Raw genomic sequence first — 55052 nt, 5'->3', positions numbered from 1 at the left:
TATCGAACGCCTGTTCCAGATCTTCGCGTATATCGTTGATATTTTCTATACCGATCGATAATCTCAACAAGCCGGGAACGGCGCCTGTAGCAATCTTCTCCTCTTCCGAAAGTTGTTCGTGCGTAGTAGCTGCCGGATGTATAACCAACGATTTGGCATCGCCGATATTCGCCAGATGGCTGAACAACGAAAGATTATTGATAAATTCGTCCGCTTTACGGCTATCTCCCTTTATTTTGAAAGTGAGGATACTTCCTGCTCCGTTTTTGAAGTAGCGGTTAGCCAACTGATGATACGGGCTGCTCTTCAGTCCGGGATAATTGACGTATTCTACTTTCGGGTGCTTTTCGAGCCATTCGGCAATAGTCTGAGCATTTTCGACATGACGTTCGACACGCAACGAAAGAGTCTCCAATCCCTGAATAAACAGCCACGAATTGAAAGGACTGACAGCATTTCCCCAGTCGCGCAACCCTTCTACACGGGCACGCATGATGAACGCAACATTTCCAAAAGGACTATTCGCCCCGAAAGCATCCCAGAATACAAGTCCGTGGTAACTATCGGAAGGTTCGGTAAACTCCGGAAAACGTCCGTTGCTCCAGTCAAATTTGCCGCTATCGACAATCACACCTCCGAGCGATGTACCATGCCCTCCTATCCATTTGGTGGCACTCTCTACAACAATAGTCGCACCATGCTCTATCGGGCGGAAAAGAAACCCTCCTGCCCCGAAGGTATTATCGACCACCAAAGGTAATCCGTGCTTATCGGCAACGGCAGCCACAGCTTCAAAATCGGGTATATTCAGGTCGGGGTTACCGATAGTCTCAAGATAGATCGCTTTTGTTTTAGCATCAATCAGTTTTTCGAATTCCTCAGGATTATCATTCGGCGTGAAACGTGCTTCGATACCTAAACGTTTAAACTGGTTTTTAAACTGATTGTATGTACCTCCGTATAAGTGCGATGTAGTAACAAAGTTGTCGCCTGCCGACAGTATATTATTGAGCGCAATAAACTGAGCCGACTGCCCCGACGATGTAGCCAGAGCGGCAATACCTCCTTCGAGGGCAGCTATACGCTTTTCGAAAACATCGCTGGTCGGATTCATCAAACGGGTATAGATATTACCCAGTTTGCGCAGCCCGAACAAGTCGGCACCGTATTGTGCATCGGGAAAAACATACGAACTGGTCTGATAAATCGGCACAGCCCTCGACAAAGTGGTTGGATCTGCTTCTTGTCCTGCATGCACTTGCAATGTTTCGAATCTTAATTTACTCATCACTGTATTTTATTTCTAGGTTTATATTTTATTCATCGGGGCATATACCTTTCCGAAAAGAATTATACACCCGATAGCAAATGTATGAAACCTGCAGGTATCGGCAATACCATGCTTGAGGTATTTTCTCTTTTTTACGGAACATTTCCGGATACCAAACTCTTTTTTCTGTTTTGTAAGTAAAAAGATGATAGCCGTTTATATCCCGAAAGTACATCATTAAATACTTGCTGCCGCCTATTTGTGGATACTTCCACTATCATTGACTATATTTGTATAAATAATTTTCCGTAAAGAACACATCGTACAACAAACCTTTCATGAGACAGAAAATAGACATAGACAAGTGGAACCGGAAAGGGCACTACCTCCTCTTCAAAAATTTCGACGAACCATATCACGGAATCTGTATCCGGATAGACTGCACCAAAGCGTACAAACGGAGCAAGGAGCTGGGAACGTCTTTCTTCCTCTATTATTTACATAAATGTACGATGGCTGTAAACGCCATAGATGCCTTCCATTACCGTATAGAAGGAAATGAGGTGTACCGCTACGATTCTATTCATCCTGAATCTACAGTAGACCGTCCGGACGGGTCTTTCGGATTTTGTCACATGGATTATTACGAAGATTTCGCTCTCTTTCAAGAAGAGGCACGTAAAAATATCGAAGAAGTAAGGCAGAACGACTCATTAACTCCCGGCATCAATATCAATGCCATTCATTACTCTGCTGTTCCGTGGATCGATTTCACATCGCTGTCACACGCATCCAATTTTAGGCACGATGCCGTAGGCTGCCCAAAAATCTCATTCGGAAAAATGAGCGAGGTAAACGGGTTGCGCTCCATGCCGGTTTCTATACATGTACATCACTCACTGATAGACGGACGGGAACTGGGAGCTTTTATCGACGAGTTCCAACGTCTGATGGATGAATAATAGTATGCGCTGGCAAGCAGATGTGCGCCTTCATTTAAATTTTCGATAAACAATATCGCACGTCAGGTTGTTCTTTTTTTGTGGCAAAAATAAATTTCACAGCGTAAGAGCAATCCGGGATATTGCACATCCTAAAAACGAATAAGGCAACAAAATCTATGGCACAATCGAAAGAACAGTATTGGAAATGGTCGCTGATCATTATTACGGGAACATTAGGCTTCATTATTTTATACTATTCACTACCCTTTCTGAGTGGAGTACTGGGAGCATTTACACTGTATCTGCTTACACGCAAATACATGTTCGGGATGACCGAAAAGCGTAAATTCAATAAAAGCTTGGCTGCGACTATTTTACTTATCGGTGTCATATTGTGTATACTTATCCCTACATTTCTGGTTATGTGGCTATTGGTCAACAGAATACAATCATTCGACCTGAATCCCGAATCACTGATAAATACACTCCGCGACCTGATACTCAAGATTGAAGAAAGAACAGGCTACAACCTACTCAGCAGCGATAACCTATCGGCAGCTACAACCTACTTAACCAAAGGGGCACAAATGATTTTGGGTGAGGTCAGTTCATTTATAATCAACTGCATAGTACTACTTTTCGTTCTCTATTTTATGCTCTTAGGTGGACGAAGTATGGAAAATTACATCTATGATATATTGCCATTTAAAGAAAGTAACAAGCAGAAAGTAATTAATGAAACACATGTAATAGTCCGTTCAAATGCAATCGGTATTCCGTTACTGGCCATTATACAAGGCGCCATAGCCGCCATCGGCTATCTGATATTCGGTACCCCCAGTCCTATTCTGTTTGGGCTGGTAACCTGCTTCGCCACCATTATACCTTTACTCGGTACAGCCCTTGTGTGGTTCCCTCTGGCTCTGTACCTGTACCTGTCGGGAGATGTAGGACATGCTGTTGGTCTGGTCATTTATTCACTGGTAGTAATATCCAATGTCGATAACCTTATCCGTTTCCTGCTTCAAAAGAAACTGGCCGACACACATCCCCTTATCACAATTTTCGGGGTAGTAATCGGATTAACCTTGTTCGGATTCTGGGGTGTTATTTTCGGGCCTCTCCTTATCTCATTATTTCTGCTTTGTTTCGATCTTATCAAACGTGATTACATCGACCAACCCGAGCCGGGAACAAATAAGATAAACAACGAAACGCTATAAAAAAGCTTTCCCGATAGCCGGTAAAAACCGATATCGGGAAAGCCAAGAGTAGAATTGATTATAGTAGAAGTCTTTTTTAATCCCTTCTAAGAGTGTTGCATAGATGTTTCTTAATAATAATAGAGAGACTAGCATAGTTATAAATATACATTCATTGATCCCTTCGTATTAAATATCGTCTCTCACCTGAAATTGAGTACTGTATAATTGTATTGGTTGATAACAAAATAAATCAACTCCTCTGTTCTAATATAACATAATAAGTTATTTATTGGTTCATCGGAAAAATATAATAGATTGTTGTTTCTAGAGTTGTTGTGAAAATACTATTAAGAGCATATGTTAAACGTCTGTAATCATCTACTTTTTATTGCTGTGTAAGCTTATTGTTTAATTCTGATTATATATTTTACTTTTTAATATAGTCTGTAATATTTTAATATCAATAACTGTATTTTTCTGAGCAGTTGAATAGTTATGCCTCACATTATGTTCTATATCCTCATGTTCTTGTATCGAAATATAATCCGTCCAATAACAATCCTCTATAATATATGGCAAAATATATCCGTCGGGTTCGAGTATCTGTTTAATTATTTTATCTTTGTCAAACATAGTCGTATCTTTTTCTTTTTCTGACTATTAGATAGTAGCACCTATCTGATTTACGATTACAAAGTAAGGTCACGGTAGCGAATTAAACAATAGACTGCATTTTTTTTAACATTTGCTTTTTTTTAGCAAACAACTGAATATCAACACACTAAATTTAAACTAAAATTATCGCATTAGTATTAATTATGAAGAAGTTGCTTATATAACCAAACAAAACAAAACATGCCAATTAATTAATATACAGATATTTATAAAAATAAAAATAGAAGTAAATATAGGATACTATATTTCTGGAAACCGCTAAATAAAAGGGTTAAACGCAGATGAAAAAACTACAATTCTAGCATATATACTTTTATTAACACTAAAATTAGGGTTTAAGACCTATAAAAATAGTAAAACCTGATAATATTTTCTTCTGCTGAACATATCATTATCTTTAGATGTTTTAGAATTGATATTTAAAACCTAAAAAGACAAGCTATGGCAAAATTTGAAATCACAACAAGAAAGAATGGAGAGTTTCAGTTTAATCTCAAAGCTGGCAACGGACAAGTTATACTTACTAGTGAAGGATACACGACTAAAGCAAACTGTATCAATGGGATAGAATCAGTAAAAAAGAATAGTCCGGAAGATTCGCGTTACGAAAAGAAAGACTCGTCTAACGGTAAATACTACTTCAACCTGAAAGCGACCAACGGTCAGGTGATAGGAACAAGCCAAATGTACGAAAGTACTTCGGGGCGTGAAAACGGTATTACATCCGTTAAAGCAAACGGTCCGATAGCAGAAATCAGCGATCTTACAGAATAAAATTACAACAAAAGACAAGTGCGAAAATGCACTATATTTTTCGCACTTGCCTCTTTATAAATTTTTTCGATTAAACATTTTTTCTATATCTATTTCCCCTTTGCAGGCAACGATCTGGACAAAATCAGATAGCCCAAAATTCCGGCAACCAAAGTTCCGGCAACAATTCCCATTTTCGCCTCGTTTAACAGATCTGGATGGGCCGATCCAAACGACAGGTTAGCTATAAACAACGACACTGTAAAGCCAATACCTCCGAGAAACGATACTCCCAGAATCTCTTTCCAGCGACAGCCATCAGGCAATGCTACAAACTTAAAACTCACAGCTATCCATGTGAAAGCAAAGATCCCTACAAACTTACCAAGGACCAGCCCAGCCAACACGGCATAAGTAACAGGCCCTAACGAATCGAGAAGGTTGCCTTCGAAAACAATACCTGCATTGACAAAGGCAAATACGGGCATAATAAAATAATTAACAACTCCATGCAGACGGTCTTCGATAAACTGAAGGGGAGAAATCACTTTATTAGATGCCGCTTCGATATTTTTAAGTTCACTGATCTGGTCTTTCGACAATATCTGATCCGAATCCATATCTCTGGGAAAAGCATCGATACTGGTTCGTATCCTATCGATATATTTACCTATGCGTAACTTGGGACGTGCCGGAATAGAAAACGCAACCAACACCCCGGCTATAGTACTATGTACACCTGATTGCAGAAATAAATACCAAATACCGATCCCTATCAACACATAGAGCGCAATAGAGCTTACATTCTTATAATTAGCTACACACAACACCAGAAACAGTCCCATAGCAGCAGCCAGATAAGTGACATCGAGATGCGACGAATAAAAAATAGCTATCACTAAGATACCACCTATATCATCGACTACGGCAAAAGCCATCAGAAATATCTTGAGGCTCATAGGAACACGCGAACCCAGAAGGCTTAATACGCCCAGTGAAAAGGCTATATCGGTAGCCATAGGAATAGCGGCCCCTCGCGATCCGGGATCATCTCCTGCAATGAACAGGTAAACCAACACGGGCACAACCATCCCCCCGATTGCTGCAACTACAGGCAAAGAAGCTTTAGAGAGAGACGATAACTCACCGACCAGAATCTCACGCTTCACCTCCAGCCCTACATGGAAGAAAAATATCGCCATCAAAGCGTCATTAATAAAAGCTGCAAGGGTAAGCGGCGCTCCGTGGTGACTGAATAGATTAAAACTGCCTATCTGTAACGATATCGGATAGCTCCAAAATTCGGTATACCACTCACTCCATGCCGAATTGGCTATGACCATTGCCAAAACAGCCGTGATCATAAGTAACATTCCTCCGTTTACATTATGCCGGAAGAAACTCAAAAATGAATAATTAAAAGGTTTACGGGTAGTCTTCATACTTATACCGGATTAAATAATGATACATGCCACACGATCAAACAGTATGGAAGTAACATATTCTGAAATAAAACACTTAATAAAAGGATATAGTTTGGTGAGGTATAGTAAGTCTAGTCTGCTGTATAAGCAGGTCCCTGCAGCATCCGCCAGGCTTTCCAGCCAAACGGCCTGTATTCTGTATGGTATTTAGTGCTAACAAAGTTCATCGTCTGGCAAAAGTACAAAAAAAGTACAGAACCACCTTCACCCTACCCCTTTATTCGAGATATGGCAGTATTTCGGCAATAGTATCTATACGGATAAGACGCGGATTAAAAACCTTTTGCTCAGTAGCCTCATGCGCCCATGTGCTATGGAATGGCACATAAGCGGCATGCGCCCCTATATCGAGTACGGGCACAATATCGGACTTCATCGAATTGCCTATCATCAGGAAATTATCGGGATGGCAATCCAACTGTTTCAATAATTTACTGTAATCGTCTTTTTGTTTATCGCTTACAATCTCCACGTGATGAAAAAAATGTTCGAGCGCCGAGCCCTTCAGCTTCCTCTCCTGATCGAGCAAATCTCCTTTGGTCACTACAACCAGCTTATAACGTCCGTTGAGCCGTGTAAGTACATGCTCTACCCCATCGAGCAACTCTACAGGTTTTTGCATAATCCCTTTCCCTATTTCCACTATTTGGGATAAAGCTTCATGTGAGATTTTATTTTCTGATATTTTCAGCGCAGCCTCGATCATCGAAATAGTAAAAGCCTTAACCCCGAATCCGAGCAAAGGCATATTTTGTATCTCTATTTTAAGCAGTTCTCCCGAAATCTGCTCAAAAGGCAAGTAATCCGACAGCAATTCCCTGAATTTATATTCAGCTTCATCAAAATAGGTCTGATTCACCCAGAGAGTATCATCTGCATCAAACCCTATAATTTGTATATCTTTCATTTTTTAACTTTATCGTTATATCATCAGATATATGTAAGCTCCTATTGCACCTGCCAACACAAGACCAATAATGATCAATCCGGCGGAAACAAGGAAATCGACAACTGAAGCTGCCGATTTTTTCGTTTTACTTTCTGGCTTATCTTTTTTATCTTTAAACTCATCGTCATCATCGCCGGACGAACCTCGTCCATTTCCGGGGATAATGTCTACGCCATCCGTAATATCTCCGGCCAGATCAAACACTTCGTCCAGAATATCCTCCATAAGCTATTTGTTCTCAGAGTTCTTTTATAACACTTTCACCGAGCCTGCACCTTTTATTTTTTGCTTGGCTATCTGAGGGTTACCGGTATAAGAGATATTCCCTTTTCCTTTTATTTCGACACTCATCTTTTCGACAGCATTCACAGCCATATTCCCACTACCACTGAGATTACATTCCAGTTCATCAACAGCCATATTCACAGCTTTAATATCACCCGTTCCACTCAGCTCGAACTTAGCTTTATGGCATTGTCCGGCAATAGTCATTTCGTTGGCTCCCTGAAGCTTGAACTCAGCCTTCTCGTAAATCAGGTTTTCAGCCGAAAAGTTTCCAACGCCTTTCATTTCCACTTTCAACTGAGTGCCTGCAATAGATCCGCGCAAATTAATATGCGAAGCTCCTTTACTCTCTATATACTTCAGGCTTGGTGAATTAGTATAGACAATAAAACGACTGGGATTGATGCTTTCCTTCGATTTTATTTCGAGAGTCCTTCCCTTTGTTTTAATATCTATCAACGGAATTATATTGTCATCAGCCTCCACTCTCAGGTAAGCAGCCTCATCGGGTTTTGCTTCATATACTACATCTATAGCACCTTCGACTTTTATTTCGTTATAGATATCGATAGCTATTTCGTGCGATACCACATTACCATCGCCCTGAACGGTTTTTCCTTTACATGAAACCAATAGCAATGCTGCCATACAGCAGCTATATGTAAATACGCGTATTATCTTATCCATATTGTATACTTTTAAAATCATTACCAAATGAGCTCTTTACCACGAACTACGTAACTCATATCTCCCATGGCATGAACTGTAAAATTACCTTCGGAATAGGTTACTTTACACACGGCTGCATTATCAAGCGCTCCGGTCAACAAGTCCTTTCCTCCCAAATTGTGCAACAAACAGATGATACTCATACCGTGAGCTATTATCAGGATATTCTTGTCTCGTCCTTCGACCGACTCGTGTATTGCAATTTCCTTGAGCGCCGCCTGTGCCCGTTCTTCAACCTGTACAAAACTTTCGGCAAGCCCCATTGTATCCAGTTTATTGATAGTATCGAGAGTATCACTGTGTGATGCCCTGCCCGAAAAAATATCATTATACATTTCCTCTATACCGGTATAATGCATATACAAAGCTGCATCTCTCCACATTTTTTGATTGTATCCTGCTTCGTAACTGCCAAAACAAGCTTCCCTGAATCCGTATTTCTCGGTAACAGACAGGTTTGGCTGACCTTTCGACTCCAATACTATCCGAGCAGTTTGGCGTGTACGCCTCAGGTCACTGCAATAAGCAGCATCGAAATGCAAATCTCCAAAACCTTTTCCGAGATATTCCGCAACCTTTATTCCCTCTTCTGTCAGAGGAGAATCGCACCATCCCTGAACTTTATCGAGTGTATTCATCAATGTTTTGCCATGACGGGCAATATAAAATGTAATTGTAGATGCCATATTAAATTTGTAATAGAAAACTTAGGTTTTAAAACCTCCTAATTAATTAGTCCGGTGCCAAAAGAATCAGACAGTTGTACTTCCGGACAAGAACTCTAGCTACTTACTTTTTACCGCAATGCAGTCAAAACAATTGAGCACAATGGATAACCAACACAAATATAGTGCTTTTTTGGCTACAGCAGGCAACTATAACCCATTTATCGGGGTAAAGTATTGAACAAAAGAACAACAGGTTGTAATCACTACAACCTGTTGTCATAAATACCTAGTCTTCTCCTTTACACAAATAGTCTGTGATCGCTATCTACGCAAAACATAAACATATCTAAAGACTTTATTCCACATTAGAGAAGAAATGCGCCCAGGTATTTTCCATAACTAGTGCTAACTATTCTATGTGTTTTTCATAGTTAAATGATAATTAGGAAAAAATTCTACAACAACTCTATTTTTAGATTACAAATATATGTGATATGACACCGAACTCTTGTGTTATTACGACATTTTAGAATTTAATAACTAGGGTACATTTGCGTTTATAACTTTTTTTCACATTTACACATAATGTAAAAAAAAGGTCTTAGCTGAATCGCTAAGACCTTTATTATAAGAGTGTAACAAATACACCTTATTGTAATCTTTTCACTCTATATAGTAATTGTTGAAGAGCTTCTTCGTAATCATCTATGATAGCTTGTGTAAATGCTTCTGTAAAATATTTACGGCCATCTTCTACTACATCATAAAATGCAGAAATATGCTTAACAAGATCACCCGGTGTTTTTGTTTCCGGAATAACAATAGTTAAATCACCAGCCAACGCATAAGTAGTTTCTACCAAACGGTCAGTAGCTTCAGACAGATCTTCAAGAGCCTGATCAATAGCAATGTGTTGAGCGTAGCTAGCTACACCGGTTACATGCCAGTGATACAATTTAAGACTGTTGTTAAATCCAAAGACTTGTCCTACAAATGCTCCTACTTCTTTAGTGGTAGCTGTGATTCCTTCTGTTTTCTTCAATGTTGTTGTACTCATAGCTTTTTGTTTTTAAATTTTTGTTTCTTGTACAAATATAAACATATTCGGTCAGAAAATGTTCAAAACATTCTATCTATTTAATCGAAGCCATAATAATCAAAATCTATAACGCTCCAATTATCATAAATACAGCCTTTTTATTTTTTTCGTATATTTATCGGATAATATTTAATGCATACCATACAACAATGCCGATACGCAATGCATGGGCTGCCGATTGCAGCATTATAAAAGATTTGTTAGACCAACTGGGGTACGAATATCCTGTGGAAATTATAAAAGAAAGGCTCGAAAAACTTTTAGAATCCGAGTCCGATGAAGTATTTGTGTACACCGAAAACGGAAAAGTTGAGGCTTTTATTACCTTACACTATTCGTTACAGCTGGCTTTTGACGGCGATTTTTGCGAAATAGGTTATTTTGTCGTTGACAGTAGTACCCGTGGCAAAGGAATCGGTAAACAGATGGAAGAGTTTGCATATCAGACAGCTAAAAACAAAGGCTGTTCTTCAATAAATGTATTCAGCAGGGAAACCCGTACCGATGCTCACCGGTTTTACGAAAGGCAAGGCTACAAAGAAGCACGTAAGTTTTTTGCCAAGGGTATAAACCATTAACATTTACCATCATCTTAAATTATCAGAACATGGAAACTCAAGCCTTAGATTACGCCTTTTACTTCTATTATGCAATTTGTGCTATTATCACATTAGGCGGAATAATAACTCTCGCAGTAGCTTTTGCTAAAGAACACAAAAATCTGAAAATAGCAGGTGCTATAATAGTAGGTACCGGGATTAAAATTGCAATTTTGGTCTTCCTTTGGAGTCTTTACGTAAAATTCCTCTCAGAATTTGCTTACTGAGGAATTTAGAACAGCGATATCCCTAAATGCTATAGCAGCACAATCATAACCGTGATTATAGAAGTGAGTCAATACCTCCGTATTGGTCTCTATCCTATTGATCGTCATTGTCTCGAGAGGTCTGATCACCACTGCAAGCCCTTCAGATTCGAGCCTCTCTACCATATCCAGCTGGTGGTTATATATCTCGTTACGTTGATTGATAGCCTCCCTCATCTTCGGGTATTTACGAAAAAACAAACTAGGCAGCTTTATTCCATCTGATTTCTTTCTATACCCTTTATTTCGGGTTACAACTACAACCATTTTCTGATACCCTTGTGATAAAGCCCGTTCTACGGGAATAGAATCACACACTCCTCCATCTAGCATCGGTACCCCATCAACATCTGTTACAGGCGAAAAAATGGGCATACTACTCGAAGCTTTCAGTATATCGAGCAACCGGTTATGGTCGTTGTATTCCTGCATATATTCGGCTTCACCCGTCAGGCAATTGCTGACAACCATCTCGAAACACGTCTTTGTATTTCCATACGTTTCGAAATCGAATGGAAGAATACGGTTCGGAAAATCGTCGAACAGCAGATCAAAATCCATTACATTCCGTTTCCGTATGTAATGCTTCAAACCTACATATTTGTATTTATCCAACAGCTCTATATTACTGTAACGGGCTCTGCCGCGCTGCCTCGAAATAAAAGAGGCTCCATTACATGCACCTGCCGAAACCCCTACGACATACGGAAACTGAATATCATTGTCCATCATCCAATCGAGCACCCCGCAAGTAAAAACTCCGCGTAAAGCTCCTCCTTCGAGTACCAAAGCTGTTTTTAAAAGATCTGTGTTATTTAAAGAATCCATAGTAATAAAAATCACAACAAATAGTAGTCAAATAAAACAGACAGGATCAAATACTTTTATCCCGTCTGTTCTTATAATATATATTCAAAACACTACCCCGCTATCAACGGAATAGAATCTCACAATCAAGCTTTTACTTCAGCTGCTTTTGCTTTCGCTTTTTCTTCCAGCTCCGCTAATTCTTCCGACAGCTTACCTGCAAAATCACCGGCCTGCTGGCTTAGTTTCTTCTTACCTGCACGGTATTCCTGTCTGGCACGCACTCCCATACGGAGGGCTTTTCCACGGCCGGTACTTACTCCGTGTCTGAATTTTTCTTTAGCTTTATCTGTTGCATCATCTAATTCTTTACATAATTCGGCACGAGTTTCGTCATCAACGAGTTTAGTTGCAACATAAGCTGCAGCTACACCTACTGCTAATCCTAATAAAAAATTTCTCATAAATCTTACTTTTTATTATGTTATCAATCTATATTATATTCTTTGCATATATAGGAGCTATCTTATTGTTTTTCATCTAAATATTACGTTCAAGTATATAGACAACAATCTCCTAATGATGTATTTCCCTGCTTGCCAACTTGCATTAAGTATGGTCAAATATAACAATCATTTATTCAATAAACGGTACAATACGCAAAAATGTTTAGCCGGAAGTCATTAAATAAACTCAAAAAAAGAAAAGCTTTCCGAAAATATCCGGAAAACCTTTCTGCCTGTCTGAGCGAATTTGTTGTTCTCTTATTTCAATTTGTTTGCTTCGTTCTTCAAGTCCTGTTTAACATCTTTAGCTACCTCTTTTGTTTTATCAGCAGCTTTATTAGCTTCATTCTTTACTGCGTCAGCTCCGCTTTTTGCAGCCTCTTTGCTTTTATCCACAGCTTTGTTTGTTTCGTCTTTAGCCTTATCCAAAAGATCTTTAGCATCCTCTTTGCCATCTTTTACTGCCTGATCAGCGCCTTCCACAGCTTGCTGAGTACCATCTTGTACCGCGCGGCTAGCAGTGTCTACCGCATTTTGTATGTCATTAACGACATTAACCGAATCCGGATTTACATCCGAAGAACCTGTTTTTGCACCATTACATGCAACGAAAGAAAGTGCAGCTACCAAACTGATTGACAATACATAAAACTTTTTCATTTCACTTATTTTTTAGAATATAACGTCTCTTTTCACTGTTTTCTAAATAAACACTAATTATATCCAAAAGTTCAGTAAGCTATATTAAATTAACAGACGGAATCCTCCTTGTTCCCTTCGATGGAACATCAGACACAATATTTTCCAGATTTTATCTCCTAATAAACGAATTGAAATTGCCCATTATTATTCCAGAATACCATCATTTGGTGACTATAAATACACCATCGGAATAATCCACAATAGATTTATAGATAAAAGGCAGTACCTCGTATTCCAACAAATTAATTACTCCCCACTTCTGATTTTTTTGAACCGTAATGTAACGGTCATTATATATTTCGCCTACAGAATCATAGGTGAAAGGTATTATCTCTCGACCCGACGAATCAATAATGCCCCATTTTAGCTGGCGACTGGCTGCAAAAAGCGAATTACCCAAGTATCTCAACTGGCGATATTCGAAAGGCAACACTTGGCGGCCTCCGGTATCGATAACCCCGTATAGGTTATCCTTCGACACAATTGCCATATGGTCTTTAAAATCAGTTGCCGAATCGTAATTGAACGGGATGGCTACCCTACCCTTCAAATCGAGATAACCATGCTTTTGTACTGCAAAAGCCATAATCCGGTCATCGGAAGGTTCACCCAAGCCATCGTACATACAGCGGACAATCACACGGCCTTGCTCGTCAACCATCCCGATCTGGTTATCTCCAAATCGTGTCGAATCTTGCACAACTTTTGCATAGCCGTTATTGAAATCGAAAATCCGGCTATAAACGGGAGGCAGAACAGCCTCTCCTCGAATATTCATCAGGCCTAGTTTTCCTTGATCATGATAACGAAGATAATCACCCGTGAACCGTTGGTTTTCCTGCACGGTCAACCCGGAACAAATCTCTTTCCCGTGAATATCTACAACCTTGTAAGTATTTGGTTTACTTTGCCTCAATCCGAGATATCCATTACCAAAATCGCGTATACTCGAGTTCTGCTCAAACGCAACTTCCCTATTCTCTGTGTCGATCACTTTACTTTGCTGTCTGTACATATCATTCGACAGCAGATAGTTACGATCTCCCGAAAATGGCATTAATATACTATTGGATAACGGAACTGTTAATTCTCCATTGCTGTTGACAACACCCGATGTGATCGTTTTATATACTAAAAAATGATTATTAGCCAACGGTAGAATATTCTTATACTCGAGCGGTACCAGAATTCTGTTCTCCGTATCTATTACTCCATAGAGTTTGTTACGCATCACTATTATCATGCCTGCGTCAACTTTCCCCATATCATGGTATTGTTGCGCCGGAATGATTTCTTTCCCCGATATATCTATCAGTCCGTAACGTTCTCTGCGCATAGTACGGGCATAACCATTCTCGAACGGTGTTATTTCTTCATATATAAAAGGAACCAACACTTCGCCCTCCAGATTTACAACCCCGTATTTTTTTGACACCTGTGCCTGTACCTCAACAGACAGCGACAGAAACAAGCAGAAAACGATATAGAAATACTTCATGGAAAAGACTGTTTATCAGATTCTTTGATTAATCCTTTATCAAAGCAGACTTACGCCTGTGAAAACGGTTGTAATACCAATAAGATATACCTCCTGTAAGCACACCGAAAGCCAGCCCGAACAGAACATCGAGTGGATAATGCTTGCCTACATATATACGGCTGTACGCAATAGACATAGCCCATGCAAAAGCCAAAATCGAGTAATATTTGTTCTTGAAATATAATGCCGAAAACAAAGCGAGACAAACCGAATTGGACGAATGTGCCGAAAAGAAACTATAAGTGATTCCCGGATCTTCGAGTTGATGTATCACATCCTGAAATAAAGGATTGTGACCGGGACGAGGGCGCATAACGACTAATTTGAGTAAATTATTAGCCAAACTATTCATACCTACACCTATCATCATAAACAAGGCAGCCCATTTTCCCCACCGCCTGTCGCGATAAATCATAAATGCGATAAGGGCTATACAACACAATGCCCAAAAAAGATAGGTACTGATAGCATACATCGGAAAATCGAGTGCCGGTGTATGCTTACCGTTTAGTAACAAAAATAATTTGTTGTCCCATTCGGGAAAAGATAGTTGCAATATCTGCATCTGATTTACTAATATTTAGAAATTTGGTTATTTATTAGGCTTAGTCAGTTTTATATTGGGATTTTCGGATGATAAAGTTTCCGCTGCCGTCTTGAAGCCGATATGGATCTTGGTGAAACCCAAACCTCTCAAAATAGGCGTAAGTACTTTAATAGCATTCTCGCGGCTCTCTTCTGCTATTCCCATTTTCAGGGCAGATTGATATAGCTGTTCCTCAGCCTGTGCATAGGCAGCATCTACCAACTTAGCGGTTTCCCACAAACCATATTCGACATTATATACCCTCGAACGAGAATGATCTACCTTATAATGGCATATTTCGGGGATCGGCAATATCAGACTCACCGAATCTTTATCAGTCATAATATCTTCCTTCCGGATTTTGGTAAGATCTACACAAGCAATCACCTCTCCGCCAACCATCAATGAGGCTTTCGAATTGGGCAACCACGTACGTACTTTCTCATACTGAACCACATCCTGTATATTATATTTGACAACTTCGAGATTCCCTAATTCTTCGATCTGCTGTACAACAATATCGTGAGAAACGTATATACGCTCTTCTTTACCTGACGATTTCACCAGATACAGAATAAGGGCGATCAGCCCAAGCAAGATAATCAGAAGAATGACTGGTAGCGTCGCTTTTTTCATAAAAAACAAATAAGTAACTGTAAAATCGAACCAAAGATATAAAAAAGCGCTCCCATAGCCTCATTCATAAACCTTAGTATGCACTATTTAACCTTAGCTAACAAATTTCATTTACAACTGAAATAAATCACACAAAACAAACATAAACTAAATAACAAACTTAATTTTATTAAACCAAACATTTGTTTTATTAAAAACTATATTTATATTTGTAAAACAAAATCAGAAAAACATGAAGTTACCTTGTATCTGTCCCAGTTGTCAACAACAGCTGAAAGTAAAGAGCCTCAGGTGCGAATATTGCGAAACGGAAGTAAATGGTTTATATACCTTACCTCTATTGGCTCAATTATCAGAAGATGAACAGGATTTTATCCTGAAGTTCGTAAAAAGCAGCGGTAGCCTGAAGGATATGGCAAAACAACTGAACCTCAGCTATCCGACAGTAAGAAACCGTCTGGATGATATAATCTCTAAACTAAATAATTATGAATAACAAAAATTTATCGCTGATCAATCCCTTTGAGCGCATAGCCGGACTAAAAGCTCTTATCATAGGCTTAATTATTTATATTGCCACTGTTGTCTTAGGGCAAATCAATGGCATTGCCTATCCAGGAGTAATATCGATCAAACTGGCAAGCCTGCCGTTATTATCGGCACTCGGTATAGCATTGTCGGCACTCATCATCTTTATACTGATACTCTATATTATAGGGCGATTGATAAGCAAATCGCGTATCAGGCCGGTAGATGTAGCCGGCACACTTACCCTTGCTAAAGTGCCGCTGTTGCTAGTCTCACTAGTCGGCTGTATCCCTACATTTACCAAGAGCTCGATAGAAGTTACCAATTCGCTGCTTTCTTCCATAACAGGAAATGCTTCTACAGCCAGCGGCACCGATTACCTGATTATGAGCATATTTGTTATCATAATAATGGTAGCTACTATCTGGATGCTAATACTATCATACAACGCATTCAGTATCTCATGCAATGTAAAAGGAGTAAAAGCCATTGCCGGATTTATTATTGCAGCAGTTTTGACAGAGTGTATCTGCTTTGCTATTTTACTCGCCGATTTTCAAGGCATATTATAAAACAAAAAACGAGCCTGTATCCGTTAAATACAGGCTCAATATTATTTTATATATCGAAACAACCGAAACTCCGGTCTTGCTTACCGTAAGCAATGTAAAATATTCCGTTACTTTTTTATAACTGACTGAAAAGAGAATGGCATCTTAAACAAAACGAAATGCTATTTTCTTTTTTTTCTTCTCCTTGTTCAAATAATATATAACTAATGCTGCCGTACCTGCTGCAACTGCAACCGTAGTTAATGCCAATGCTGTTTTCTTATCCATATTCTTGTCGTATAAATAACAGTAAGTATCTAATCAATATATTATTTGATTATCAAAAAAGTCTCTTTTGGTAAATGTACAAAAAATAATGGATTTATAAAGAATCCCCGCCTGCCAAAATATTACAACACTACATCGAAGGAGTACTTCCTCCGTCAACGGGAAGATTCACACCTGTAATATATGAAGCCTCACGCGAAGCCAGAAATACGATTCCGGCAGCTACCTCTTCGGGTTTACCGATACGTTTCATCGGTATAGACGCTTCGCGCAAAGCTCTTACCTCATCTTCGCTCTTTCCTGTCTTTTGAGCATCGGTAGCAATGATAGATGCAATGCGTTGTGTATCGGTGCTGCCCGGCAATACATTATTAACGGTTATACCAAAAGGAGCAAGCTCTCCGGCCATCGTTTTACTCCACGATGCCATAGCACCACGTATTGTATTAGATACTCCTAAACCGGCTATAGGAACTTTGACCGAAGTGGAAATAATATTAACGATACGCCCCCACTTTTCCTGTTTCATATGAGGAACAACGAGTTGCGTAAATAATTGAGCAGTTATAATATGCTGGGAAAAATAAGACAAAAACTTTTCGGGTTTCTCTCCTAACAATCCAGCCGGAGCAGGCCCTCCTGAATTATTAATAAGTATATCGATATTTTTTCCACCACCAATATATACCGAAAGCTCATTTGTTGCCTTATACGGATCGGCAAGATCCAGCTCCAGATAATCATGTACCTGATTATCCGCTCCTACATATAACTCTTTTACAGCTGTTTCGAGAGACTCTTTGCTTCGGGCAACCAGAGTTACAGATGCACCCGACCGGGCAAATAACTGAGCCGAGGCAAATCCTATGCCCTGAGACCCTCCACAAACGAGCACACGCTTTCCTGATAAATATATGTTCATATCAATACGTATTTAGTATGTCAATTAAAAACACTCTAATTTAGAAGAAAGTTACCAATCCCGGCGTCTTTTTAATAAAGATTAATCAAAAGCTATTCCCTCTCTTTTAGTTCCAATAAAAAACCGGTATTATCACGACATTGACTTTTATTTGACATTAAATATATATTATGTATATATTACAATTCAATTACCAAACGCACAGCCAACAAAAGATAAACAACTAAAAATCAACATAATAAACACAAAAAACAGAAAACAAAAAGGGATTCTTAAAATTAAATAAAATTGATAAATCGAACGGATATCTTTTTCTTTCAGATATTTATTCTATTTTTGTAGCTAACATATAGCTATTAGGCTTGTAATTTTTCATCAAAAACAAACAATTCCGAACAATGAAAAAAATTTTTTTAATGCTTACTGTAGCTGCATTTACAGCTTCGTTTGTAGCTTGCGATTCTAAAAAAAGTGAAACAGGTGCTTCTGACCAAGATTCTACTAATGTAGAAGTTGTCACTCCTGCTGCTGAAGGAGATGCTTTAGCAAAATACACCGAATTGGTAGAAAAAGCTGTAGCTTTATATCCTAAAGTAAAAACCGGAGATGCTTCCGCAGTTCAAGAGTATACTAAAGTAGCTCAAGACATTGCAAACATGTCACAAGATCTTCAAAAAGAGTTGGCTAACATGACTCCTGAACAAGCTGCTAAGTTTGCGGAAATCAGCAAAAAATTCGCTGATGCTGCTGCTCAATAATTTAGAGAGTTCTAAAAACTTCATATAAAAGAGGTATCCTATTTACGGATACCTTTTTTATTATTCAAATAATAAGCCTATTATATAGTAATTCTGACAGTAGAATGAATGTTTGAGGTAGATTTTTGAACATTTCGGAAAAGTATGCACATAAATATGTAAATCATTTGCAAATCTTTGCGCATGTTGTGATTTTTTATATTACATTTGCACTCGAAAAGATAATTATTTACAATTTTTCGTCAAAACAGAAGGTAAAATGAAAAAAGTATTATTGTTCGCAGCAGTTGCTGCATTCTCAGCATCATTTGTTGCTTGTAACGGTGGTTCTAAACCTGCAGAAGAAGTTGCTCCTGCTGATACAGTAGTTGCTCCTGCTCCTGTTGTAGAAACTCCAGTAGACACTGCTGTTGTTGATTCTGCTGCTGTAGCTCCTCAAAACTAATCTTGAGGTCAACAAGAAAAAAGAGAACTCTTTAGGTGGTCCTAAAGAGTTTTATTTTTTTATAGAGATTCTTTAATGCTGTTTTTTCTTCAGACGAGTACGCATCAGCGTATCCCCGATTAGCAAAACTAATACCGAAAAGCCCATCAATATCCACAAAGGGTCTATTTGCATATCCGGAAGTTTAATCGAATAGTTATAATCCGCAAGATTTATTCCCGATAGCCTGAACACAACAACCGGAAGGGCAATAATGGCTAGTACTCCGCCAATCATAGCCAACACATTATATATAGCGTTCCGAAGAGATCTTTTCTTCTGCTTTTCGGCAGCAACAATATTTATTTGTTGCATCAGTCTGTTCTCGAATCCTTTTGAGGGTTCGGTAAAGCTCATCTCATTGAATAAGCCTTTAAGCTTGTCATCTTCCTGCTTTTTCATTCCGATATGAGTTTATTTATTTCAAAGTTCATAAATTTTCGGATACGGTGCAACTTCACCTTCACATTCGATACCCCCAGCCCGGTGATTACACTGATATCCTGTACCGAATGGTCATTCAGGTAAAACAACGATATCAGCAACGCATCCTCAGGCGGCAACATATTTAATACTTCGTCGAGATACCGTAGCCGTTCTTCGGTACTAATATCATCTATCGCATCCGATAATACCTCCTCACCTACTGCCGACAGATGATCTTCGAACGAAGTATGTATACTTTTATTCTTCCTTATCTCCGATATGGCAGTATTATAAGCAATCCGGTACAGCCATGTCGAAAATCCGGCATCACCCCTGAATTTATCGAGCGACTGAAATACTTTAATAAATATTTCCTGTGTTATATCCTCGGCATCATTCGTATTATTGACTATTTTAGCGACTATTGTAAATATCATCCGCTGATAGCGGCGTACCAGATATACAAAAGCATTAGTATCGCCTCCACGTATCAGGTTGATATAATATATGTCGTCTAACTCGGCCATAACAATATGACGCAGGCTGGTAGCATCGGTTACAAAAATAAAAATAAATTTATCATAGAAATTACCTATTAAAAAAAAATCACATGCATTTGTAACCTATCAGGAAACTTACCGTCAAAATAAGCAAACGAATGAATGTTTCACTTTTTAATACATAAATAATATGGAAATTCTTATTCCTCTAATAGTAGTACCGGTTTCAATTTTAGGCATATACCGTATATTCGAACTATACGCACGCCGAAAAGAACGTATAATGCTTATCGAGAAAATGCAATTCAATGCTAATAATGATCTTAATTTGTCGAATAATCTCAATCTGCCCATTCTGGGAGGCTTCAATACAAAAGTATCGTCATCGTGGCCTCTGCGCGCCAGCCTGCTGATGATAGGTCTCGGACTCGGGCTGATCGTCGCCTTTATTCTGGAATCGACCGTTACTGCATCTATGATGCCCGAATTTGCCAACTACGAATACAATGTACAGCACAATATAACAAATACAGTATCGGTCATTTACTTTGCCTGTGTCTCCTTGTTCGGCGGGTTGGGTTTGCTAGTTGCCTATTTCATAGAACAAGCTAAAGAGAATAAGCAAAAAGGCTGAATATCTTAATTTAGTTACCCTCACCACATTTTAAGAGCACCCTCTAACAGGGTGCTCTTTTCTTATTCTGTGCTTTTTATCTATAAAATAAAGATTAAAGCTATGGGATATTATTCTAATAAACAGATTGCCAAAATTACCGAGCCGAAAGAACTCACTCTGTCGGGCAATCCCAATTTCATTACAATAGAGAGTGTTAATGATACATCCGGTGATATTTTCTTCTCTGCGCAGATATCATGCAAAAATCTGGCGATGGGTGCAATACCCGATTATATTCCGGCAGACAGGCTCGAAGCACTAATCCGGACAGCATCTACTTTCACTATCAGACTGAAAGAAAGCAACACATCTTACACATTTCAGGGAACATATGACAAAACAGCTGTCAATAACTCGACATTTTACATAGCAAAACAGGGAGATATAATAGACAACTCCGATATTGTGCTGTCCGAAACACAGGCACTTGGAATTACAGCGCAGAACATAAGAACCTGCCTGCTAGCAAATTCATTCCTGCGGAACAATTATGAAATAAATATCATAAGCACCATATTTAGTGAAGAACTCATCTGCGACAATAGTTATGTAACCATAAAAGGGAAAGGTAAAGGGCCTCAATACAATTTCGATATAGAACTAGCGGAATTTGACGAGCCGCTCACATTGTTCGATAACGAAACATGGTTTATCACAGCAACTTTCACCGGATACCCCGACTCACTGATGCAAAACGATTTGTTCGGATATTCGTACCGTAGTCCCGACGATAGATACAGTATAGGAACATTCACGGGTGTTTATCTCGAAGAAACCGAACGTTATCCCGGAAGTGTATACGTTGTAAGACCACAGGACAACGGACTTACAATGGAAGAATGCAGGCAGGAGACTCTGAAAAACCTCGGAGAAACATTAAACAACAACGAGTATTTCAACATTTTCTACTCTGCAACTTATGACGAGACAAACAAGTATCTGGTATTAATCCGTAAAGCAGATACTCTGGATTATACCATCGCATTAAGCCTGAATCCGGTTTTCGGGACTTTGACCAATGGCAACAGACTAGTCGTAGATGTCAACCTCGAAACAAAAATAACCTACGCAACATCATCTGATTCTATTGACGGAGGTAAAGGCAACTATCGTATAGACCTCGATATCTATGAGAATACAAAAACTTTTTTGGGGAATAGCAAAGGAGAACTCTGTAACGAAGGGAATTACCTCACTACCCTGTCGAAAGCCTATTCGGGACAACCACTGTGGTTCGACCTCAATACACTGATGAATAAAAGAGCCGGATACTCACCTAATTTTCTTGACAATGACAATACCTGGGCCGATACCGGAACAATTTCTTCGTACAGATTTGTAGCCAAACGATCGGGCGAAGGCAGCAACCTCTCTGTTTACTATTCTTATCCTTTATATGTATTGAAAGGATACGACGCCTTGTTAAAAGACTCCGATATGGAACAGCCTGATAACGAATGGCATTATTATGCTATGAATTTCAGTCAGAAATTCAATGAGGCTTCCTTCGATACGGGAAAGGCACTGACCACAATGCAAAGCCGTACCCATATCAAAGGACAGGAACAGTATTTCAACTTTATAGCCCTTAACATCAATAAAGGGCCATACCTGACTGTAAATCCACCCCGTACGCTTCCTACATTCTGCCTGCATTACAAACTGTATACCCAATCAGGAAACTTTATCACGGAATATACTTCGCACGAGATGAATGAAAAAGAGTTTTACTCGGTCAACACTGCACGGCTCGATCTCGACCGTTTTCTGCCAACTGCCCCTAATCAGGCAGGAACAGAACGCCCCGTCGGACGCATAGACGTTTGTTTATCGGTATCGCATTATGACGAGAATTACAATATAAACATTCCGTTGACACCTGTTAGTGCTCCCCTAACCTTCCGTATTCTGCCCGAAAACCTACATACGGTAAATAACTTTGCTTTTCTGAACCGTTTAGGAGGATGGGATACCATGAATTTCGGAGGAACGGCATCCACCGATTTCAAAACCACGGCATCCACCATTTTCAAGACATTACAACCACAGGCAAAGCCTTACGCCGAAGTAGAGTCCGTCGTTGCGCGGTCGGTTCAGGAGCAAATCGTTGCCCAAACTTCTCCCGTTACATACGAGGTTGTAGAATGGCTCCGGCAAATGAGCGCATCGCCTGCCGTATACGAATTACGGACGAAACGCTATATCGTCGTGGACGAGATGAACCTGAAATACAATACGACGGACGACCTCTTCCAGATAGAAATGAAATACCATTACACCGATTCCTCTAAATAAATATACATTTGATAATGACTAACATAGAATTATATATCAATAACCGACTATGCGATATCCGCAATGCCGAAAATCTCGGTATCAGACTCAACCGTGTACTGATAAACCCTGTCGAGCTGAATACCAAAGATGCTCAGTACAGCTATTCGGTCACCATTCCTTCGTCGGCAACCAACGATGCCATTTTCGGTTTTGCCAATGTGGAGGAGACCAAAGACAAGTTTAACCACGACCACTCGGCACTGTTGTATGTAGACAGTATACTCGTTTTCGACGGGCGTTTCAGGTTGAGCGAAATCGACACCGACGGCAATTATAAAGGTAACCTGCTGATACCTGCAAAGAAAACCATCAAGGAAATATTAGGCGATACAAAAATGAATGAGCTGAAAACCAACTGGAAAATCAAATTCAACGAGATGGTAGCTAGCCTCAACTATTGGAATACGAAAGAAGGAACACCAGAATGTATCTTCCCGTACGTATTATACGGGCTTCTGCCCAAAGTTCCGAAAGATTCCAGTGGTAATTATTCCGACAAAACCCTGTGGGACGATACAGTCAGGCTGGGTATCGAAGACTTTCCGCCGTCTATCAACTGTATGCAGACAATTACGAAGATATTCGAATCGCTGAAAGACGATAAAGGGAAACCTGTAGGGATTGGAGGAACTGCCTTCGACGATCCCCGGTTGACCAACCTGTATATGTCATACAGCAATCCGACCGATTATGTGCAGGACTGGAACTGGGGCGATCTGGGAAAAGTACATATAAAGGGCAACTATCAAAGTATAAGAAATTAGAAACGCCGGATAAGAGGATATTTGAACGAAGTATTTATGATACAGATATAGACAACGACCATTTTCATACTGTAGACCTATTTAGTTGCAATAATACCCGTTTCGATGAAATATCAGATAGTGGCACTAATACCCAATACTTCGAGGTTACAGATACTTCGGATAGCAATTATATAAAAAAGAACTTACAAATATTGATTCCCCAAAGTGGTCTATATAAAGTTAAATTACGAGCAAATATCCAGCTTATGAGCGGAGAAAGCAAATCGGACTATTACGATAAAACAGAAAAACGAAAATGGTTAAATACAGGGGACCAAGATACTTTTTCTGACAAATTACTCGGTATCCACCTGCCTACCGTTAGTGTCAATACAAATAATTTTGAACGAAAAAGGCATGAAATACAAGTAATAAGAGACTTTGCAGATGACGATTTCGGATTTGACAATAAACTGATTGCCGGCTTTTATGACAAGCCTAATCTACCTCAGGATAATGTTTACAATAATAATGACCCTGAAAACTACCCTATATGGCATCCGCAAAGATACAATCCGATGATAATAGACCCTTCAGCCGAAGAGCGCCTGATAAACGGACTCCATTTTGGCAGGACAAACAGAAGCGGAACAAATGACCTGAATCCGGCTGAGATTAATTTTCCATTCAATACCATGTTTATAAAAAACGGTTTTTCATGGGATAAGACTTTCAGCCAGAAAACTAAAATACACTCAGCGTACCACAATCCTTATCTTTATCATTGGAATGGATCAGTAGACGAAGACCCGGAAAACGAAGAAGAGTCTGATACCGTTACCATAAAGTATGATCTAAAAGAAAAGTACAATACTGTAATAACAGGTATACCCGAAGAAGACCTATCATACATACAAGCCTCCGAACCTGATGATATTGTCACAGGCGAAGGTCAAGCCACATCTATAATCTGGTTGGAAAAAGGTGAACGAATTACCGTTTGTTGGGTTTCAGAATCCGGAGATAAACGAACTTCATTTTTCCGTCAAAGTTTAGCACAAGGCCCTATTGCTGTCGAAAACATGGATTTCGAACTGACAATCGAACCTTTCCGCACCGACGTAGAGTGGATAACCATAGATAACAACGGGGAAGGCACCGCACCGATGGACTGGAATGCTCCTTCCAACTTTCAACGTGAAGAAATAGACCTGATCAAATTCCTGCCTTCGGAACAAAAGGTAGACGAGTGGCTCGATAACTTTTGTAAAGCATTCAATCTGCAGCTTACACAGGACGACGAAGGTAACTTCGAACTGAATGTAAAGCAAAAGCAAGTACAAAGCCATTCTGATTCGGCAATAGACTTAGACAAAAAAGCAAGTATTACAGGACGTAGCAACCAGCCACTGGGATTACCTGCTGTCTTTGATCTCGGCTTTAAAATCAATGAAGAGGAACGTGGGTTTGTAGATTCAAAAAAACAATATACTGAAGGTAATAATGGAGGAGGTAAAATAGAAACAGGCAGTATAGATGGTTCTACGATTTCACAAACATCCAGTTTTTCATACAATTGGTTCAAAAATATAGATCAGGAAGATAGTAATAGAAAACAAACCCTAAAAGTACCTTTAATATCTAATCACGAAATATGGCTAGGAGACCCCTCTGATTATAAAGAAATGGTAAGTAAAGTATATACCAATTATGCTCAACGTTTCTGGTATATAAACCAAGAAGGAATATATGATCTGGGACCTATTTGGAAAACAGAGACAACACCTCTGAATGACGATAAAGCGTTGAACTTATATATACCTCAATTGACAGATACTCTATCAGAAGAAAGCACTCTTACTCTAAATTATAAAAACCAGAAAAACAGCATCTTACATACCTACTTCAATGTATTAGCTACAAATGATAGTAATTATACCGAAATTGAATGTTATCTCACCCCCGATGAATACGAAAGATTGGATGGAACCGCACTGGTAAAATTAAATAACGACTTATATTATATTGCTTCCATAGAAGGATACGACCCGATAGGAATAAATAAAACTAAGCTAAAACTTATTCGCAAATTATAAAAAGAATAGCCCTGATTAGGGCTATTTTTATTTTACTCGTTTATATGTTAATGGTACACCTTTATTGGGCAACATTAGTTGCAAAATTAATGTCTTATTGTCTTCTATCTTATATTTATAAATAGAATTCTTATCTATCATTCTTATACCAGTGCCATTAATTATATACTTCGTATTGATGGTATTACGCCCATCTGTCCATTGAAAATTATCTGAAAAAGTCTCCACTCCAGTAGAAAGTGTTGGTTCTCCATCAATATGAGTCAAATCCCATACCCCAATAATCGGATTATACTTTCCTTGATATTGAGCATAATGGGGATCGCTAGGATCATTCCAGTCACCATCCCATTCCCATTTAGTACTGACATATGCTTTGTATTTAAACACATTGCCCGAATAAGTAAGAGTCAGCACACCATTACTGATAGAATAAGTATATACCAACCCACTTATCTGTAACGATTTATCATTGATCTTATAAGCAGCACTCGAACCATACGAAAGGTCTTCATCATCATCGGGTTTTACGGTCGAAACAGACATAGTGCGGCTATCGCTAAACTTTGCCACATAAAAGTCGGAATACTCCGAACCGTTTTGCTCGTACAGTTGCCATTCGCCCGCAATGGGATTGTATTTCCCTTGATATTGAGAATAATGCGAATCATTGGGATCGTTCCAGTCCACAAAGGCCGTTTCCGTACCATTGTCATTATCGCTACTACATGCAGTGAAAAGAAAAACAGAAAGTAAAATGTAAAAGATATTTTTCATGCCAGTCATATTGTGCTGTTTCGTATGCCAAAGATAAGGAAAAGATTGTTAAAAATATTACTCTCTCCATTTTTCGGGTCTTCATTCCTTTTTAGTGTTTTTTGAAAACACAGCGGATACTTTCATTATTTATCCCTTCGTTGCATCCGCCGATACACTATTTTCGCTTATTTTCCCATACAATCACAGATTGAAGATTATTTAAAACAGCCTGATTTTAGGTTCATATTTTTGAACAAATAGGAAATCAAACCGTTATTAAAATAACCAACATCTACCGGACATATCTCAAACTTATGGCACACGCGTCCTATTCTTCGCATTCGCTGCTCCGCAAACGGGGAGAAGGAATCGCAAGCGTTTCTTTCTCCGAATTACTTTTCGACCTGATCTATGTATTTGCAGTAACGCAATTATCGCATTATTTCCTGCATCACCTCGATCTCACAGGCTTTTTGCAAAGTACGGTACTATGGTTCGCGGTCTGGCTAGGTTGGCAGCATACTACATGGATGACAAACTGGTTCGATCCTAATATCCGCAGTATACGGGGTATCCTGTTTATGCTGATGATACTCGGATTACTCGTTGCGGCAGCCTTACCCGAAGCTTTCGGCGAAAGGGGATGGATATTCGCTCTCTGTTATGTCATTATTCAGGTGGGGCGTACAGCAGCCATTTTGTTTATGCTGGGGCGGAAACACCAATTGACACCCAATTATACGCGCATATTCGGTTGGTTTGTTATTTCAGCTATATTCTGGATCGCCGGAGCATTTCAGGAACCCGAAATGCGTTTGATTTTATGGGCTATAGCCGTTCTGTGCGATTATACAGCACCGATGTTCGGCTTTTATTTACCATTCTTAGGAAAATCAGACCCGGCAAAAGACTGGACAATAGACGGGCATCATCTCGCCGAGAGAAGCCAGTTATTTGTTATTATAGCTTTCGGCGAAACAATCCTGATGTCCGGAGCCTCGTTAAGCGAAATAGAGGTATGGACTGCTCCGGTTGTCATGGCAGCAATAATATCGTTCCTCAGCAGTCTGGCAATGTGGTGGATATATTTTGACTCAAGCAGCGAAGCCGGAGCCAAAAAGATCATGAAAGTAGATAACCCCGGACTACTGGGGCTGAAATACCATTCCATCCATGTTATTCTGGTGGGAGCTTTGATACTTTGTGCAGTTGGCGACGAACTCGTTGTCAATCATCCGTTAGGACATATGACAGGAGGAGCCATATTTGTAGTAATAGTTGGTCCTATCATCTATCTGATTGCAAATATGGTATATAAGTGGTTTACATGCCGTATCATAGCTAAATCGCATATAATAGCAATTGTTTCATTAGCGATACTGATCGTAGTGAGTCCTCATCTTAATCTGATTATAGCCAATGCTTTGTCTGTATCCATATTGGTTTTTATCAGTATTTATGAAGTTATTGACCCGAAAAAGCATAAACCGGAAGAAGAACCGGAATAGATTATAAACTAAAAAACTTTTTGAACAATGGAAAATTACGAATTAATTAACAACACCGACGAGAAACAATACGAGTTTCATGTAGGTAAATATCTGGCAAAAATAGAGTATATAAAAACGGACACAGGCGAAATATACCTTACACATACCGAAGTGCCTACCGCCCTCGAAGGACAGGGAATAGGAAGCCAGCTTGTAGAAAAAGTACTGACTGATATAGAGAATAATCAGTTACGGCTTATCCCTCTTTGCCCCTTTGTCGCAGGATATATCAAAAAGCATCCCGACTGGAGACGTATTGTTATAAGAGCCGTCAACCTGTAATGCGTAACAAACTATAGAAATAAGATCAATTTATAACCGACTTACAATGGAAAAGAAAATCGAATACACCAATGGTGAACTCACCGTTATATGGAAACCTGAGCTCTGCCAGCATGCCGGTATTTGTGTAAAGATGCTGCCGGATGTATATCATCCCAAAGACAGGCCTTGGGTAAAACCTGAAAATGCCACGACAGAGCAATTGATTGCACAGATAAGCCAATGCCCCTCAGGCGCTTTGAGCTATAGGTTGAACAAGGATAAACCTTGATGCCTTGTCAAAATAGAGCATCATAAAAACGATCTATCCACAGCATTTACAAAATAGAACAAATTAACGCAAATAACGGTATCCAATGACCGAATATGCATACGCGACTGAACAATTTGCTGTGTTTTCAGTTAATTTAGTATGGGCATCGGTATTATGTTAAATTTATTTACTTAGATTTGCCCCTTGAATTGGATCATAAATTTTATGCAATATGAAAAAATTATTACTCGGCGTAGCTTTATTAGCTAGTACATTAGGAGTGTTCGCTCAATCAGAAAAAGGAGAGAAATCAATTATCGGACATGTAGGTGTTGAATCTAACCCCGGACGTTTCCTTATCGGAGCTCAGGGTCGTTATGTCATTGCAGACCATATCCGTATTGCTCCCGATGCATCATTTATTTTTCCAAAAGATAAAGTTACAGGCTTAGATATTAACTTAAATGCACATTATGTATTTGATGTTGACAATCAAGTATCTGTTTATCCTTTGGCTGGTATCGCTATGCAGAATGCCCGCTATTCGGGACATAAGGTCGATGGAGTAACAGTAACTTCATCAGACAGCTTTACTAACTGGGGATTCAATTTGGGTGCAGGTGGTAGCTATAACCTAAGCGGTAACACTTTCCTTAATCTGGAAATGAAATATACTTTCAGTGATGCCGACTGCTTTACATTTGCTTTCGGTTACGGAATCAAATTCTAAGAGAAAAGTAAAAACAAAAATAAAAAACGAAGACTGAGATTTCAGTCTTCGTTTTTTATTTTACAGAAATATTTTTTTATTCCTCCTCATCGTCATATCTGTCCAGTTCGTTTTCATAGAAAACAAAAGCCTGCTCGATTAAGCTATCAAGAGCCTGGTCATTTTCGTCCGAACCATCCAAAATTTCGTATTCCTCCGAATCTACATCCAGAATAAAGCGTGGTTTTTCGGTATGTACTACATACGTATTTTCGGGATAATCGTCATTATCAGCAATTAAAAATTTGGGTAATTTCATGTGATTGATATTTTATTATTTAAAATAATGGTAAACGCTTGCATTTTCCGGAACAGGAATAAATTCCCCTGTAAGATGGTCTATATTCATAGGGATAGGATCATCTAAATTCAATTCAGATAGTTCAGATTCCATATTTAATGAAAAGGCTTCTCTAAATTTAGATTGTTTTTTCCTTTTCATATTCTTAATTACCACTCCCCATGTCTCATAGAAATCACATCTGTCAACAGTATAATTATTTACAAATTGCCATTCGCCATCCTTTTTAAATAAAGGATTATAGCATTCATAATTCGCAATATACGGAACACCATCAACAACTATTGCATATATCTCTGTTTTATCTGTCCTGATTTCTTTTCCCGAATTAATATCAGTTGCATTAAAAGAAAGGATTAAATCTTTATCCTTCCGGATATTTGCAAAGATACATCCAACTGGTTCTTGATTGGCAAACTCTGCAAAATTTCTATAAATCCCATCCTTGAGTTTACCTGCTTTATATAAATTAATAGAAGATTTTTCAAATAAAGCAATATTATCAATATCAGTTTTCGAGTAAAAGAGTGTTGTATCGGATTCTGTATTCATACTTTTATCGATATGACTAAAAATTAAAGATGATGTAACGGACAGAAGATTCTTAGTCGGATCTAAGCTTTTGATTTTCACAATCGTGTCAACACTATTTATGGGATAATACCGTCCATCTTTATTTTCGTACAAGTTGAAGCGAAGATGACAAAAGCCTCTGGGTTCATTCAGCTTTCTATTATTCAATTCACTAAAATACAATCGCCGTAGCTGAAAGACTAAGGTTCTTTTACCTGATTTATCATCTGAAATTATTGATTTCATGATATTCTTCAATTGGATGTCAAAAGAAGGATTTTCTACCATAAATCGATAATTTTCATTTCCGAAGCCATCTCTCGTAAATCCCAAATATTCATTAAATGTCCGGCTATCAATATACTCAATCTGTGCGTAAAGTGAATTGGTCTTTTTAGTATAATTTTCAGGAATATCAATAGAGAAAGCTTTGGGTTGAGCCAAAGTAACTAGAGTAAAAATAAAATGCAACGGGATAAAAAACAAAATCTTCATAGAACTTTTCATAGAATAAATACAAGAACAAAGATAGCGATATACGGCTAATTACAAAGATGAAAGAGTTACTCAAAATAAGTAACTCTTTCAATTTATATAATAACTGTTCCGCTTACGGAGTTACTACCACTTCTGGAGCAACAGGAGTAATGACACTTTCGTCTTTCAGCAGCTTACCGATCTCTATTTCGGTTCCGGCAAGTACTGTAGTCCAGCCATTAGCGTCGGCATCACCTGCACCCGAAGCATAATTGAACGAAGTGGCACTCAAACCATTGTTACGTCCAAGCACTACGGCCCTACCCGACTTGTCGACTACGATAGCCATAAACTTACCTAGACTCAGTGCATCGCCCTGATTCATTGTATTATAATCGTATTCACTTACTGTGAAATTTACGGTATGAGTTCGGTATTTTCCACCATTGCCATTTACGGCAAGCTCATCAGACCACGAGGCGGTACCCTCCACAAAATTTACCTTATAGATAGAATCACCGGAAGCAAGTTCAATTTTGCTGATAATTTTATTATCATCCGAACCGTCAGGCGCTTTCTCGAAAGTAAATGTAGGATTTGCATCGTAGTTAATCAAATAAACAGCCTTCACTCCGGCAACTTGATACTGACAGTTTTCTTTACGTATATTAGCAGTTAATTTACAAGACATATTGTGTTATAGTTTTTAAGTTTGTAATAAATAAAATGGAAAGTTTTAATTGTAGAAAACAACTTCATCCTCAAACGGAATAACAAAGCCTAAGCGTAAGCGCCCGTCGATAAATATCTTACTGTCATGTGGTGCAGGGAACTGTCCGATACGAATCTCTTCGGTATCACTCAACAAATCTGTAGCCAGTAAGAAGTTAGAAATATCAACTGCAATCATCGTCTGATTATTCAAGCCTTTCACCGGAACAATTTCGACTCCCAGATAATGCAGGCTATCAGTTTCTACAGTGAAAGCAGTAGCAATAACCTGATTACTAACCGAAGCCAAAGCCATTTTCAGGCGCTGTAAGGTTTCGTATGCGACATAGATTTTTATTGTTCCGTTCTCTAAGCCTTTTGCCAATACATCTTCGGGGATAGCTGTATACACCTTTTCTACTTCCGCAATAACGTTCGCCTTGGTAAGAACTGCTCCGGTAACCTTAATTGCATTCGCACTGGCTGTTAATACTTTAACAGCTCCATCAAAATCATTCGGATTTACTGCGCTGTCGCCTGTGAATATCTTGGTTTCGATCTCGGCACTCAGTTCGTCTGCCAGCATTGCCATAGTCGCCTCTTCCAAAGCTTCGGGTAACTCGGTGTTTTTTGCTCCGGGTTTCAACATAATGTTGATACGCTTACGTTCAAGGTCATCAATACACTGTTCCAGATTGATTTTATATGTTTTGATCTGTACTTCCTTCTCACTCAATTTAAAGATCTGGTCGGGAGTCCATGCACAGTCTCTGCCATCAGGTTGAAGCAAAGTATTTTCGAAATTAAGCAGGTTGAGCATAGTGCTTTCCTTTACTCCGGTAATTACATCTATCTTTCCGTTCTCGATAAGGCGTCCTCCGAATAGAGCCTTAGTAAACCAATCCATGTTAGTACTAGGTTGATAGCTTAAAGGTGAAATATTATACATGTTTGCCATAAGTATGTTTTATTTTTTGTTTGTGTTATTTAGATGATTTATGCTTATTTTTTGATTTTGTGTTTGATCGAAAGTGACAATGCCTGTGCCATTTGCTCGTATCGCCTCATTTCGGTAAATTTTCGTTGAGACGAATTTGCCGTCAAGGGAGAAACGCTCGGCGAATGTTGGCGAAGCTTTTGTACTTCGGTATTAGCTTCTTCGGCAAGCCCTGCAAGTTCAGCCAATTTTGCCTCCAGATCCGCAATTTTAGCTTTCAGAATATCAACTGACTCCGCTCCTGTTTTTTTCAGAGTTTGAGGTGCTGTAACCTTTTCCGGATCAACATTACTTACCGATGCTTCTTTTGTTTCCACCAATTGACCTTCTCCGTCTATTACCAGAATATTCCCATCTGAGAGAGGATGCTCACCTGCCGGAACCTGTTCTCCATCTAATGTAGCAAAACCATCTTTGTCTACATATATTTCTTTTCCATCGGCCAATGTAAAGATTATACATATACTTCCGCTTGAAGTGGAATCTGCCTTTTCGACTGTCTGAATGTCTAAAAAGAATTGAGCGATTCGGGACAATAGTGTCCCCGATTTTTTAGCTTTTCTATTCATTTTCTCATGTTTGTTTTGATTTGTGTTTGTTATTAAATCTGCCTGTTGGATAAAAAAACCCTCCAAAGAGAAACCTTTGACATTACCTGTCATCACCTGAGTATCCCAATAATACTTGTCTTCCACCTTATAGCTGCACATTAGTGTACCTTTAGGTAAGGTATCGAAACCCAATGCTCTGGATTTATCATTTCCCGTATCTTCTACAATCCATAATTCTGTGAGATAATTTCCTTCAAGAGGGCTCTGATGCTGATGTGTTGTATTATGCAGGGCTATGCCGGTACGCATCATTTTTAGTGCGATCTTTTCTATCTGATCGGCAGAAAACCGGATGTAATATGCTCCGTGTTCAGGATCGTTCCGGTAGATCAGTTGGTCAGGACAAAGTACTACACCTGTCAGTACCTGCTTTTGGGTATCTTTATTCAGAAACACTCCGGCTTTCTGTTTTGCCAACGTTACAAAATCACTTTCGTTAGCAGGAGATTCGACAAACGAAATAGCATAGATACCGCTTTCGTCTTCGAGGCTCTCATTAATCAGGCAATTGTAAATAGGTATATCCATAATAATACTTCAATTTTTAGGTATAGATAAAAAGTTGAAGGTTTTTGACCCGAACCACATACTTTTTTGCCAAAAAAAATATTATATATAGCTTTACCCCCGAACAACTATTATATCTCATTCATGCTTAAACTTCTGGGATCTACTCAAACTTTAATCACTTCTGTTATTCTGGCAATTATCGGCTTGATCATTGTAAGCAGACATATAAATGGTCCCTCCCCTGAAAAGATAAAACAATATCAATCGATGATAGACAAGGATTCTAAAATAGCAGCAATAATAGAAAGGAGGTCTGAATTTGAAATGTCGGGAACTATTTATTCTCACTCATATACACATCGTTACAGGTTCGATATAGACAATGTCCGCTATGAAGGAATGTTTACCTGTAAAAATTCATTTACAGGCCGAGATTCGGTGTGGGTATATTACAACACCGATAATCCGGCAATTAATACCAGAGACCCATGGTCTGCTATTGCCGATGAAAATGGCAAAAAAGCTTCGCCAAAATCTCTGACTTATGCTATCGGATTTCTTATAACCGGATGTTTGGGGATAATAATCTCTTTAGTCGGTATTTTCAGAAGGAATAAATAATTAAAACCTCATCAACAACATGATTATAATAAAGATATTACAGATATTGGTCTTTGGATCGTGGATTGCTTTTATACTTTACTCGTATTTCAGATGGAGGAAAAAATTGGTTGAAGTAGCAGAGAAAAACAATCTGACCGTTACATTCGAGTGTAAAAAATGCCAGACTATACATAGATACCCCTATTCAGAATTTCTAAAAATAATAAGGAAAGTAAGAAACGAAAAGACTATAAGGTCAGGAAACAGAATATACAGACAAAGGGAATATAAATACGAATGTAGCCAATGCCAATCGAAACAATGGCAAAAACAAATAGATATAAACCCCTTTTTTCAGGAAAAGAGTAAAGCCGGGTTTTCTTCTATCACGTATAAATTTGCGGGAAATATATTCGGTTACAGCATATTGGTAGTTGTACTCATGGCACTCCTTTCGAACTTTATTGATTAAGAGGAATAAAAGTTCCGCTGAGATGATCTATTTTATATGTGACTATCTGTTTTCTTGACTGGTTATAGACACCTAAACCTATCCCTCCGCCTCTATAACCTCCGCTGCCTATTCCAATAGAAAAGCTTGGAGCAAAACCGACTCTGGAGACATTCTGCTCGGCATCGAAATACAGATCTCCATTATCCATATAGAGAGGCCACATTTTCTTATTGAATGAGATATATGCCTGTCCGCCTAACACAACGGCATAAAAACTCTCTGTATCTATCTTCTTAAATTTGCCATCACTCTTATTCTCTATCCTTATCTCTGCCGGAACATTTTTCTTATACTTTACTTCCATTTTTGTTATCGCCGGTTGCTGATCGGCAAAGCCTTCATAAGTATAATATACACCATCAGTATAAAGGCTCATTTTATACAACGGTAACGCACTCTTTTCGGTATAGTCGATATGGCGTACATCTTCGAGTGTATATGGCACATTATCAATATAAGGCTGTGTCAGCTTACCGGCTATAAACGAAATTAAAGCGCGCGACACCTCCTCTTGTAATGCTGCTGAGACATTCTTACTATCCCTGATTTCGACATTCGTATCAAGTGTACCGATAAAATAATACTGGGCATTGAGCGATTCATAAAGCGTAGCCCGTATATGTGACATTCCATTATTACCATTGACTTCGAACGATAAGTCACGCAATTGAAACAATAAAACCCTGTTTTGAGCAGAAGTAGTTATTAAAGAGTTCAATACAGAGGATAATTCTATCGAAAAAGCCTGCTCAACAATAATAAACTGGTTTTGCGTCTTATTCACCCTGCTATCCAATAACGAGACCGAACTATAAAGGCTATTTTCGACAACAGGTGTCACAGCGGGTATCTGCAGGCTAAAACGTTCCCTTTGTTGAGCCCGAATATTCAGTACGCATAAAGCTAATATAATAAGTAAAGTTATCTTTTTCATAATTCCGGAATTGTGTTGATGATTCAAATATATAACTTAAAGTCAAAAAAACACTTCCTTATTATCTGAAAATAAATGAAGAAACAGTAAATTTGTTTATAAAATAATGTTTCTGATATGCGCACTCTATATATTCTTATTTTAGCTTCTGTCTTATTATATTCTTGTAGTACCGACGAAGGATACTATTCGTATCTGAGCCGTCCCGATGCTGCGGCAGAAGCTATTCAGCTAAAATTGAGTACAACAACTACGGACGCCGAGTTTTACTATCGTCTTCAGGCAAAAGAGATGTATATAGAATGGGGAGATAATTCGAAGCCAACCGAATATATTTTTACTGGAAACGATAATCTTCTCGATTCAATTAAACCTACCAGTAAAATATACAACAGTCAGGGTACATTCGATATTAATATCAAGAGCCTGAACTTAGTAAAATTAGACCTTTCGAAAACAGATAATGCTTCATCCAAAAATCGGTATAACTCCATATCGGAACTTATACTGACCGATTGCCGGAATCTGGAAGACCTTCGGTTTACAGGTCAGCCCATCACCACTGTAGACTTATCAGAATGTACAACTCTCATAGCTTTATACTGTGGTTATAACGAAGGAACACAATCTGTTACCGGATTAGAAAATCTCACTAAGCTAGAAACCCTGAATATCACAGGAAAACTCAGCTCCTCTACAATAGACCTGAGTGCAAACGTTTTATTAAAAAATATCACAGTAACCGCTTCAAATTGCGAAACCATCAACATAGGAAACAATCCGGTTCTTGAAACAGTTGTCTTAACTAATAACCTGTCGCTGAATGCCGCAGCATTAAACACCTTATTCGCTGCATTGCCACAAGTTACAGGAACAGAACACACGGTAACTCTAGCAGGAAATAACGGAGACTCGCTGTGTGACAAAACGATAGCTACACAAAAAGGCTGGATATTCAAATAAATTTAGCTATCTTTCGCCCGGATATAGAAATCACCCGTTCTATGAAACATTACAGAACATTATTAGCTCCCAAAAACGAAACATGGAGAGCTGCACTCGAACGATACACCCTATTCCTTGAAACCGAAATGCAGGAATATTTCGATACGAAAGATTACTCATATCACTTCCGGGACAATAGATCGTATGACCTCAACATACAAGAGACGGTCTCCCCTGCCCTCATTGCCGATTTCGAGATCAGGACAGGAATAAACGTGCCGGGCAGTTTAACCGATATGCTTTGCAGACATGGAGGATTCAGTATAGGCGAGGGATTGATCGATATTTTCGGAGGATATGAACAAGCGGTTTTCCCAAACCTTCAGCAAATGCTCGAAAAAACAGGGAACTCCTCATTTGCAAGCGAAATACCATCGGGCATGCTTAAATCGCTCAATGGATTTTATTATTTCTTTGGTATCAGTTTTCCGAACAGCGACGAAATGGCTTTCCTCTATTTCAGTAAGGCCGGAAACTTCGGTAAAATGCTTTTCGCTCCGGATAACAAAGAACTGGTTCTGAAAAAAATATTACCTGCCATGTTCAACGGATCTGCCGAAAAATTCACCCTCGACAGCCTGTTAAGCAATCAGATAGACCGCGTGATCACCAATGCACTAACTGTAAAAGGATACATAGACTGACCCGAAATCTCGTTACACAAACAACTTTCTTAAAATATGATAAAAAAGGTATTTTTTCTTCAAAAAATATTTACTGGAAATTAATAAAAAATAAGCTGAACATAACTATCTTTGTTTTGTTTTTCTTAGTATAAATAAAATGTAATCGGAATAGACTTTACGCTATAAATAAGTAACAACAAGTATTTAATCGTACATCTTGAGGTATAACCGGTTATCGTTATTTTACTTACAAAGCCTCCAAAAAGGTCTGAGACCTTAAAGGTTTTTTAGGTTAAAAAAGTATGGGTCAGAAATTTTAATGCATTGATTTGCTGAATTTGGTATGAAAAATAGAGTGTTAGTAGTTGCCGTAGTTATCACTATGGCGGCTTGTAAGAATGATCCGAATGAATCAACACGTACACAAAGTTCACCGGCAGAAACCGAGATACAAATAGCTACAGACTCGGTGCCGCAGGACACCGGTGCCGCTTTGCAAGTCATTGCACGTCACGACCTTTCGCCCACCGATCTTTACACCGATTATGACGGAGGAAACCAGCTTCAGGATTATTTCGTAATAGAGTTAATCGACAAAGCCACTTTCCTTAAAAATAAACAGCTTGCCGTTAGTTTCATTTCGGGAGACTCTACAACCTTCCGCAAAGTAAACGGCGAACTTAAACTGCCTTGCACAAATGGTTCGATTACATTTACCGACAATATCAGCGGAAATGAGAAGCATAAAGAATTCAACTTCGTGGGCGATGTGTCTACCCTGAATGTATATCTGCTATCGGGAATCTATTGGGAAGACTGGGATTATTTTTTCGTTGATAAACAAACCGGACAAACCAAACAACGGTTTTCCAACTTTCCGTACCTATCGGTAGACCAGCAATTTATTGTAAGCATCGATATCGATTCGTTCGAAGGGGCGGCATATATTGACCTCTATCAGGTAACCGACCGCCGGTACATCGACCCCCTGATAGGCATGTATGTAAAATCGTGGATACCGGTCAGCTCTATTGACACAATATATTGGAGTAAAGACAATTACCTATACATACCCGTTGTCAACAGCCGCGACTATTGGGAAGCCAACGGCAACTACTCGGGACTCGACCAGTATATCCGCCTGAAACCCGTTGCCTGACAACTCCCCTATCCCTTAAATAAAAAACCGGCATGTATTCAGCAATACATACCGGCATCTGTTTTATTCTGACAGGATCAAATCCCTACTGAACTCTGTACAGTGGTTACACTGCGCTGTGCACTGGCTATATCGACCACCGAAACTACAGGACGGAAATCGATACGCGAGATAGCCTCCAGTATCTTATCGTTGTCGGGAGCGGTAACCGAACCCACCATTTCGAGGTTGGTCAGTTGTCCGCCCTCTTCGTACATGCGGCGTGTCGCCACTTGTGGCTGGCTGTATCCCTTACTCCGGCTGAAATACCCTGTAAGGTCTTCGGGTGCAAGTTCGCGCCGCTCTTTGTTGATATACTCAATCAGTCCGAGGTTTTTGCGCGTCGAAATACGATTTACCACATACTCGTCGCCTTCTACTTCGATATTTGTACCCTCGATACGCATACCTCCCTGCGAATGGCGTTTGCCACGAAGCAAGCCCCCGTCTTCGAGATTGATCTTATCCAATTGCTTTTTGACCGTTGCAATCTGTATTGCTCCCTGTGCAGCAATAATGGCAGCAATAGGAATACCCAACAAACCTAATGACAATGCCTTAGATACTCCGGCTGCCACATCAGCCACAGCCTTAGGTATACTCATTACAATAGCCAAACGCTTTGCCCGTTTATCCCTCTTTTCAGCTTCCTTTTCCAGACGGGCTTTCTCTGTAGCTTCTTCTTTTTTGCGGGCTTCGAGTTCTTTGCTTACTTCTATTTCACGGGCTTTCTGTTCTTCGAGGGCAATAAGCCGTCCGCCTGTAGCTGTCTTGGCTTCTTCTTCCAATGCCTTCCGCTTCTCGGTCGAAGCTTGTAACTGCTTATCTATGGCTGTGATTGCCTCACCCACTTTAGCGGCCTCAGCCGTATATAAGTCTTTACTGGCAGTCATAAAAGACGACAGGTTTGTCATCATAGTCTGCAACTGACTACCGTATCTCGACCATTGCAAACCGATTTGATCGAGGGTTTCGGTAAGCCCTTTCAGCATAACCGAATTGCTCGTTGCCTGTTGCTTTTCTTCGAGTACATGCATTTCTGCTTTCTTTAGCAGGTATTTGTTGTCGTAATCCGATTTCAGGTCGAGAATCCCCTTATATTCTTCGAGGGACTTTTTTTGTGTGTCGGACAATGCTTGATATTCTGCCGATTCTTTATCGAGATTGACAAGGCTATCCAGATGGTCGCCCAATACTTCGGCATACATACCCCGAACACTTGTAAAGAACAGGTCAGCCGCTTCTTTCGAATCTTTTAGAGATTTATTCAGGTTATCTATATCTTCTTGTGTTTGTTCCAGTTGTGCACGGGTAGCATCCACATTGGTTGTGGTATCATTATTTTTAATAATATCTGTTTTGATATTTTTCGCATCTATAATAACTTTTTCCAAATCAAACAATTTATCCTTTTCTTTTATTAATTTTATCATTTCGTCCTGAACTACCTTAAGTCTATCTACATACTTCTTTTCATACTCTTCTTTCTGGGCTAATGTTACCTTTAACTTTTCAGCATCACTTGCATACAGTTTCTCCAGCGTTTCAAAATGCTGCATATATAAAACTTTAGATTCTGCGGTATATTTCAAAACTTCTCCACCGGATTTTTTACTGCTCTCCTCTATTTTTTCAATAGTTTGGCTTAAAGAGGTACGGTATTCTTGCTCACCTTTCTTCATTCCATCCAACAAACTTTGATATGCCTCACTTCGCTTAGCAAAACTTGCAATATTGATAGCTTCTATTTTTTCGGTTTTGGTTTTAATTATCCCGACCTCTTTATTTGAATCAGTCTGTATCTCTGCCAATTTTTTTGTTATATCTATTAAAGGAGTTAGCCCATTAATAGCTTTACTCAGATTTTCTATCTGAACATTTGTGTTTGTTAGTAAAGTTGATGAACTACTAAAAACTTCTGCGATCAATAACGATGTCTTAGAATTACTTATCTGTTGATCTAAGGTATTTAGTTTTTCAATTAATTTACTTATATCCTCATAAGCCTTCTTTAAACCATCTATTTCTATGATAAATATTTTCTTATTATCTCCCATCTTTTCTTGTATAGATAAAAAAGAAGAGGGTTCTATTTATCATAATTATGATATATTTGAACAGGTAGACCATTATAACTATTATAATTCCTAGATATATTTATTTTTTCCCCATCAATATGCGTAATATTCACATCCACAGGAGCATTCTGTGTAGCAGCGGGTAACGGTGCAGGTGCACTAGCTGTAGTATCGGCTTTAGCGATAGTTACGAAGTTTACATTTTGGAAAGCAATAACGCTTAAGGCAATAGCAATTACAGTAAGTACGATTTTTGTGTAGGTATCCGTTTTCATAATCAAAAGTGTTAATAGATTTATATTGTTTGTTTACAAATATAGACTATTAAACTTTTGAGAGGTTTAAAGAATAGGAGGAATTTGACCCATTAATAGCTTTACTCAAATTTTCTATTTGAATATTCGTGTTTGTAAGTAAAACCGATGAATTATTAAAAACTTCTGCAATCAACAACGATGTTTTAGAATTACTTATCTGGTTATCTAAAGCATTCAGCTTTTCAGCTAACTTACCTACATTATCATAGGCTTTTTCTATACCTTCAAGTTCTATAATAAAGGTTCTTTTCTTTCCTTCCATCTTTTATATTATAGATAAAAGATGGAAAGATATCATCTATCATAATTATAAACAATCTGAATAGGTAAAATACCATCCCCTTCTCTATTCCACAATTTCTTTCCATCAATATGTGTAATATTCACATCCACAGGTGCGGTTTGTGTAGTAGCAGGTAACGGTGCAGGCGCACCAGCAGTAGTATCAGCTTTAGCGGTAGTTACGAAGTTCACATTTTGGAAAGCAATAACGCTTAAGGCAATAGCAATTACTGTAAGTACGATTTTTGTATAAATATCCGTTTTCATAATCAAAAGTGTTAATAGATTTATATTGTTTGTATACAAATATAGACTATTAAACTTGTAAAAGGTTTATAGAAAATACAAAAACGGGATTCCCGAAAGAATCCCGTCTATATATTTCCTTTAGTTGCTTTTCCTTATTATTTCTCAACCTTATCCTTTAGAAAAGCCGAAACTGTTGATTTCCATTCATCCAACCACGAACGGGGATAACTCTCGTGTGTGGCTTCGGCAAACATATGTGCATCTTTTACCTGTGCACCTATATTATTGTAAATTCTCAACGATTCATCGACAGGTATATGCTGGTCTTTACCTCCATACAACAATAGTGTAGGTACTTTTATATCCTTTACAAACTCATCGGGATTCATACCGAAAGCATTAAAGCCATTGACCGCCCCACCCCAAAAAGTCATCAGATAAGTCATTGGCGTACCCATCACAGGTATCATCTTTCCCATACGTACCCCTACCGCATCGAACATCCTGCCATAAGGCGCTTCGAGAATAACACATTTAACAGGAAGCTGGTAATCGTGCATTGCCTTTGTAATAGCTGCCGCACCCATCGACATTCCGAGTAGTGAAATATTCGCAGGCTTCAACTCTCTCACGGCATAGTCGTAAGCCTCTTTTACATTCGCAGCTTCGAGATAGCCTATTGTCGATTGGTTGCTATACGAGTTGCCCGCTCCCCTGAAATTAGGTATCAGTACATCGTATCCCATATCGAGCAAGGGATATGCTTCGTGCAACATGCTTTCGGCATGGTCGGTATATCCGTGGAACAGGATAAATAAGCCTTTCGACACCGAATCGGTCTTTATCATCCATGCTTCCATCGTGTTATCCCCCTCAGCAGGAATACTCACCAATTGGAAAGGCCTATCAGGCACAGCATTACTTACCGGCCGAGGTACATCCATTCCGGTAAACAGCATACTCAGGGTACCCTGTTCGGCTACCTGTTCGGGCGTTTTATTTACAAAGTGAGTCATCGCATAAGCCTGTATAGCCGCAATGATATTGAAAAATACAAAAACAGCTATTACAATATATAACAGCCTCAGCAGAATTTTCTTCGTTCTATTATTCTTTGCCATGTATAAACTACGTATAAAATTATCCCCAAATACTGCCCTATACAGGCAGCTATTCTTTTTTCAGGGCATAAATATAAGAATTTATCTATCAAATAAAGTACGAATATGATAAACTCGATTATTGAACTGTTTCGCAACCAGGCACGCGAACACAAAACTATCCGCTCGTTTTATTACAACCGCAATTTCGAACTGGGTTCGGGTAACGAACTGCACCCCGTTTTCTGGCTCGAAGACCCTATATCAGGGCGAAACCAGCAACATGTATTTACCAATACGGTCAACTTCTCGGTACTCCTTATTCCCGAGGATGAAGCGGAAACCATACAATTCCAAAACCTCGCATTCTCCATCGGATTGAATATTCTGGAACGTATCAAAGCGGACGGAAACATTCCGGTAACCGTTCTCCCTACATGGACTTACCTCACCCTGCGTAATTATTATGATAATAATGCCTGCGGATGCCGCTTTTCGGTCGACCTTGTTCAACGTAACATGCAAAACCTCTGCCTGATAGAAGAACAATTCGATTCGGATAAAGAATTTGAAGAGAAGGACATCCTCAACCGTTTCGATATAAATATATCAAAGGGCGGATGCGAAACATTCGTGAATAAACTACCGGTATTCGACCTTAAAACATCAAAATAATGGACAGCACTACCCTACAACAAGTACTATCTGCCATTGCCGGAGACGTGCTCAGTATAACCCGTCAGGTATTTGACGAAAACGGACTGAGAGACAGCTCAATCCGGGAGAAGGTAGAAGTAAAGCTTTCGGCTGAACCTAATCCCATTATCCGTATACTGTTCGATGATTATCTCGACCATATCGAGAACGGACGCAAAGCCGGTTCGGGCGAAATGCCTTCTATTGACGAGCTTCGCGACTGGGCTATCCGCAAAGGGATCCCGACGACCAACGATGTACTTTTTGCAATCGCAAATGCTATCAGGCGCGACGGTATCGCTGCCCGCCCTATCCTATCCATTTTGGAGCAACGTCTAGATACTGCATTTGAAGACAAGTGGGCTGATGATCTGTTCGATGCTATAACCGAAGAGCTTACTGTCTTCTTTGATAGGTAATACTTAATCTCTTTTATTTTCTGAAAATTTATCTATAGTAAAAAAGCGATGAGTATAAACATACAAACAGGGATCGAAAACATTGCCGAATACAATGCCGGAGGTATCTCCCATATATGGCTGCTCAACATCAGCGACTTCATATCGTACCAGTTCGAAGATGACAGTTTGTACGATAAGGCTTTTGTGAATATGATCTTCAAAGAGAACCGTTTTCTGGAAGTGGGAATAGTCGACGAATGCAATTTCAGCGAAACTTATTCTTCCGGTATTTATAAGCAGGAGCTTAGTTCTTACATCCGCACGATCAATAAAAGTACTATCAGCTGGATACAACAGGCACAGAACGGACGCTTTCTGGTTGTTTTCCGCACAGTACTCGATACATACTTTTCTTTCGGATCGGATGGCGGTGCCAAGCTAACTTATTCCGAACAAAGCGGACAGGCAGGAGGAATAAACGGTATGCAGCTGAAAATAGAAAAAAGCTCTGTTCTTCCTTCATTCGAAGTACACCCCGATGTAGTCAAAACAAAAGTATTAGGCTCCGAACACAGCCAATATTTAGTAACCGAAAATAACGATGAAACAAATATTTTAATTGAAATTCCATGAGTAAGGATTTGAAAATAATAAAAATAAGTGATCTCCCCGAGAGTAAACGGGTGCAGAACACCTACTTCTTCGGGTACGATCCCGATAATGAGAACGACAAACAGTCGGTAAAAATTCCGTTTTCGGAGATTGCCCGTGCCTCTAACGAACGCCGCATAGCCGTAGTTATGGAAACGGATACACAAATCATTCCGGTCGGTGAGAAAATGACTCTTTACAGAGCAACAGGTAATAACCTGTCTGCATTATATATCAAACCCAATGATATTAATAATGATAACTGGATGTCGGTTAATATCGGCTCCGATATTCAGATAGATTTGAGTAGTTATACTTCTACCGATGCCATAATACGGATCGAAAAACCGAATACTGTCGAAAGCCAGAACAAAGCGGCAACAGTTTATTTATTCACCAAAGTAATAATAGAATAACCATGATTATAGAAATAAAAAGCAACGATACTACATTTATTTTTAATGATTCCCTGAAATGGGAACAGCAAGCTTCCGAAACATTAAATTATGTATCAGATAACGCTGAAGAAATACCCTCCGATACATGTACCTTATACAAGCTCGAAGAAACAACGATCAGTATATTTAATAACAGATATTTTGCTATAACACAAAACAATATAGAATAATGAAAACATTTGAATGGAAAGAAGAATACCTTAATTGGGAGAATATAAATGTTGCCGCAAGTGCTGTATATGCATCACTACTGGGAGCATCGGCAGGTACAGGAACGCGGCAAAACCCTTATACATCATGGCCAACTATGGGAAAAGCTGAATTAATAATCGGAAACGGATCGTTTAACATAACCTCCAATTTAGGATCAAACCACCTGATAATCGGGCAATCAATGGAATCTTCTATTATAAACCAATTTACGTTTGTAAGAGCAATAAATTACGCATCATATACACCTATTTTAAAACATGTCTGCGTAAAAAGACTAAACCCCAATAGCATCGGAACTATTCCGATAAAAGCCCAAAACTCAATTTTCGATAACCTCGAAATAACCGGAGGTTCGGTTTTCGGTTCGGGAAGTATTGTAAACTGTGTATTCAAAGGAAAAGCTTTTGTCAGATACAGTACTACTATTTTTACCTCCAACAGCACATTTATAGAATGTACAGATTTCAATGAAATACTTCGTACTACACAACCCTTACTTGTCAGATGTTCGATTACAATAGATAATACTACACTAAGTAGCTTCGCTACAAACTATGCTGCTTTTAGTAACTGCTCGTTCATCATTGGAGACGAAACAGAAGCTACAGTCTTGTCAGGAAATACTCCAGAAGAGCTAAAACAAAGCTTCATCGACAGGTGCGAAACTCAAGGGCTGACCATTCCCCAAATTGATTCTCTGGTATCAAGTGTACCGGAAAAACTCTCGCGATGGATTTTCACTAACGATTCTACGGACAATTCACATTATGTATTAGAAAACAGTTATTTACATCAGTTTTACAAAAAAACAGGAATCATATTCGGATTTTCACCCAAGTTTGTAAAGAACATTCCTATTACGACAGAAAGTACTAAGCCTGAATCATTTGTTACCGGAAGCTATAATAGCAAAGTTACGCTCAAACAAGATCATATCTCACTAAGCGAATCATTGTCTTCCACTTCCCGCATAGAGGCTTATGCCGACAGTAAAATCATCTGGCTGGAAGGAAAAAAGAAACTGAACAGCGTGCTCCTGAATCATAACCTGCCGGCTACTTCCGGAATTGATGTTGACAGTACTTACTCTATCGCTAAAGAGATTACTGCTTCAGGACAGATCAAACCGGGCTCTTACTATATTGTAAGGTCAGCAGATGGAAACCTGGCCCAGATATCTTATAATGGCAAGACATACAATACTTCAATTCTCACACGTACCAATATATTCTGCGGAGTCGAAGGTGTGACCGAATATACTGCTTCGAACGAAACTAAACCATCCATTTACGAAGTAGGAGATTTTGCAAACCATAAAACCCTACAAATAAGAATCGTAGATGATGTACCTACGACTAAAATAACATCAGGAAATGTCCTTGATGGATATTGGTATTATGTTGTACCTAACAACCTAGACGACACAAGCGGTAGAGTTACTTACAAAGGTGTAGCCCATCCTTGCTTCGATTCGTTTTTAACCAGTGATACATCGACAATCAGCGTTTCAGGTAACTGTCATTTAAGAAGATGCTGGAAACAAAACTTTGATTTTTCGACAGAAACCACGGACAAAACATTTTGGACCGGTAAACAAAAGCCTATTTATTTCGACATCAACCCCGAAGATATGCGTTGTTTTCATGCCGAACATACAGCTACAGCAAACGAAATGCTCAGCGACGACGAAACATATATAGCCAGCGGTCATCCCGATTTTTATTCCAACATCAGTGGTTCGAATGGGGTTATCCTGCCCACATACGATATTACGGGGTGCTTTATGCAGATACGGGTACCTATAACCACCTTAAACCCTATGTAATATGGCTGATTTTGAAAATGGTTTTCCTCCGTCCGGTGCAGACTTGTCGGATAAGAAAATAGACACTCTATCATTAGAGATTAAACCCGATGAGATTGATAAAGAGAAAACGATACATTCCATTTCTATCGACTCACAAAACGATTCCGGACAAATTACAGTATCAGTTAAAAATATATCGGTAAACTCACGTATAACCGGGAACGAATTACAGCAAGCTGTAACATCGGTCAGCCTACATACTGAGGGTTTGAAGAACAATGTCTTCTTTTATTTATAAAGACAAAAAACACTACTATTTCTTGCGTCGGAGTGCTTTCCGGCGCAAGTTTTTTATCTATACTATATAACAGAACACAAACCAAATTCAAGATTATGACACAACTTTTCATTAACTCATTTTTGAATAAAGATTACGATATCTTATTTCAAAAACTCCAGTTCGTTCTTATTCTCTGGGTAATTGTACTGGCAGCTATCATTATCGATCTCGTCTCCGGACTATACAAAGCTAAGCAGTTGGGCGAAATACATACTTCATTCGGATTCAGGCGTACAGTAAGCAAAGCAATACAATACTATGGGCTGATGGGATTTGCCCTGATGTTCGATATTCTGGCATCGTTATTCCTGTCACTACCCTATTTCAGTTTTGCTTGTTGTATATTCCTCGCATTTATCGAAGCTAAATCCGTACTCGAAAAAGCCGGAGAAAAAGACAGGCGGCGCATGTACGAAAGTTTCAAAGACCTGCTTTCGTTAATCGAGAACAAAGACAATATCCTGAAAGGAATAGAAAAAATAATAGATAATAAGCACTCATCTAAAGACACAAACAATGAAAATAACTGATAATCAGCTCAAGCTTATCTATCCTCTTTCAACAAAAGAGAACAGAGAAAAATACCTTTCTTACATCAATCAGTATCTCGAAGAATTCGAGGTCAATACTCCCGAACGAGTCTGCGCCTTCCTTGCACAGATCGGTCACGAATCGGGACAACTGCGGTATGTTGAAGAAATAGCATCCGGATCCGCTTACGAAGGACGTAAAGACTTAGGTAATACCTGTAAAGGGGATGGTACAAGATACAAAGGGCGAGGACTTATACAAATCACGGGGCGGGCTAATTATCAGGCTTTATCCGATGCTATGAAAATCGATTTCGTTGCAAATCCCTACTTACTGAAAGAACCTGTATATGCAGTATTATGCGCTTTCTGGTATTGGAAAGACAGGAAGCTAAACCGTTATGCTACATCCGGTGAAAAAGATTTTAAAACACTTACCCGCCGTATCAACGGTGGACTGAACGGATATCAAAGCAGGCTCATTTTATGGAATAAAGCAAAGGAGGTACTACTATGAAAAAGATTTCTGAACGATTTTATACGATCATCTGCCTTATTTGTTTATTTATAGGCTTGTTTACAAGCAGTTGTAAAACCAGAACTGTTTATGTCCCTGTCAATAACGAGAAGACGGAATACATATACAAAAGCTTCCGGGACTCGGTACACTTATACGACTCGATATTCTTAAAAGAAAAAGGCGATACCATTTTACTTACCAAGTACCGGTATATGTACCGAGACCGGATAAGAACCGACACTATTTACAGAACCGACTCGATACAAATACCTTACAAAGTTGAGATAGCCGGAGAGGCACAAAAGGTATATCCCAAATGGCTGATTATAATGGCCTGTATAGGAGCTGTTGCCATCGGGTATATAGGTTTCCGCATTTTTAAACAATAAAGCTAAGAAAGTTAAACGATGAATATGATTAAAATATTCATCGTTTTTTAATATAAAAATGACAATCCGTCTATTCCTTTTTACGTAATTTTAAAGTCTATAATCAATCAAAGAGTTATGTATAAAAAATTATCTACTTTACTTTTACTTTTTATATCGCTCACTTTACTGGGGCAGAACAATATAGGACATCCCAAACTGGTAGTGGGTATAGTAGTCGATCAGATGCGCTGGGATTATCTGTACAGGTATTACGACCATTACACGAATGACGGGTTCAAACGGCTGTTAAATGAAGGTTTTTCCTGCGAAAATACAATGATCAATTATGTACCATCATATACCGCTATCGGGCATAGCACCATCTACACAGGTTCGGTTCCGTCTATTCACGGTATTGCCGGAAACGATTTCACGATACAGGCAACCGGGCAGTCTATGTATTGTACCCAAGATGATAAAGTATTCAGTGTAGGTACTGCCGATAAAAATGCCAAAGCCGGAAAAATGTCTCCGTTTAACCTCAAAGCGACAACGGTTACCGACGAGTTAAAACTTGCAACTAATTTCAGGTCTAAAGTTATCGGGGTATCTATCAAAGACAGGGGCAGCATATTGCCTGCCGGGCACTCTGCTGACGCTGCATACTGGTTCGATGGCGAATCGGGCAACTGGATAACCAGCACCTGGTATATGCAAGAGCTTCCAAAATGGCTAACCGACTTTAATAACCGGAAACAAACCCAAAAGTATCTGGCTCAGGATTGGAACACATTATATCCTATCAATACTTACCTGCAAAGTACTAATGACGACAATGTTTACGAAAACACATACGAAGGACAAGATAAAGTAACCTTCCCTATTCCAACATCGAAGCTTATCAAGGATAACGGACTGGGACTGATCCGCTCCACTCCTTACGGCAATACCCTGACACTTGATGTTGCCAAACTTGCTTTAGAAAATGAGCAACTAGGACAACATCCTAACACCGATTTTCTGGCTATCAGCTTATCTTCGACAGACTATGTCGGACACCAGTTCGGGATTAACTCTGTCAAAACCGAAGATACTTACCTCAGACTGGATAAAGATTTAGGAGATTTTTTCAACTATCTGGATCAGAAAATAGGTAAAGGCAATTATACCGTATTCCTTACTGCCGACCACGGAGGTGGGCACAACGGGCAATTCCTTAACGATAATAAGATAGACGGAGGCAACTGGGACGAAGAAAAGATCAGAACCGACTTGAATGCCTACCTGCAAAAAAAGTTTGGTAAAGCAGATATGGTTCGTAACCTTTATAATTATCAGGTAAATTTCAATTATTCGCAGATAACTACAGATACCGATATGGATGACCTGAGAGATGCCTGCATCACTTACCTGAATACATTGCCTACGACAGCTTACGCCGTAGTAACAGACAAAGTATCGGAAGCTTCTATCCCTTCTGTAATTAAAGAGAAAATTATCAATGGTTACAATCGGGAACTTTGCGGCGAAATACAAATAATCTTAAAACCGGGATGGTATAGCATGTCAGATATGAAAGGTGCTACCCACGGTGCATGGAATCCTTACGATGCACACATCCCCCTAGTATGGATGGGATGGGGAGTTAAACATGGCAGCTCAAACTCCGAAGTGTATATGACCGACATCGCACCTACTGTTGCAGCATTGCTACACATACAAATGCCTAGTGGTACAATAGGTAAGCCTATTGTGGATCTGTTACACAAATAACATTCTGTATTACCGAAATACAAAAGCCGGCGAGAATTAATATTCACCGGCTTTTTCTTGATATATTACTAATATATGGAGAACTAATCACTCAACAGATCATCATACAGATTCTTTAATCTTTCTCTCAGGTACAATACAGCATATCGTTTTCTGGATAGCAATGTATTAACTGGAATACCGGTCGACTCAGAAATTTCCTTGAAGGAGAACCCTTGCAATTCAGTCAGTTCAAAAACCTCTCTTTGTAAAGGCGGTAACTCCTCTAATGCTGCATCCAGTTCTGTCCAGACAATAGACCGCAGGTAAGTAGTTTCGGGAGATTCGTCATCCAGCAGAAGAATTTCTGTAACCTCGGTCAGGAACTCATCGTCTTCTCTGGTCACAACAGGCATTTCCTCTTTCTTTTGCTTACGGCTCCAATCCGCTATCTGATTACGTGTAACGGCATATAACCACCCCGATATCTGATTGATCGGATTTACTAAAGGATCGACCTTCGACAATTGGTAAAATACATTCTGCAATATATCCTCACAGTCGTCCTTCGAAACCACCCTCTTACTGATGAAGCCTCTTAACTGAGCCTGATACGTATTGAAGATTTCTGTAACATTGTGCGATTCAGGCGAGCCGCTCATATTATTGCTTGTTATTGCGTGCATCGTCGTCTGAGCTTTCATCATCTGTATCGTCAGACCAGAAATCACGGTGCCTGTTCATCCGGTCACGGATATATTCCTTTCTTTCTTCGCGAGACATATTGTGCAGACGTTCATGTAAACGTCCGTGGTCTTCGTGTTTGCAGCGTTTACCGAAATGCCCGCGATGACCACCCGGACGCCCGAATTTTCCAAACAGAATGCGGGATAAAATCAATAACCCTGCTGCCTGCCAGTAATTAATAGCTGACCAACCAATGACTGACGGAATAACAGCATTCCACAATAACATCACTACAGCTATCACTGCCGCAAAAATAGCTATAAAAGCCAATCCCATTAATATAGATTTCCCTACGGAATGTCTTCTTTTTCTCATTGTCAAATTTCTTTTAATCTTTAAGTTAAATAATCACAGATTTATCCTCTGTAAGTCGAATGCATGCCTTCCTAATATTGAAGTCGCATTCGCCCCGATTATATTGTAAAGAAAATGACTTTTTTAGAAAAAAAAACACGGAATGAAAATTATTTCACTAATATTCAAGCAGATATATTATCCTCAAATTTCTCTAATTTTTCTTTTTCTCCTGCTAACCAAAGCACATCACCTACCTGCAATACCGTATCGGCTCCAAAGCTAACCATGGCTTCGCCATCACGGTCGATACTGATAATCATACAATCGGCTTTATCTTTGATTTTTGATTCCTTTATAAGCTTACCTATCAGTGGGCATCCTTCTTCCAATTCGTATTGAGATACTACTATCTGCCCGTTTACAGTGGCTGATTCCGGTTGATGTTCTTTATTATTTTTTTCATCCAGAGCAGTTATCAGATCCTGAAGTTCCTCATCTGTCCCTGCAACAACCAAACGATCAAAAGGATATAGCCTCACATTACCATCCGGTATATTGATACGCTGGTCGCCTCTGACAATGCTTACAATATCGACTCCCGTAGACTGTTTAAAGTTAAGTTCGGCAAGTGTCTTACCTACCCGTGGCGAATTTTGTGGAACATCTATCTTTTCGATATGTATATTTTTACTCAACAATTTGGTCTTAGCATTTTTCTCTACTGCCTTCTGGCTTTCTTCGGTAAGTTCTTTGTCATTCAGGTTACGGAAAAATTGTTTCTCCATCCTTTGAGACTGGCTCTTAAATCCATTAGAGAAAATCAGGAATGTAGCAATAGCCCCCGATACCAACAGCAAAATACCTGTAGCTCTCGGGAAAAGCGGAATAAGCACCATTAAAATAAGTACTACACAAAGCGCTATCCGCAAAGTCTCCAATGCAATAAGCGCACCTTTATTGAAGTTACTGTCTTTCCATAGCTTTTTAGCTTCCTCCGAACGGCTTTTCCGCCTCATGATAGACCTCATAAAAGGAGCCATCAGCAGTAATGTTACCAATCCGGCAAGAATATGCCCCCAAATACCGTGAATATAATCTATTACATAAGGTATTATAAAATTGTTGGAGAAGAAATACACTGCTAATGACAGCGTAAAATAAATAGCTACCGTAGACAATACATTCTTAAGAAGAATATTCCAATCCGTTTGATGATTTACCGTCTTCCGGTTCGATTCGGCATATCCAGTTATCAGCTTGCCCCATTTGTCGGGAATAACCTTTTCCAAAGCATGGTACACCGGTTCCGACAACTTTATACAATAAGGAGTGGTAAAGGTTGTAATTACTGATACAGCGACAATTATCGGATAAATAAAATCACTGATAACCCCCAGTTGCATACCCAAGGTTGCGATGATGAAAGAAAACTCTCCGATCTGAGCCAAGCTAAACCCGGCCTGCAAAGAAACTTTCAGCCCTTCGCCGGAAGCTACAACTCCCAGTGTTGCAAAGATTACACGTCCGATGAGCACAACAACCGTCAATAATAGTATAGGTACTATATATTCGGCTACAATTCCGGGAGCAATCATCATACCTACCGATACAAAGAAAACCGCACCGAAAAGATTTTTAATCGGCTCAATCAGATGCTCTATATGTTTCGACTCAATTGTTTCTGCTAAAATAGATCCCATAATAAATGCACCCAGTGCGGCTGAAAATCCAACAGAATCGGCAAACAGCACCATTCCGAGACACAGCCCAACCGCAACGATCAGCATTGTTTCGTCGTTCAAATACTTCTTGAACCGTTTTAGGAAACTGGGGATAAGATAGATTCCGACAACAAACCAAATCACCATAAAGAATCCCAACCGTAATATACTTTCGAGTAATCCGGCCCCTTCTACATGGTTACTTTTGGCGACGGTAGACAATAATACCATCATCAGTATAGCTGCCAAATCCTCTACTATCAGCATACCGAATACTATACCTGCAAACTTTTTCTTTTGCAGTCCCATATCGTTAAAAGCCTTTATAATAATAGTAGTCGACGACATCGACAGCATTCCCCCGAGGAATACACTTTCCATCTGTGTCCATCCCATCAACTGACCGAGAATATAACCGATAACGATCATTGACCCCATATTTACGAGGGTGGCAATGGACGCTGTTCCTCCGACGTCCATCAGTTTCTTAAAACTGAATTCGAGCCCGAGAGCAAACAATAGGAATATAACCCCGATCTCTGCCCATGCCGAGATATTGGACATATCGACAATATTGGGTATCAACCCGAAATGCGGGCTTATTAAAAAACCTGCTACTATGTATCCAAGTACAACAGGCTGCTTGAGCAGTTTAAATATAATAGTTACTATACCGGCTGTTATAAGAATAAGAGCCAAATCACTGACTAAAGGTGGTAAATGCGACATATATGTTATTCGTGTTTTTTTATTGAGAGGAGCGGATACTGTATCAGTTTGGCAAAACACAAACCGCTTATTTGCAAATATAAATAAAAAACGCAGAAATATGGAACAAAATTAACAAATAACGCCTATTTATGTAAATAAAGACATCTATCTTTACCACCCGAAAATAAACGTGAATATGTCGGAAACAGTAGCCGGATTCTTTTCTTTTTTTGTGCCGCTTTTTATGGTACTCATCCACTTTTGGTACATATCCCTGCCTGTTATCTGTGCTGTTGCCTTTCTGTATACTAAAACCAAAAACGAAGCCTTACGCCGTATTATCCGTATCTTTTTTGCATTCGTTATTCTCTCTGTTATCTGCACCGGAATTTATATACTGATAAGCAATTGAAAAAATATATCAGATAGGCTATTTGCTGAACTCACCGGGCTTAGAATGGAAATGTTTACGGAATAATTACTTATTTACGGACTCGAAACTCCTTCTCGATTCTTGTATCGCTCCGGTATTCTCCTTCGCCCAGTCGACCAACATTGTTAATGCGGGAAGCAGGCTTGTACCCAAAGGTGTAAGGCTGTATTCTACACGGGGTGGCACTTCGGGATATATGCGCCTGCTGATCAGCCCATCAGCCTCAAGCGAACGAAGAGTAACCGTCAGCATCCGTTGCGAAATATCGTCCATAGCCTTCTGTATCTCATTAAAACGCATAGTGCCGCCATCATTTAGTATCACAATAACCAGCATCGACCATTTGTCGCTCAGCCTGCAAATAATGTCCCTGATAGGGCAAAGTTCGGTTTTTATTTTTTCTTTCATTTTTATCATTCTCTAATCGACTCACAATCAGCAAAAGTTACATAAAGGTAACTATAGAACAGATCTGTAAGTTCTTGTTTCCGGTGCTTTTTATCTTTACGTTTGCAAAACAAAAGTAACAAACTTCTTTTTAGTAACTATAAAATTTGAATATTATGAGTAAGAAAGTAGCAGTAATAGCACCTAACCATAGGCTAAGCACCCGGCGCCTTGCCACCTTTCACAGTGGTAGGTTTCCAAGCACTCGCCACCGAACCGTACGTACACGTCTCCATGTATACG

At 39.2% G+C, this 55052-nt stretch carries 68 protein-coding genes (1 of these 68 running past the window's edge); 34 read left to right on the top strand and 34 right to left on the bottom strand.

The window, feature by feature from the left end:
- A protein-coding gene (locus tag BUC12_RS16715) for an O-acetylhomoserine aminocarboxypropyltransferase/cysteine synthase family protein (RefSeq protein ID WP_062183052.1) crosses the window boundary here: on the bottom strand, positions 1 to 1288 show its 5' portion. It extends 8 nt beyond the left edge of the window; the window shows 1288 of its 1296 coding nt (coding positions 1-1288); it begins with the start codon at positions 1286 to 1288; its stop codon lies beyond the left edge, outside the window.
- A gap of 320 nt (positions 1289 to 1608) precedes the next feature.
- Here BUC12_RS16715 and BUC12_RS16710 point away from each other — a divergent pair, with 320 nt between their 5' ends.
- Both BUC12_RS16710 and BUC12_RS16705 read left to right on the top strand, forming a co-directional pair.
- Positions 1609 to 2232 carry a chloramphenicol acetyltransferase gene (locus tag BUC12_RS16710; RefSeq protein ID WP_062183044.1) on the top strand — a complete coding sequence of 208 codons (624 nt, stop codon included), beginning with the start codon at positions 1609 to 1611 and terminating at the stop codon, positions 2230 to 2232.
- Positions 2233 to 2390: 158 nt separating this feature from the next.
- On the top strand, positions 2391 to 3437 hold the full coding sequence (locus tag BUC12_RS16705) for an AI-2E family transporter (RefSeq protein WP_062183041.1): 1047 nt from the start codon (positions 2391 to 2393) through the stop codon (positions 3435 to 3437).
- A gap of 390 nt (positions 3438 to 3827) precedes the next feature.
- On the opposite strand, the gene BUC12_RS16700 is transcribed toward BUC12_RS16705, so the two are convergent.
- On the bottom strand, positions 3828 to 4052 hold the full coding sequence (locus BUC12_RS16700; protein ID WP_062183038.1) for a hypothetical protein: 225 nt from the start codon (positions 4050 to 4052) through the stop codon (positions 3828 to 3830).
- Between the two features lie 483 nt (positions 4053 to 4535).
- Between BUC12_RS16700 and BUC12_RS16695 the strand changes: the two genes are divergently transcribed.
- The gene (locus tag BUC12_RS16695; RefSeq protein WP_062183035.1) at positions 4536 to 4868 is read left to right on the top strand and encodes a YegP family protein; all 333 of its coding nucleotides are present in this window, start codon (positions 4536 to 4538) and stop codon (positions 4866 to 4868) included.
- A gap of 89 nt (positions 4869 to 4957) precedes the next feature.
- Here BUC12_RS16695 and nhaA read toward each other — a convergent pair whose 3' ends face one another.
- The 6 genes from nhaA to BUC12_RS16665 all read right to left on the bottom strand — a co-directional run bounded on the left by nhaA (position 4958) and on the right by BUC12_RS16665 (position 10019).
- The gene (nhaA, locus tag BUC12_RS16690) at positions 4958 to 6289 is read right to left on the bottom strand and encodes a Na+/H+ antiporter NhaA (RefSeq protein ID WP_062183031.1); all 1332 of its coding nucleotides are present in this window, start codon (positions 6287 to 6289) and stop codon (positions 4958 to 4960) included.
- Between the two features lie 259 nt (positions 6290 to 6548).
- Positions 6549 to 7238 carry an HAD family hydrolase gene (locus tag BUC12_RS16685; protein WP_062183029.1) on the bottom strand — a complete coding sequence of 230 codons (690 nt, stop codon included), beginning with the start codon at positions 7236 to 7238 and terminating at the stop codon, positions 6549 to 6551.
- A 15-nt stretch (positions 7239 to 7253) separates the two neighbouring features.
- Positions 7254 to 7505, bottom strand: a complete 252-nt coding sequence (locus tag BUC12_RS16680) for a hypothetical protein (protein ID WP_062183026.1) — start codon at positions 7503 to 7505, stop codon at positions 7254 to 7256.
- Between the two features lie 24 nt (positions 7506 to 7529).
- On the bottom strand, positions 7530 to 8252 hold the full coding sequence (locus tag BUC12_RS16675; protein ID WP_157257565.1) for a head GIN domain-containing protein: 723 nt from the start codon (positions 8250 to 8252) through the stop codon (positions 7530 to 7532).
- Positions 8253 to 8272: 20 nt separating this feature from the next.
- Entirely contained in the window at positions 8273 to 8980 is a 708-nt protein-coding gene (locus BUC12_RS16670) for a histidine phosphatase family protein (RefSeq protein WP_062183020.1), read from the bottom strand.
- Between the two features lie 631 nt (positions 8981 to 9611).
- A complete protein-coding gene (locus BUC12_RS16665) occupies positions 9612 to 10019 on the bottom strand; it encodes a DUF5856 family protein (RefSeq protein ID WP_062183017.1) in 408 nt (135 codons plus the stop codon).
- Between the two features lie 191 nt (positions 10020 to 10210).
- On the opposite strand from BUC12_RS16665, the gene BUC12_RS16660 reads away from it, so the two are divergent.
- Entirely contained in the window at positions 10211 to 10639 is a 429-nt protein-coding gene (locus BUC12_RS16660) for a GNAT family N-acetyltransferase (RefSeq protein WP_062183014.1), read from the top strand.
- A gap of 29 nt (positions 10640 to 10668) precedes the next feature.
- Entirely contained in the window at positions 10669 to 10887 is a 219-nt protein-coding gene (locus tag BUC12_RS16655) for a hypothetical protein (protein WP_062183011.1), read from the top strand.
- Here BUC12_RS16655 and BUC12_RS16650 read toward each other — a convergent pair.
- The 6 genes from BUC12_RS16650 to BUC12_RS16625 all read right to left on the bottom strand — a co-directional run bounded on the left by BUC12_RS16650 (position 10870) and on the right by BUC12_RS16625 (position 15703).
- Positions 10870 to 11754: a patatin-like phospholipase family protein gene (locus BUC12_RS16650; RefSeq protein WP_062183008.1), complete on the bottom strand. Its 885-nt coding sequence runs from the start codon at positions 11752 to 11754 to the stop codon at positions 10870 to 10872. The genes BUC12_RS16655 and BUC12_RS16650 overlap by 18 nt on opposite strands.
- Before the next feature lie 125 nt (positions 11755 to 11879).
- Entirely contained in the window at positions 11880 to 12197 is a 318-nt protein-coding gene (locus tag BUC12_RS16645; RefSeq protein WP_062183006.1) for a hypothetical protein, read from the bottom strand.
- A 300-nt stretch (positions 12198 to 12497) separates the two neighbouring features.
- Entirely contained in the window at positions 12498 to 12899 is a 402-nt protein-coding gene (locus BUC12_RS16640) for a V-type ATP synthase subunit E family protein (RefSeq protein ID WP_062183004.1), read from the bottom strand.
- A gap of 202 nt (positions 12900 to 13101) precedes the next feature.
- Positions 13102 to 14439, bottom strand: a complete 1338-nt coding sequence (locus tag BUC12_RS16635; protein ID WP_062183002.1) for a WG repeat-containing protein — start codon at positions 14437 to 14439, stop codon at positions 13102 to 13104.
- 28 nt (positions 14440 to 14467) lie between these two features.
- Positions 14468 to 15046: a phosphatase PAP2 family protein gene (locus tag BUC12_RS16630; protein WP_062183000.1), complete on the bottom strand. Its 579-nt coding sequence runs from the start codon at positions 15044 to 15046 to the stop codon at positions 14468 to 14470.
- 27 nt (positions 15047 to 15073) lie between these two features.
- Positions 15074 to 15703 (bottom strand): DUF4230 domain-containing protein, encoded by a 630-nt coding sequence (locus BUC12_RS16625; protein WP_070808618.1) that lies wholly within the window; start codon positions 15701 to 15703, stop codon positions 15074 to 15076.
- Between the two features lie 232 nt (positions 15704 to 15935).
- Between BUC12_RS16625 and BUC12_RS16620 the strand changes: the two genes are divergently transcribed.
- Together BUC12_RS16620 and BUC12_RS16615 are read left to right on the top strand one after the other, a co-directional pair.
- Positions 15936 to 16199 (top strand): DUF2089 family protein, encoded by a 264-nt coding sequence (locus BUC12_RS16620; RefSeq protein WP_062182994.1) that lies wholly within the window; start codon positions 15936 to 15938, stop codon positions 16197 to 16199.
- Entirely contained in the window at positions 16192 to 16803 is a 612-nt protein-coding gene (locus BUC12_RS16615) for a hypothetical protein (RefSeq protein WP_062182991.1), read from the top strand. Before BUC12_RS16620 ends, BUC12_RS16615 begins: the two co-directional genes overlap by 8 nt.
- Positions 16804 to 16947: 144 nt before the next feature.
- Here BUC12_RS16615 and BUC12_RS20400 read toward each other — a convergent pair whose 3' ends face one another.
- Entirely contained in the window at positions 16948 to 17070 is a 123-nt protein-coding gene (locus BUC12_RS20400; protein WP_262485552.1) for a hypothetical protein, read from the bottom strand.
- 130 nt (positions 17071 to 17200) lie between these two features.
- Positions 17201 to 17992 (bottom strand): SDR family oxidoreductase, encoded by a 792-nt coding sequence (locus tag BUC12_RS16610; protein ID WP_062182988.1) that lies wholly within the window; start codon positions 17990 to 17992, stop codon positions 17201 to 17203.
- 398 nt (positions 17993 to 18390) lie between these two features.
- Between BUC12_RS16610 and BUC12_RS16605 the strand changes: the two genes are divergently transcribed.
- On the top strand, positions 18391 to 18750 hold the full coding sequence (locus BUC12_RS16605; protein WP_062182985.1) for a hypothetical protein: 360 nt from the start codon (positions 18391 to 18393) through the stop codon (positions 18748 to 18750).
- Positions 18751 to 19009: 259 nt separating this feature from the next.
- A complete protein-coding gene (locus BUC12_RS16600; protein ID WP_062182981.1) occupies positions 19010 to 19195 on the top strand; it encodes a hypothetical protein in 186 nt (61 codons plus the stop codon).
- A gap of 72 nt (positions 19196 to 19267) precedes the next feature.
- On the opposite strand, the gene BUC12_RS16595 is transcribed toward BUC12_RS16600, so the two are convergent.
- On the bottom strand, positions 19268 to 19636 hold the full coding sequence (locus BUC12_RS16595) for a hypothetical protein (protein WP_062182978.1): 369 nt from the start codon (positions 19634 to 19636) through the stop codon (positions 19268 to 19270).
- Entirely contained in the window at positions 19633 to 20187 is a 555-nt protein-coding gene (locus tag BUC12_RS16590) for an RNA polymerase sigma factor (RefSeq protein ID WP_062182975.1), read from the bottom strand. Before BUC12_RS16590 ends, BUC12_RS16595 begins: the two co-directional genes overlap by 4 nt.
- Before the next feature lie 163 nt (positions 20188 to 20350).
- Here BUC12_RS16590 and BUC12_RS16585 point away from each other — a divergent pair, with 163 nt between their 5' ends.
- From BUC12_RS16585 to BUC12_RS16570, 4 genes are all read left to right on the top strand, one after another.
- Positions 20351 to 20794, top strand: coding sequence for a DUF6249 domain-containing protein (locus BUC12_RS16585; RefSeq protein WP_062182973.1), 444 nt, complete (start codon positions 20351 to 20353; stop codon positions 20792 to 20794).
- 102 nt (positions 20795 to 20896) lie between these two features.
- Complete coding sequence (locus BUC12_RS16580; protein ID WP_062182970.1) at positions 20897 to 23131, top strand: hypothetical protein; 2235 nt, start codon at positions 20897 to 20899, stop codon at positions 23129 to 23131.
- A 14-nt stretch (positions 23132 to 23145) separates the two neighbouring features.
- Entirely contained in the window at positions 23146 to 23937 is a 792-nt protein-coding gene (locus BUC12_RS16575) for a hypothetical protein (protein WP_062182968.1), read from the top strand.
- A gap of 248 nt (positions 23938 to 24185) precedes the next feature.
- Complete coding sequence (locus BUC12_RS16570; protein WP_062182965.1) at positions 24186 to 26015, top strand: hypothetical protein; 1830 nt, start codon at positions 24186 to 24188, stop codon at positions 26013 to 26015.
- Positions 26016 to 26042: 27 nt separating this feature from the next.
- Here BUC12_RS16570 and BUC12_RS16565 read toward each other — a convergent pair whose 3' ends face one another.
- Positions 26043 to 26792: a hypothetical protein gene (locus tag BUC12_RS16565; RefSeq protein ID WP_139262099.1), complete on the bottom strand. Its 750-nt coding sequence runs from the start codon at positions 26790 to 26792 to the stop codon at positions 26043 to 26045.
- 296 nt (positions 26793 to 27088) lie between these two features.
- Here BUC12_RS16565 and BUC12_RS16560 point away from each other — a divergent pair, with 296 nt between their 5' ends.
- The 4 genes from BUC12_RS16560 (at position 27089) to BUC12_RS16545 (ending at position 29589) form a co-directional block, all read left to right on the top strand.
- Positions 27089 to 28282 (top strand): low temperature requirement protein A, encoded by a 1194-nt coding sequence (locus tag BUC12_RS16560; RefSeq protein WP_062182959.1) that lies wholly within the window; start codon positions 27089 to 27091, stop codon positions 28280 to 28282.
- Positions 28283 to 28309: 27 nt separating this feature from the next.
- Positions 28310 to 28606 carry a GNAT family N-acetyltransferase gene (locus tag BUC12_RS16555; protein WP_062182956.1) on the top strand — a complete coding sequence of 99 codons (297 nt, stop codon included), beginning with the start codon at positions 28310 to 28312 and terminating at the stop codon, positions 28604 to 28606.
- A gap of 46 nt (positions 28607 to 28652) precedes the next feature.
- On the top strand, positions 28653 to 28877 hold the full coding sequence (locus tag BUC12_RS16550; protein ID WP_062182953.1) for a (4Fe-4S)-binding protein: 225 nt from the start codon (positions 28653 to 28655) through the stop codon (positions 28875 to 28877).
- A 214-nt stretch (positions 28878 to 29091) separates the two neighbouring features.
- Complete coding sequence (locus BUC12_RS16545) at positions 29092 to 29589, top strand: outer membrane protein (RefSeq protein WP_062182950.1); 498 nt, start codon at positions 29092 to 29094, stop codon at positions 29587 to 29589.
- A 76-nt stretch (positions 29590 to 29665) separates the two neighbouring features.
- On the opposite strand, the gene BUC12_RS16540 is transcribed toward BUC12_RS16545, so the two are convergent.
- The 5 genes from BUC12_RS16540 to BUC12_RS16520 all read right to left on the bottom strand — a co-directional run bounded on the left by BUC12_RS16540 (position 29666) and on the right by BUC12_RS16520 (position 33826).
- On the bottom strand, positions 29666 to 29887 hold the full coding sequence (locus BUC12_RS16540) for a hypothetical protein (RefSeq protein WP_062182947.1): 222 nt from the start codon (positions 29885 to 29887) through the stop codon (positions 29666 to 29668).
- 15 nt (positions 29888 to 29902) lie between these two features.
- On the bottom strand, positions 29903 to 30997 hold the full coding sequence (locus BUC12_RS16535; protein ID WP_062182945.1) for a hypothetical protein: 1095 nt from the start codon (positions 30995 to 30997) through the stop codon (positions 29903 to 29905).
- A gap of 115 nt (positions 30998 to 31112) precedes the next feature.
- Positions 31113 to 31670 (bottom strand): hypothetical protein, encoded by a 558-nt coding sequence (locus BUC12_RS16530; RefSeq protein ID WP_062182942.1) that lies wholly within the window; start codon positions 31668 to 31670, stop codon positions 31113 to 31115.
- A gap of 45 nt (positions 31671 to 31715) precedes the next feature.
- Positions 31716 to 32648 carry a hypothetical protein gene (locus BUC12_RS16525; protein ID WP_062182939.1) on the bottom strand — a complete coding sequence of 311 codons (933 nt, stop codon included), beginning with the start codon at positions 32646 to 32648 and terminating at the stop codon, positions 31716 to 31718.
- 44 nt (positions 32649 to 32692) lie between these two features.
- A complete protein-coding gene (locus BUC12_RS16520) occupies positions 32693 to 33826 on the bottom strand; it encodes an XkdF-like putative serine protease domain-containing protein (protein ID WP_062182935.1) in 1134 nt (377 codons plus the stop codon).
- Positions 33827 to 33949: 123 nt separating this feature from the next.
- On the opposite strand from BUC12_RS16520, the gene BUC12_RS16515 reads away from it, so the two are divergent.
- A complete protein-coding gene (locus tag BUC12_RS16515) occupies positions 33950 to 34429 on the top strand; it encodes a hypothetical protein (protein WP_062182932.1) in 480 nt (159 codons plus the stop codon).
- 19 nt (positions 34430 to 34448) lie between these two features.
- On the top strand, positions 34449 to 34883 hold the full coding sequence (locus BUC12_RS16510; RefSeq protein WP_062182929.1) for a hypothetical protein: 435 nt from the start codon (positions 34449 to 34451) through the stop codon (positions 34881 to 34883).
- On the opposite strand, the gene BUC12_RS16505 is transcribed toward BUC12_RS16510, so the two are convergent.
- On the bottom strand, positions 34873 to 35859 hold the full coding sequence (locus BUC12_RS16505) for a hypothetical protein (protein WP_062182926.1): 987 nt from the start codon (positions 35857 to 35859) through the stop codon (positions 34873 to 34875). The two genes, BUC12_RS16510 and BUC12_RS16505, sit on opposite strands and share 11 nt — an antisense overlap.
- A 117-nt stretch (positions 35860 to 35976) precedes the next feature.
- Between BUC12_RS16505 and BUC12_RS16500 the strand changes: the two genes are divergently transcribed.
- From BUC12_RS16500 to BUC12_RS16490, 3 genes are all read left to right on the top strand, one after another.
- Positions 35977 to 36822 (top strand): hypothetical protein, encoded by an 846-nt coding sequence (locus BUC12_RS16500; protein WP_062182923.1) that lies wholly within the window; start codon positions 35977 to 35979, stop codon positions 36820 to 36822.
- Between the two features lie 41 nt (positions 36823 to 36863).
- On the top strand, positions 36864 to 37508 hold the full coding sequence (locus BUC12_RS16495; protein ID WP_062182920.1) for a hypothetical protein: 645 nt from the start codon (positions 36864 to 36866) through the stop codon (positions 37506 to 37508).
- Positions 37509 to 37833: 325 nt separating this feature from the next.
- Positions 37834 to 38649, top strand: coding sequence for a hypothetical protein (locus BUC12_RS16490; protein WP_139262098.1), 816 nt, complete (start codon positions 37834 to 37836; stop codon positions 38647 to 38649).
- A gap of 77 nt (positions 38650 to 38726) precedes the next feature.
- Here BUC12_RS16490 and BUC12_RS16485 read toward each other — a convergent pair whose 3' ends face one another.
- The 5 genes from BUC12_RS16485 to BUC12_RS16465 all read right to left on the bottom strand — a co-directional run bounded on the left by BUC12_RS16485 (position 38727) and on the right by BUC12_RS16465 (position 42735).
- Positions 38727 to 40745, bottom strand: a complete 2019-nt coding sequence (locus BUC12_RS16485) for a hypothetical protein (protein WP_062182912.1) — start codon at positions 40743 to 40745, stop codon at positions 38727 to 38729.
- Between the two features lie 32 nt (positions 40746 to 40777).
- Entirely contained in the window at positions 40778 to 41041 is a 264-nt protein-coding gene (locus BUC12_RS16480; protein WP_062182909.1) for a hypothetical protein, read from the bottom strand.
- A gap of 49 nt (positions 41042 to 41090) precedes the next feature.
- Complete coding sequence (locus BUC12_RS16475; RefSeq protein WP_062182906.1) at positions 41091 to 41345, bottom strand: hypothetical protein; 255 nt, start codon at positions 41343 to 41345, stop codon at positions 41091 to 41093.
- A gap of 32 nt (positions 41346 to 41377) precedes the next feature.
- Positions 41378 to 41632, bottom strand: coding sequence for a hypothetical protein (locus BUC12_RS16470; RefSeq protein ID WP_062182903.1), 255 nt, complete (start codon positions 41630 to 41632; stop codon positions 41378 to 41380).
- Positions 41633 to 41769: 137 nt separating this feature from the next.
- Complete coding sequence (locus tag BUC12_RS16465; protein ID WP_062182900.1) at positions 41770 to 42735, bottom strand: alpha/beta hydrolase family protein; 966 nt, start codon at positions 42733 to 42735, stop codon at positions 41770 to 41772.
- 105 nt (positions 42736 to 42840) lie between these two features.
- Here BUC12_RS16465 and BUC12_RS16460 point away from each other — a divergent pair, with 105 nt between their 5' ends.
- From BUC12_RS16460 to pafA, 11 genes are all read left to right on the top strand, one after another.
- Entirely contained in the window at positions 42841 to 43389 is a 549-nt protein-coding gene (locus BUC12_RS16460; protein WP_062182897.1) for a hypothetical protein, read from the top strand.
- Entirely contained in the window at positions 43389 to 43829 is a 441-nt protein-coding gene (locus tag BUC12_RS16455) for a hypothetical protein (RefSeq protein WP_062182894.1), read from the top strand. Before BUC12_RS16460 ends, BUC12_RS16455 begins: the two co-directional genes overlap by 1 nt.
- Before the next feature lie 48 nt (positions 43830 to 43877).
- Positions 43878 to 44444 (top strand): hypothetical protein, encoded by a 567-nt coding sequence (locus BUC12_RS16450; RefSeq protein WP_062182891.1) that lies wholly within the window; start codon positions 43878 to 43880, stop codon positions 44442 to 44444.
- Entirely contained in the window at positions 44441 to 44878 is a 438-nt protein-coding gene (locus BUC12_RS16445; protein WP_062182888.1) for a hypothetical protein, read from the top strand. The genes BUC12_RS16450 and BUC12_RS16445 overlap by 4 nt, the downstream gene beginning before the upstream one ends.
- Before the next feature lie 2 nt (positions 44879 to 44880).
- Positions 44881 to 45090, top strand: a complete 210-nt coding sequence (locus BUC12_RS16440; RefSeq protein ID WP_062182885.1) for a hypothetical protein — start codon at positions 44881 to 44883, stop codon at positions 45088 to 45090.
- Positions 45090 to 46958 carry a hypothetical protein gene (locus tag BUC12_RS16435; protein WP_062182882.1) on the top strand — a complete coding sequence of 623 codons (1869 nt, stop codon included), beginning with the start codon at positions 45090 to 45092 and terminating at the stop codon, positions 46956 to 46958. The genes BUC12_RS16440 and BUC12_RS16435 overlap by 1 nt, the downstream gene beginning before the upstream one ends.
- Before the next feature lies 1 nt (position 46959).
- On the top strand, positions 46960 to 47238 hold the full coding sequence (locus tag BUC12_RS16430) for a hypothetical protein (RefSeq protein ID WP_062182880.1): 279 nt from the start codon (positions 46960 to 46962) through the stop codon (positions 47236 to 47238).
- A gap of 95 nt (positions 47239 to 47333) precedes the next feature.
- The gene (locus tag BUC12_RS16425; RefSeq protein WP_062182877.1) at positions 47334 to 47810 is read left to right on the top strand and encodes a phage holin family protein; all 477 of its coding nucleotides are present in this window, start codon (positions 47334 to 47336) and stop codon (positions 47808 to 47810) included.
- Complete coding sequence (locus BUC12_RS16420) at positions 47797 to 48327, top strand: glycoside hydrolase family 19 protein (RefSeq protein ID WP_062182873.1); 531 nt, start codon at positions 47797 to 47799, stop codon at positions 48325 to 48327. The genes BUC12_RS16425 and BUC12_RS16420 overlap by 14 nt, the downstream gene beginning before the upstream one ends.
- Positions 48324 to 48719, top strand: coding sequence for a hypothetical protein (locus tag BUC12_RS16415; protein ID WP_062182870.1), 396 nt, complete (start codon positions 48324 to 48326; stop codon positions 48717 to 48719). The genes BUC12_RS16420 and BUC12_RS16415 overlap by 4 nt, the downstream gene beginning before the upstream one ends.
- A gap of 117 nt (positions 48720 to 48836) precedes the next feature.
- Positions 48837 to 50474, top strand: a complete 1638-nt coding sequence (gene pafA, locus BUC12_RS16410) for an alkaline phosphatase PafA (RefSeq protein ID WP_062182867.1) — start codon at positions 48837 to 48839, stop codon at positions 50472 to 50474.
- 83 nt (positions 50475 to 50557) lie between these two features.
- On the opposite strand, the gene BUC12_RS16405 is transcribed toward pafA, so the two are convergent.
- The 3 genes from BUC12_RS16405 to BUC12_RS16395 form a co-directional block, all read right to left on the bottom strand.
- The gene (locus BUC12_RS16405) at positions 50558 to 51139 is read right to left on the bottom strand and encodes an RNA polymerase sigma factor (protein ID WP_062182864.1); all 582 of its coding nucleotides are present in this window, start codon (positions 51137 to 51139) and stop codon (positions 50558 to 50560) included.
- A complete protein-coding gene (locus tag BUC12_RS16400) occupies positions 51117 to 51515 on the bottom strand; it encodes a hypothetical protein (RefSeq protein WP_070808617.1) in 399 nt (132 codons plus the stop codon). The genes BUC12_RS16405 and BUC12_RS16400 overlap by 23 nt, the downstream gene beginning before the upstream one ends.
- Before the next feature lie 164 nt (positions 51516 to 51679).
- Positions 51680 to 53947 carry a cation:proton antiporter gene (locus tag BUC12_RS16395; RefSeq protein WP_062182857.1) on the bottom strand — a complete coding sequence of 756 codons (2268 nt, stop codon included), beginning with the start codon at positions 53945 to 53947 and terminating at the stop codon, positions 51680 to 51682.
- Positions 53948 to 54125: 178 nt separating this feature from the next.
- Here BUC12_RS16395 and BUC12_RS16390 point away from each other — a divergent pair, with 178 nt between their 5' ends.
- Positions 54126 to 54341: a hypothetical protein gene (locus BUC12_RS16390; RefSeq protein WP_062182854.1), complete on the top strand. Its 216-nt coding sequence runs from the start codon at positions 54126 to 54128 to the stop codon at positions 54339 to 54341.
- Between the two features lie 66 nt (positions 54342 to 54407).
- Here BUC12_RS16390 and BUC12_RS16385 read toward each other — a convergent pair whose 3' ends face one another.
- Complete coding sequence (locus BUC12_RS16385; RefSeq protein WP_062182852.1) at positions 54408 to 54770, bottom strand: winged helix-turn-helix transcriptional regulator; 363 nt, start codon at positions 54768 to 54770, stop codon at positions 54408 to 54410.
- Between the last annotated feature and the right edge of the window lie 282 nt (positions 54771 to 55052).

The sequence above is a fragment of the Indolivaga macrotermitis genome, assembly GCF_900128985.1.
Taxonomy (GTDB): Bacteria; Bacteroidota; Bacteroidia; order Bacteroidales; family Dysgonomonadaceae; genus Dysgonomonas_A; species Dysgonomonas_A macrotermitis.
Note: the sequence above shows the minus strand (reverse complement) of the source record. Positions and strands in the feature narration are given on the sequence as shown.

What these genes read in the sequence shown, in the direction of transcription:
- BUC12_RS16710 (WP_062183044.1), top strand. Translation starts at nt 1,609, where the DNA reads ATGAGACAGAAAATAGACATAGACAAGTGGAACCGGAAAGGGCACTAC.
- BUC12_RS16705 (WP_062183041.1), top strand. Translation starts at nt 2,391, where the DNA reads ATGGCACAATCGAAAGAACAGTATTGGAAATGGTCGCTGATCATTATT.
- BUC12_RS16700 (WP_062183038.1), bottom strand. Translation starts at nt 4,052, where the DNA reads ATGTTTGACAAAGATAAAATAATTAAACAGATACTCGAACCCGACGGA.
- BUC12_RS16695 (WP_062183035.1), top strand. Translation starts at nt 4,536, where the DNA reads ATGGCAAAATTTGAAATCACAACAAGAAAGAATGGAGAGTTTCAGTTT.
- nhaA (WP_062183031.1), bottom strand. Translation starts at nt 6,289, where the DNA reads ATGAAGACTACCCGTAAACCTTTTAATTATTCATTTTTGAGTTTCTTC.
- BUC12_RS16685 (WP_062183029.1), bottom strand. Translation starts at nt 7,238, where the DNA reads ATGAAAGATATACAAATTATAGGGTTTGATGCAGATGATACTCTCTGG.
- BUC12_RS16680 (WP_062183026.1), bottom strand. Translation starts at nt 7,505, where the DNA reads ATGGAGGATATTCTGGACGAAGTGTTTGATCTGGCCGGAGATATTACG.
- BUC12_RS16675 (WP_157257565.1), bottom strand. Translation starts at nt 8,252, where the DNA reads ATGGATAAGATAATACGCGTATTTACATATAGCTGCTGTATGGCAGCA.
- BUC12_RS16670 (WP_062183020.1), bottom strand. Translation starts at nt 8,980, where the DNA reads ATGGCATCTACAATTACATTTTATATTGCCCGTCATGGCAAAACATTG.
- BUC12_RS16665 (WP_062183017.1), bottom strand. Translation starts at nt 10,019, where the DNA reads ATGAGTACAACAACATTGAAGAAAACAGAAGGAATCACAGCTACCACT.
- BUC12_RS16660 (WP_062183014.1), top strand. Translation starts at nt 10,211, where the DNA reads ATGCCGATACGCAATGCATGGGCTGCCGATTGCAGCATTATAAAAGAT.
- BUC12_RS16655 (WP_062183011.1), top strand. Translation starts at nt 10,669, where the DNA reads ATGGAAACTCAAGCCTTAGATTACGCCTTTTACTTCTATTATGCAATT.
- BUC12_RS16650 (WP_062183008.1), bottom strand. Translation starts at nt 11,754, where the DNA reads ATGGATTCTTTAAATAACACAGATCTTTTAAAAACAGCTTTGGTACTC.
- BUC12_RS16645 (WP_062183006.1), bottom strand. Translation starts at nt 12,197, where the DNA reads ATGAGAAATTTTTTATTAGGATTAGCAGTAGGTGTAGCTGCAGCTTAT.
- BUC12_RS16640 (WP_062183004.1), bottom strand. Translation starts at nt 12,899, where the DNA reads ATGAAAAAGTTTTATGTATTGTCAATCAGTTTGGTAGCTGCACTTTCT.
- BUC12_RS16635 (WP_062183002.1), bottom strand. Translation starts at nt 14,439, where the DNA reads ATGAAGTATTTCTATATCGTTTTCTGCTTGTTTCTGTCGCTGTCTGTT.
- BUC12_RS16630 (WP_062183000.1), bottom strand. Translation starts at nt 15,046, where the DNA reads ATGCAGATATTGCAACTATCTTTTCCCGAATGGGACAACAAATTATTT.
- BUC12_RS16625 (WP_070808618.1), bottom strand. Translation starts at nt 15,703, where the DNA reads ATGAAAAAAGCGACGCTACCAGTCATTCTTCTGATTATCTTGCTTGGG.
- BUC12_RS16620 (WP_062182994.1), top strand. Translation starts at nt 15,936, where the DNA reads ATGAAGTTACCTTGTATCTGTCCCAGTTGTCAACAACAGCTGAAAGTA.
- BUC12_RS16615 (WP_062182991.1), top strand. Translation starts at nt 16,192, where the DNA reads ATGAATAACAAAAATTTATCGCTGATCAATCCCTTTGAGCGCATAGCC.
- BUC12_RS20400 (WP_262485552.1), bottom strand. Translation starts at nt 17,070, where the DNA reads ATGGATAAGAAAACAGCATTGGCATTAACTACGGTTGCAGTTGCAGCA.
- BUC12_RS16610 (WP_062182988.1), bottom strand. Translation starts at nt 17,992, where the DNA reads ATGAACATATATTTATCAGGAAAGCGTGTGCTCGTTTGTGGAGGGTCT.
- BUC12_RS16605 (WP_062182985.1), top strand. Translation starts at nt 18,391, where the DNA reads ATGAAAAAAATTTTTTTAATGCTTACTGTAGCTGCATTTACAGCTTCG.
- BUC12_RS16600 (WP_062182981.1), top strand. Translation starts at nt 19,010, where the DNA reads ATGAAAAAAGTATTATTGTTCGCAGCAGTTGCTGCATTCTCAGCATCA.
- BUC12_RS16595 (WP_062182978.1), bottom strand. Translation starts at nt 19,636, where the DNA reads ATGAAAAAGCAGGAAGATGACAAGCTTAAAGGCTTATTCAATGAGATG.
- BUC12_RS16590 (WP_062182975.1), bottom strand. Translation starts at nt 20,187, where the DNA reads ATGGCCGAGTTAGACGACATATATTATATCAACCTGATACGTGGAGGC.
- BUC12_RS16585 (WP_062182973.1), top strand. Translation starts at nt 20,351, where the DNA reads ATGGAAATTCTTATTCCTCTAATAGTAGTACCGGTTTCAATTTTAGGC.
- BUC12_RS16580 (WP_062182970.1), top strand. Translation starts at nt 20,897, where the DNA reads ATGGGATATTATTCTAATAAACAGATTGCCAAAATTACCGAGCCGAAA.
- BUC12_RS16575 (WP_062182968.1), top strand. Translation starts at nt 23,146, where the DNA reads ATGACTAACATAGAATTATATATCAATAACCGACTATGCGATATCCGC.
- BUC12_RS16570 (WP_062182965.1), top strand. Translation starts at nt 24,186, where the DNA reads ATGAGCGGAGAAAGCAAATCGGACTATTACGATAAAACAGAAAAACGA.
- BUC12_RS16565 (WP_139262099.1), bottom strand. Translation starts at nt 26,792, where the DNA reads ATGAAAAATATCTTTTACATTTTACTTTCTGTTTTTCTTTTCACTGCA.
- BUC12_RS16560 (WP_062182959.1), top strand. Translation starts at nt 27,089, where the DNA reads ATGGCACACGCGTCCTATTCTTCGCATTCGCTGCTCCGCAAACGGGGA.
- BUC12_RS16555 (WP_062182956.1), top strand. Translation starts at nt 28,310, where the DNA reads ATGGAAAATTACGAATTAATTAACAACACCGACGAGAAACAATACGAG.
- BUC12_RS16550 (WP_062182953.1), top strand. Translation starts at nt 28,653, where the DNA reads ATGGAAAAGAAAATCGAATACACCAATGGTGAACTCACCGTTATATGG.
- BUC12_RS16545 (WP_062182950.1), top strand. Translation starts at nt 29,092, where the DNA reads ATGAAAAAATTATTACTCGGCGTAGCTTTATTAGCTAGTACATTAGGA.
- BUC12_RS16540 (WP_062182947.1), bottom strand. Translation starts at nt 29,887, where the DNA reads ATGAAATTACCCAAATTTTTAATTGCTGATAATGACGATTATCCCGAA.
- BUC12_RS16535 (WP_062182945.1), bottom strand. Translation starts at nt 30,997, where the DNA reads ATGAAGATTTTGTTTTTTATCCCGTTGCATTTTATTTTTACTCTAGTT.
- BUC12_RS16530 (WP_062182942.1), bottom strand. Translation starts at nt 31,670, where the DNA reads ATGTCTTGTAAATTAACTGCTAATATACGTAAAGAAAACTGTCAGTAT.
- BUC12_RS16525 (WP_062182939.1), bottom strand. Translation starts at nt 32,648, where the DNA reads ATGGCAAACATGTATAATATTTCACCTTTAAGCTATCAACCTAGTACT.
- BUC12_RS16520 (WP_062182935.1), bottom strand. Translation starts at nt 33,826, where the DNA reads ATGGATATACCTATTTACAATTGCCTGATTAATGAGAGCCTCGAAGAC.
- BUC12_RS16515 (WP_062182932.1), top strand. Translation starts at nt 33,950, where the DNA reads ATGCTTAAACTTCTGGGATCTACTCAAACTTTAATCACTTCTGTTATT.
- BUC12_RS16510 (WP_062182929.1), top strand. Translation starts at nt 34,449, where the DNA reads ATGATTATAATAAAGATATTACAGATATTGGTCTTTGGATCGTGGATT.
- BUC12_RS16505 (WP_062182926.1), bottom strand. Translation starts at nt 35,859, where the DNA reads ATGAAAAAGATAACTTTACTTATTATATTAGCTTTATGCGTACTGAAT.
- BUC12_RS16500 (WP_062182923.1), top strand. Translation starts at nt 35,977, where the DNA reads ATGCGCACTCTATATATTCTTATTTTAGCTTCTGTCTTATTATATTCT.
- BUC12_RS16495 (WP_062182920.1), top strand. Translation starts at nt 36,864, where the DNA reads ATGAAACATTACAGAACATTATTAGCTCCCAAAAACGAAACATGGAGA.
- BUC12_RS16490 (WP_139262098.1), top strand. Translation starts at nt 37,834, where the DNA reads ATGAAAAATAGAGTGTTAGTAGTTGCCGTAGTTATCACTATGGCGGCT.
- BUC12_RS16485 (WP_062182912.1), bottom strand. Translation starts at nt 40,745, where the DNA reads ATGGGAGATAATAAGAAAATATTTATCATAGAAATAGATGGTTTAAAG.
- BUC12_RS16480 (WP_062182909.1), bottom strand. Translation starts at nt 41,041, where the DNA reads ATGAAAACGGATACCTACACAAAAATCGTACTTACTGTAATTGCTATT.
- BUC12_RS16475 (WP_062182906.1), bottom strand. Translation starts at nt 41,345, where the DNA reads ATGGAAGGAAAGAAAAGAACCTTTATTATAGAACTTGAAGGTATAGAA.
- BUC12_RS16470 (WP_062182903.1), bottom strand. Translation starts at nt 41,632, where the DNA reads ATGAAAACGGATATTTATACAAAAATCGTACTTACAGTAATTGCTATT.
- BUC12_RS16465 (WP_062182900.1), bottom strand. Translation starts at nt 42,735, where the DNA reads ATGGCAAAGAATAATAGAACGAAGAAAATTCTGCTGAGGCTGTTATAT.
- BUC12_RS16460 (WP_062182897.1), top strand. Translation starts at nt 42,841, where the DNA reads ATGATAAACTCGATTATTGAACTGTTTCGCAACCAGGCACGCGAACAC.
- BUC12_RS16455 (WP_062182894.1), top strand. Translation starts at nt 43,389, where the DNA reads ATGGACAGCACTACCCTACAACAAGTACTATCTGCCATTGCCGGAGAC.
- BUC12_RS16450 (WP_062182891.1), top strand. Translation starts at nt 43,878, where the DNA reads ATGAGTATAAACATACAAACAGGGATCGAAAACATTGCCGAATACAAT.
- BUC12_RS16445 (WP_062182888.1), top strand. Translation starts at nt 44,441, where the DNA reads ATGAGTAAGGATTTGAAAATAATAAAAATAAGTGATCTCCCCGAGAGT.
- BUC12_RS16440 (WP_062182885.1), top strand. Translation starts at nt 44,881, where the DNA reads ATGATTATAGAAATAAAAAGCAACGATACTACATTTATTTTTAATGAT.
- BUC12_RS16435 (WP_062182882.1), top strand. Translation starts at nt 45,090, where the DNA reads ATGAAAACATTTGAATGGAAAGAAGAATACCTTAATTGGGAGAATATA.
- BUC12_RS16430 (WP_062182880.1), top strand. Translation starts at nt 46,960, where the DNA reads ATGGCTGATTTTGAAAATGGTTTTCCTCCGTCCGGTGCAGACTTGTCG.
- BUC12_RS16425 (WP_062182877.1), top strand. Translation starts at nt 47,334, where the DNA reads ATGACACAACTTTTCATTAACTCATTTTTGAATAAAGATTACGATATC.
- BUC12_RS16420 (WP_062182873.1), top strand. Translation starts at nt 47,797, where the DNA reads ATGAAAATAACTGATAATCAGCTCAAGCTTATCTATCCTCTTTCAACA.
- BUC12_RS16415 (WP_062182870.1), top strand. Translation starts at nt 48,324, where the DNA reads ATGAAAAAGATTTCTGAACGATTTTATACGATCATCTGCCTTATTTGT.
- pafA (WP_062182867.1), top strand. Translation starts at nt 48,837, where the DNA reads ATGTATAAAAAATTATCTACTTTACTTTTACTTTTTATATCGCTCACT.
- BUC12_RS16405 (WP_062182864.1), bottom strand. Translation starts at nt 51,139, where the DNA reads ATGCACGCAATAACAAGCAATAATATGAGCGGCTCGCCTGAATCGCAC.
- BUC12_RS16400 (WP_070808617.1), bottom strand. Translation starts at nt 51,515, where the DNA reads ATGAGAAAAAGAAGACATTCCGTAGGGAAATCTATATTAATGGGATTG.
- BUC12_RS16395 (WP_062182857.1), bottom strand. Translation starts at nt 53,947, where the DNA reads ATGTCGCATTTACCACCTTTAGTCAGTGATTTGGCTCTTATTCTTATA.
- BUC12_RS16390 (WP_062182854.1), top strand. Translation starts at nt 54,126, where the DNA reads ATGTCGGAAACAGTAGCCGGATTCTTTTCTTTTTTTGTGCCGCTTTTT.
- BUC12_RS16385 (WP_062182852.1), bottom strand. Translation starts at nt 54,770, where the DNA reads ATGAAAGAAAAAATAAAAACCGAACTTTGCCCTATCAGGGACATTATT.